General features: G+C 74.0%; 54 protein-coding genes (2 of these 54 only partly in view). 31 read left to right on the top strand and 23 right to left on the bottom strand.

Features of this window, described 5'->3' with window-relative positions:
• The 4 genes from OG559_RS20390 to OG559_RS20375 all read right to left on the bottom strand — a co-directional run.
• Positions 1-1,056, bottom strand: partial view of a M48 family metallopeptidase gene (locus OG559_RS20390; RefSeq protein ID WP_405105995.1) — the 5' portion only. Its footprint begins 204 nt before the window's first position; only the first 1,056 of its 1,260 coding nucleotides appear in the window; it begins with the start codon at positions 1,054-1,056; its stop codon lies beyond the left edge, outside the window.
• The gene (locus tag OG559_RS20385) at positions 1,053-1,250 is read right to left on the bottom strand and encodes a hypothetical protein (RefSeq protein ID WP_405105994.1); all 198 of its coding nucleotides are present in this window, start codon (positions 1,248-1,250) and stop codon (positions 1,053-1,055) included. Before OG559_RS20385 ends, OG559_RS20390 begins: the two co-directional genes overlap by 4 nt.
• A 124-nt stretch (positions 1,251-1,374) precedes the next feature.
• Positions 1,375-1,593, bottom strand: a complete 219-nt coding sequence (locus OG559_RS20380) for a hypothetical protein (RefSeq protein WP_405116820.1) — start codon at positions 1,591-1,593, stop codon at positions 1,375-1,377.
• A 176-nt stretch (positions 1,594-1,769) separates the two neighbouring features.
• Complete coding sequence (locus OG559_RS20375) at positions 1,770-3,236, bottom strand: NYN domain-containing protein (RefSeq protein WP_405105992.1); 1,467 nt, start codon at positions 3,234-3,236, stop codon at positions 1,770-1,772.
• A gap of 126 nt (positions 3,237-3,362) precedes the next feature.
• On the opposite strand from OG559_RS20375, the gene OG559_RS20370 reads away from it, so the two are divergent.
• The 5 genes from OG559_RS20370 (at position 3,363) to OG559_RS20350 (ending at position 8,907) form a co-directional block, all read left to right on the top strand.
• Positions 3,363-5,120 (top strand): DEDD exonuclease domain-containing protein, encoded by a 1,758-nt coding sequence (locus tag OG559_RS20370; protein WP_405105990.1) that lies wholly within the window; start codon positions 3,363-3,365, stop codon positions 5,118-5,120.
• 129 nt (positions 5,121-5,249) lie between these two features.
• Positions 5,250-7,037, top strand: coding sequence for a RelA/SpoT family protein (locus OG559_RS20365; protein ID WP_405105988.1), 1,788 nt, complete (start codon positions 5,250-5,252; stop codon positions 7,035-7,037).
• A gap of 53 nt (positions 7,038-7,090) precedes the next feature.
• Positions 7,091-7,627, top strand: coding sequence for an NUDIX hydrolase (locus OG559_RS20360; RefSeq protein WP_405105986.1), 537 nt, complete (start codon positions 7,091-7,093; stop codon positions 7,625-7,627).
• Positions 7,624-8,496: a sugar phosphate nucleotidyltransferase gene (locus OG559_RS20355; protein WP_405105984.1), complete on the top strand. Its 873-nt coding sequence runs from the start codon at positions 7,624-7,626 to the stop codon at positions 8,494-8,496. The genes OG559_RS20360 and OG559_RS20355 overlap by 4 nt, the downstream gene beginning before the upstream one ends.
• 123 nt (positions 8,497-8,619) lie before the next feature.
• Positions 8,620-8,907 (top strand): Lrp/AsnC family transcriptional regulator, encoded by a 288-nt coding sequence (locus OG559_RS20350; RefSeq protein WP_396670999.1) that lies wholly within the window; start codon positions 8,620-8,622, stop codon positions 8,905-8,907.
• Between the two features lie 66 nt (positions 8,908-8,973).
• Here the strand turns inward: OG559_RS20350 and OG559_RS20345 are convergent, their stop codons facing one another.
• The 5 genes from OG559_RS20345 to OG559_RS20325 all read right to left on the bottom strand — a co-directional run bounded on the left by OG559_RS20345 (position 8,974) and on the right by OG559_RS20325 (position 14,184).
• Entirely contained in the window at positions 8,974-9,699 is a 726-nt protein-coding gene (locus OG559_RS20345; RefSeq protein ID WP_405105982.1) for a DUF4142 domain-containing protein, read from the bottom strand.
• 192 nt (positions 9,700-9,891) lie between these two features.
• Positions 9,892-11,517, bottom strand: a complete 1,626-nt coding sequence (locus OG559_RS20340) for a cytochrome bc complex cytochrome b subunit (RefSeq protein WP_405105980.1) — start codon at positions 11,515-11,517, stop codon at positions 9,892-9,894.
• Positions 11,514-12,608 carry a ubiquinol-cytochrome c reductase iron-sulfur subunit gene (locus OG559_RS20335; protein ID WP_405105978.1) on the bottom strand — a complete coding sequence of 365 codons (1,095 nt, stop codon included), beginning with the start codon at positions 12,606-12,608 and terminating at the stop codon, positions 11,514-11,516. The genes OG559_RS20340 and OG559_RS20335 overlap by 4 nt, the downstream gene beginning before the upstream one ends.
• Positions 12,609-12,675: 67 nt before the next feature.
• Entirely contained in the window at positions 12,676-13,512 is an 837-nt protein-coding gene (locus OG559_RS20330) for a cytochrome c (RefSeq protein ID WP_405105976.1), read from the bottom strand.
• Between the two features lie 72 nt (positions 13,513-13,584).
• Positions 13,585-14,184, bottom strand: coding sequence for a heme-copper oxidase subunit III (locus OG559_RS20325; RefSeq protein ID WP_350882823.1), 600 nt, complete (start codon positions 14,182-14,184; stop codon positions 13,585-13,587).
• 108 nt (positions 14,185-14,292) lie between these two features.
• On the opposite strand from OG559_RS20325, the gene OG559_RS20320 reads away from it, so the two are divergent.
• From OG559_RS20320 to OG559_RS20305, 4 genes are all read left to right on the top strand, one after another.
• Positions 14,293-15,261: a cytochrome c oxidase assembly protein gene (locus tag OG559_RS20320; protein WP_405105974.1), complete on the top strand. Its 969-nt coding sequence runs from the start codon at positions 14,293-14,295 to the stop codon at positions 15,259-15,261.
• Between the two features lie 105 nt (positions 15,262-15,366).
• Positions 15,367-15,762: a hypothetical protein gene (locus tag OG559_RS20315; protein ID WP_396671005.1), complete on the top strand. Its 396-nt coding sequence runs from the start codon at positions 15,367-15,369 to the stop codon at positions 15,760-15,762.
• Positions 15,763-15,862: 100 nt separating this feature from the next.
• Positions 15,863-16,909 (top strand): anthranilate phosphoribosyltransferase, encoded by a 1,047-nt coding sequence (gene trpD, locus OG559_RS20310; protein ID WP_405105972.1) that lies wholly within the window; start codon positions 15,863-15,865, stop codon positions 16,907-16,909.
• A gap of 211 nt (positions 16,910-17,120) precedes the next feature.
• Positions 17,121-17,324, top strand: coding sequence for a hypothetical protein (locus tag OG559_RS20305; protein WP_405105970.1), 204 nt, complete (start codon positions 17,121-17,123; stop codon positions 17,322-17,324).
• A gap of 211 nt (positions 17,325-17,535) precedes the next feature.
• On the opposite strand, the gene OG559_RS20300 is transcribed toward OG559_RS20305, so the two are convergent.
• Both OG559_RS20300 and coxB read right to left on the bottom strand, forming a co-directional pair.
• The gene (locus OG559_RS20300) at positions 17,536-17,964 is read right to left on the bottom strand and encodes a cytochrome c oxidase subunit 4 (RefSeq protein WP_405105968.1); all 429 of its coding nucleotides are present in this window, start codon (positions 17,962-17,964) and stop codon (positions 17,536-17,538) included.
• A 10-nt stretch (positions 17,965-17,974) separates the two neighbouring features.
• Positions 17,975-18,946: a cytochrome c oxidase subunit II gene (coxB, locus tag OG559_RS20295; RefSeq protein ID WP_405116818.1), complete on the bottom strand. Its 972-nt coding sequence runs from the start codon at positions 18,944-18,946 to the stop codon at positions 17,975-17,977.
• 168 nt (positions 18,947-19,114) lie between these two features.
• On the opposite strand from coxB, the gene OG559_RS20290 reads away from it, so the two are divergent.
• The 4 genes from OG559_RS20290 to OG559_RS20275 are packed head-to-tail and all read left to right on the top strand — an operon-like array spanning position 19,115 to position 21,148.
• Positions 19,115-20,266, top strand: a complete 1,152-nt coding sequence (locus OG559_RS20290) for a cysteine desulfurase family protein (protein ID WP_405105966.1) — start codon at positions 19,115-19,117, stop codon at positions 20,264-20,266.
• Positions 20,263-20,508 (top strand): sulfurtransferase TusA family protein, encoded by a 246-nt coding sequence (locus OG559_RS20285; RefSeq protein ID WP_405105964.1) that lies wholly within the window; start codon positions 20,263-20,265, stop codon positions 20,506-20,508. The genes OG559_RS20290 and OG559_RS20285 overlap by 4 nt, the downstream gene beginning before the upstream one ends.
• 37 nt (positions 20,509-20,545) lie before the next feature.
• Positions 20,546-20,746, top strand: a complete 201-nt coding sequence (locus tag OG559_RS20280) for a hypothetical protein (protein ID WP_405105962.1) — start codon at positions 20,546-20,548, stop codon at positions 20,744-20,746.
• A 15-nt stretch (positions 20,747-20,761) separates the two neighbouring features.
• On the top strand, positions 20,762-21,148 hold the full coding sequence (locus OG559_RS20275; RefSeq protein WP_405105960.1) for a DUF397 domain-containing protein: 387 nt from the start codon (positions 20,762-20,764) through the stop codon (positions 21,146-21,148).
• A gap of 82 nt (positions 21,149-21,230) precedes the next feature.
• Here the strand turns inward: OG559_RS20275 and OG559_RS20270 are convergent, their stop codons facing one another.
• The 3 genes from OG559_RS20270 to OG559_RS20260 all read right to left on the bottom strand — a co-directional run bounded on the left by OG559_RS20270 (position 21,231) and on the right by OG559_RS20260 (position 24,206).
• Positions 21,231-22,208 (bottom strand): carbohydrate kinase family protein, encoded by a 978-nt coding sequence (locus OG559_RS20270; protein WP_405105958.1) that lies wholly within the window; start codon positions 22,206-22,208, stop codon positions 21,231-21,233.
• A gap of 273 nt (positions 22,209-22,481) precedes the next feature.
• Positions 22,482-22,853 (bottom strand): iron-sulfur cluster insertion protein ErpA, encoded by a 372-nt coding sequence (gene erpA / locus OG559_RS20265; RefSeq protein ID WP_405105956.1) that lies wholly within the window; start codon positions 22,851-22,853, stop codon positions 22,482-22,484.
• Between the two features lie 216 nt (positions 22,854-23,069).
• A complete protein-coding gene (locus OG559_RS20260; protein WP_405105954.1) occupies positions 23,070-24,206 on the bottom strand; it encodes a glycerate kinase in 1,137 nt (378 codons plus the stop codon).
• A 94-nt stretch (positions 24,207-24,300) separates the two neighbouring features.
• Here OG559_RS20260 and nadA point away from each other — a divergent pair, with 94 nt between their 5' ends.
• From nadA to OG559_RS20245, 3 genes are all read left to right on the top strand, one after another.
• Positions 24,301-25,497, top strand: a complete 1,197-nt coding sequence (gene nadA / locus OG559_RS20255; protein WP_405105952.1) for a quinolinate synthase NadA — start codon at positions 24,301-24,303, stop codon at positions 25,495-25,497.
• 214 nt (positions 25,498-25,711) lie between these two features.
• Positions 25,712-27,067 carry a UDP-N-acetylglucosamine 1-carboxyvinyltransferase gene (murA, locus tag OG559_RS20250; protein ID WP_396671013.1) on the top strand — a complete coding sequence of 452 codons (1,356 nt, stop codon included), beginning with the start codon at positions 25,712-25,714 and terminating at the stop codon, positions 27,065-27,067.
• A 102-nt stretch (positions 27,068-27,169) separates the two neighbouring features.
• Positions 27,170-27,775: a DUF3043 domain-containing protein gene (locus tag OG559_RS20245; RefSeq protein WP_405105950.1), complete on the top strand. Its 606-nt coding sequence runs from the start codon at positions 27,170-27,172 to the stop codon at positions 27,773-27,775.
• A 23-nt stretch (positions 27,776-27,798) separates the two neighbouring features.
• Here OG559_RS20245 and OG559_RS20240 read toward each other — a convergent pair whose 3' ends face one another.
• The 4 genes from OG559_RS20240 to OG559_RS20225 all read right to left on the bottom strand — a co-directional run bounded on the left by OG559_RS20240 (position 27,799) and on the right by OG559_RS20225 (position 32,672).
• The gene (locus tag OG559_RS20240) at positions 27,799-28,791 is read right to left on the bottom strand and encodes an ATP-binding cassette domain-containing protein (RefSeq protein ID WP_405105948.1); all 993 of its coding nucleotides are present in this window, start codon (positions 28,789-28,791) and stop codon (positions 27,799-27,801) included.
• A complete protein-coding gene (locus tag OG559_RS20235; RefSeq protein WP_405105946.1) occupies positions 28,788-29,645 on the bottom strand; it encodes an ABC transporter permease in 858 nt (285 codons plus the stop codon). The genes OG559_RS20240 and OG559_RS20235 overlap by 4 nt, the downstream gene beginning before the upstream one ends.
• Entirely contained in the window at positions 29,638-30,489 is an 852-nt protein-coding gene (locus OG559_RS20230; RefSeq protein WP_405105944.1) for an ABC transporter permease, read from the bottom strand. Before OG559_RS20230 ends, OG559_RS20235 begins: the two co-directional genes overlap by 8 nt.
• A 1,529-nt stretch (positions 30,490-32,018) precedes the next feature.
• A complete protein-coding gene (locus OG559_RS20225) occupies positions 32,019-32,672 on the bottom strand; it encodes a hypothetical protein (protein WP_405105942.1) in 654 nt (217 codons plus the stop codon).
• A 588-nt stretch (positions 32,673-33,260) separates the two neighbouring features.
• On the opposite strand from OG559_RS20225, the gene OG559_RS20220 reads away from it, so the two are divergent.
• The gene (locus tag OG559_RS20220) at positions 33,261-36,077 is read left to right on the top strand and encodes a WG repeat-containing protein (RefSeq protein WP_405105940.1); all 2,817 of its coding nucleotides are present in this window, start codon (positions 33,261-33,263) and stop codon (positions 36,075-36,077) included.
• 61 nt (positions 36,078-36,138) lie between these two features.
• Positions 36,139-37,137, top strand: a complete 999-nt coding sequence (locus tag OG559_RS20215) for an aldo/keto reductase family protein (protein WP_405105938.1) — start codon at positions 36,139-36,141, stop codon at positions 37,135-37,137.
• 84 nt (positions 37,138-37,221) lie between these two features.
• Here the strand turns inward: OG559_RS20215 and OG559_RS20210 are convergent, their stop codons facing one another.
• The gene (locus tag OG559_RS20210; RefSeq protein WP_405105936.1) at positions 37,222-38,022 is read right to left on the bottom strand and encodes a site-2 protease family protein; all 801 of its coding nucleotides are present in this window, start codon (positions 38,020-38,022) and stop codon (positions 37,222-37,224) included.
• Positions 38,022-38,222 (bottom strand): hypothetical protein, encoded by a 201-nt coding sequence (locus tag OG559_RS20205; protein WP_396671022.1) that lies wholly within the window; start codon positions 38,220-38,222, stop codon positions 38,022-38,024. The genes OG559_RS20210 and OG559_RS20205 overlap by 1 nt, the downstream gene beginning before the upstream one ends.
• A 154-nt stretch (positions 38,223-38,376) precedes the next feature.
• Here OG559_RS20205 and OG559_RS20200 point away from each other — a divergent pair, with 154 nt between their 5' ends.
• From OG559_RS20200 to OG559_RS20185, 4 genes are all read left to right on the top strand, one after another.
• Entirely contained in the window at positions 38,377-40,236 is a 1,860-nt protein-coding gene (locus tag OG559_RS20200) for a serine/threonine-protein kinase (protein WP_405105933.1), read from the top strand.
• A gap of 47 nt (positions 40,237-40,283) precedes the next feature.
• Positions 40,284-42,320, top strand: coding sequence for a bifunctional adenosylcobinamide kinase/adenosylcobinamide-phosphate guanylyltransferase (locus tag OG559_RS20195; RefSeq protein ID WP_405105931.1), 2,037 nt, complete (start codon positions 40,284-40,286; stop codon positions 42,318-42,320).
• Positions 42,310-43,119 carry an adenosylcobinamide-GDP ribazoletransferase gene (locus tag OG559_RS20190; protein WP_405105929.1) on the top strand — a complete coding sequence of 270 codons (810 nt, stop codon included), beginning with the start codon at positions 42,310-42,312 and terminating at the stop codon, positions 43,117-43,119. The genes OG559_RS20195 and OG559_RS20190 overlap by 11 nt, the downstream gene beginning before the upstream one ends.
• A 64-nt stretch (positions 43,120-43,183) precedes the next feature.
• Positions 43,184-44,473: a DUF2314 domain-containing protein gene (locus OG559_RS20185; RefSeq protein ID WP_405105927.1), complete on the top strand. Its 1,290-nt coding sequence runs from the start codon at positions 43,184-43,186 to the stop codon at positions 44,471-44,473.
• A 59-nt stretch (positions 44,474-44,532) separates the two neighbouring features.
• Here OG559_RS20185 and gcvT read toward each other — a convergent pair whose 3' ends face one another.
• A complete protein-coding gene (gene gcvT, locus OG559_RS20180; RefSeq protein ID WP_405105925.1) occupies positions 44,533-45,663 on the bottom strand; it encodes a glycine cleavage system aminomethyltransferase GcvT in 1,131 nt (376 codons plus the stop codon).
• A 163-nt stretch (positions 45,664-45,826) separates the two neighbouring features.
• On the opposite strand from gcvT, the gene OG559_RS20175 reads away from it, so the two are divergent.
• Entirely contained in the window at positions 45,827-47,395 is a 1,569-nt protein-coding gene (locus OG559_RS20175; RefSeq protein ID WP_405105923.1) for a leucyl aminopeptidase, read from the top strand.
• Between the two features lie 169 nt (positions 47,396-47,564).
• On the opposite strand, the gene OG559_RS20170 is transcribed toward OG559_RS20175, so the two are convergent.
• Entirely contained in the window at positions 47,565-47,894 is a 330-nt protein-coding gene (locus OG559_RS20170) for a hypothetical protein (RefSeq protein ID WP_405105922.1), read from the bottom strand.
• Between the two features lie 177 nt (positions 47,895-48,071).
• Here OG559_RS20170 and lpdA point away from each other — a divergent pair, with 177 nt between their 5' ends.
• The 8 genes from lpdA to OG559_RS20130 all read left to right on the top strand — a co-directional run bounded on the left by lpdA (position 48,072) and on the right by OG559_RS20130 (position 57,148).
• The gene (lpdA, locus tag OG559_RS20165; RefSeq protein ID WP_405105920.1) at positions 48,072-49,463 is read left to right on the top strand and encodes a dihydrolipoyl dehydrogenase; all 1,392 of its coding nucleotides are present in this window, start codon (positions 48,072-48,074) and stop codon (positions 49,461-49,463) included.
• Between the two features lie 73 nt (positions 49,464-49,536).
• On the top strand, positions 49,537-51,399 hold the full coding sequence (gene sucB, locus OG559_RS20160; RefSeq protein WP_405105918.1) for a 2-oxoglutarate dehydrogenase, E2 component, dihydrolipoamide succinyltransferase: 1,863 nt from the start codon (positions 49,537-49,539) through the stop codon (positions 51,397-51,399).
• A 123-nt stretch (positions 51,400-51,522) separates the two neighbouring features.
• Positions 51,523-52,860, top strand: a complete 1,338-nt coding sequence (locus OG559_RS20155; protein ID WP_405105916.1) for a low temperature requirement protein A — start codon at positions 51,523-51,525, stop codon at positions 52,858-52,860.
• 176 nt (positions 52,861-53,036) lie between these two features.
• Positions 53,037-53,552 (top strand): hemerythrin domain-containing protein, encoded by a 516-nt coding sequence (locus OG559_RS20150; RefSeq protein WP_405105914.1) that lies wholly within the window; start codon positions 53,037-53,039, stop codon positions 53,550-53,552.
• Positions 53,553-53,939: 387 nt separating this feature from the next.
• A complete protein-coding gene (locus OG559_RS20145; protein ID WP_405105912.1) occupies positions 53,940-54,794 on the top strand; it encodes a hypothetical protein in 855 nt (284 codons plus the stop codon).
• Between the two features lie 161 nt (positions 54,795-54,955).
• Positions 54,956-55,915 (top strand): LLM class flavin-dependent oxidoreductase, encoded by a 960-nt coding sequence (locus OG559_RS20140; RefSeq protein WP_405105910.1) that lies wholly within the window; start codon positions 54,956-54,958, stop codon positions 55,913-55,915.
• Between the two features lie 23 nt (positions 55,916-55,938).
• Positions 55,939-56,250, top strand: coding sequence for a type II toxin-antitoxin system prevent-host-death family antitoxin (locus OG559_RS20135; RefSeq protein ID WP_405105908.1), 312 nt, complete (start codon positions 55,939-55,941; stop codon positions 56,248-56,250).
• Between the two features lie 34 nt (positions 56,251-56,284).
• Complete coding sequence (locus tag OG559_RS20130) at positions 56,285-57,148, top strand: CPBP family intramembrane glutamic endopeptidase (RefSeq protein ID WP_405116815.1); 864 nt, start codon at positions 56,285-56,287, stop codon at positions 57,146-57,148.
• Between the two features lie 37 nt (positions 57,149-57,185).
• Here OG559_RS20130 and OG559_RS20125 read toward each other — a convergent pair whose 3' ends face one another.
• Positions 57,186-57,408: the end of an RloB family protein gene (locus OG559_RS20125; RefSeq protein WP_405105906.1), read on the bottom strand. 395 nt of this gene lie beyond the right edge of the window; only the last 223 of its 618 coding nucleotides appear in the window; the start codon falls outside the window, past its right edge; its stop codon occupies positions 57,186-57,188.

The following is a 57,408-nucleotide window of genomic DNA, read 5'->3' as shown; positions in this document are numbered from 1 at the left end:
GCGGGACACCAGTGCCTGGACCGGGGCGGTCACCAGCCCGGCCACCGTGACCAGCGCGATCAGCAGCGGGAACGCGCGCGGCTCGGCGATCGAGTCGACGCCGGCCAGGCGCAGCAGCGGGCCGGCCGAGCCGAGCAGGTAGAGCACGACCACGGCCAGCGCGGCGCCCAGCGCCCCGGTCAGCGTGCCCGTCCACACGTCCCGGTCCTTGGCGTGCCCCAGCTCGTGCGCGACGACGCTGGTCACCTCGGCCGGGGTGGCCTCGCGCAGCAGGGTGTCGTAGACGACGACCCGGCGGGTCGGCCCGAGCCCGGAGACGTACGCGTTGACCGCGCGGGTACGCCGGGACGCGTCGGCGACCAGCACGTCGCGTACCGGCACCCCGTCGCGGGCCGCCATGCCCATCAGCTCGGTGCGCAGCGGGCCCTGCTCCATCGGGGTGAACCGGTTGAACACCGGCTCCACCAGCACCGGCAGCACGAACGACAGCAGCACCACCAGCCCGGCCGCGCCGGCCGCGCCGAACGCCCACCACCAGCGCGGGGCGAGCCGGGTCACGGTGTAGAAGCCGAGCAGCGCGAGCGCGCCGATCACCGCGCTGACCGCGTACGACTTGAGCAGGTCGGCCGTCCAGCCGGCCCAGCCCTGGGTGCTCAGCCCGTACCGGGTGAGGAGCGTCTGCCGCCAGGCGGCGAGGGGCAGGGTGAGCAGGTCGGCGACGAGCACCACGGCCAGCCCGCCGAGCACCGCCTGGGCGATCCAGTTCCCGCCGAACGGGCGCCCTGCCAGCTCCACGAGGCGACTGCCCAGCGGGGTGAGCCCGAGCGCCACGGCCACCAGCAGCCCGAGGGCGAGACCGGCCCAGCCGGCGGGGCGCAGCGCGGCCCGGAACTCCCGGCTGTGGGCGACCTGGTCGACGGGCAGGTCCCGCAACGCGGCGAGCTGGTCGGCGCGCGGGGCCGGCGGCCGGTGCCACGGCACCAGCAGGGCACCGGCGACGAGCAGCGCCACGGCCAGCCCGGCGAGGGTGAGCACCGCCCAGCCGCGTGGCGTCATCCCGCCACCCCCGCCACCACCAGGCCCCGGGCCAGCGGAGCACGGGCCAGCGGAGCACGGGCCAGCGGAGCACGGGCCAGCGGGACACGGGCCAGCGGGACACGGGCCAGCACGCGGCCGGCCGCGACGGGCACCGCCGGTGGGCAGGTCGGCGTCGCGTCGCGCGCACCGCCGTCGCGTCGTACCCGCGTCATGCCGCTCCTCCCGCCGTGAGCGCCCATCCTATGGCCCGGCGGCGGGGCCTTCCGGGCGGCGGCCGGCGGCGGTCGCCCGACCGGGCCGCGACAGCCCTCACCCCGACGGGCGGCGGGCGGGCGGTTACGCCACCCGGCGGCGGGCCGGACGGGAGCGGGGTGCCCGGGTGGGCGCGGCGGGCGGGAGCACCTCGACGTCGAAGCCGGCCCGGGCGAACACCTCGATCGCCCGCTGCTCGGCGGCGCCGAGCTCGCCCCCCGGCCCGTCGTCGAACAACGCGGTCACCAGGCAGCCGGAGCAGCCCGCGCCCCGGATCGCGCACCTGTCGCAGTCGATCAGCATCGTTCCTCCTGAAGCGATGCGTCGGCGGCGGGCGGAACCGACCTGGCCGACCACGTCGTCGCCCAGGTCGCCGTCGTCGCCGCCGGCCACCGTCGGTCATCCCGACGCTACGGCAGGGGTACGACAGAATCGGACAACCAGCTCGCTACGCCCCAGATCCGAGCAAGCGCCCCGGATCAGGAACGGGCCAGCCGGCGCAGCAGCGAGTCGGCGCCCAGCGGGTACGCGCCGTGCCGGCGCACCCCGTCGGCGACCTCCCGGTCGGAGGAGACCACCACCACCGGCCGGCCGGCCGGCTCGGCCCGGACCAGCCGCCGGATCAGCTCGTCGGCGGTCTCGCCCTTGCGGGAGAAGAGCACCCGCACGCCGCGCGGGGTGGGCGGCAGGCCGTGCATCCGCTCCGCGCCGTCGAAGACGACGGTGACCTCGTCACCGGTCTGGGCCGCGATCCCGCCCAGTCCGGTGATCAGCCGCTTGCGCTGCTGTTCCAGGGACATCTCGCCGAAGCCGCGTTTGGTCACGTTGTAGCCGTCGACCACCAGGTGCGCCTTGGGCAGCGCGAGGAGCTGGTCGAGGCGGGCCGGGTCGTCGGTGTCGCGGGCCCGGGTGGCGGCGCCGGCCGGGGTGGGCGCCGACCGGTCGGCGAAGGCGTCGGCGACGAAGTCGGCGGGAAGCTGGTCGACCGGGTCCAGCGCCAGCTCGCGGCGCAACCCGACGGCGGCCTGCCCGATCGTCTCCAGCAGCAACCACAGCCGCGCGTCGTCGACCGAGCGGGCCTCCTTCGCGCTGACCCGGGCCACGCCGGCCGCCGCCTCGGCATCGGCCAGCCGGGCCCGGGCGCGGCGCAGCTCGGCGTCCGCGTCGGCCGCGGCCCGGGTGGCCCGACCCCGCTCGGTGGCCAGCAACTCGCCGGCCTTGCGCTCCCGGGCCTGGGTCTCCCGCAGGGTACGGGCGACCTGGCGGCTCTCCTCGCGGAGCTGGCCGAGTTCCTCGCGGACCCGGGCCAGCTCGTCGCGCAGCTTGTCGGCCTCCACCCGGGCCACCGCCCGGTCGTGCTCGGCCCGGCCGGCCCGCTGCTCGGCCTCGCGTATCAGCTCGTCGACGACGGCCTTGTCCGCCTCGGCCCGCACCGCCGCGCCGCTGGCCTCGATCAGATCGCGCCAGCCCCGGGGCCGGGCCAGGTACGCCAGGGCGGCCACCTCGACCGGGTCGGCGGCGGCCGGGGCGGTGCCCTCGATCACGGCGGCGCCGAGGTCGCCGGCGTCGGCGAGCACCCGGGTGGTGATCCGCTGCCGGAACAGTGGGTCGGCGGCGAGTTGGGCGGCGATCACCGAGGCGCCGAGCCGGGCCCGGCGGTTGGGGGCGAACTTGGCCACCCGGCGCAGCGGCACCGGCACCTCGTCGCCGGGCAGGACCGGCAGCACGGCGGCGGTGAGCGCGACGATCCGCTGGCGTACCGGCTCCGGCAGTGTCGGCTCCGGCTCCCCGGCAGGCGGCTCCGTCAGGTCGGGACGCGACGGGTCGGGCTCGCGCCGCAGGTCGGGCTCGCGGTCGGTGTCCGGGGAGTCCTCACCGGGGTGGCGCATGGCACCGGCCGACACCTCCCCCGGGAGGTTGTCGTCGTAGGGCTCGGTGAGGGGCATGTGGCAAGTCTCCCACCGCGACCGGGCCCACCGCCCGGTGGTGAGCCGATCTCTCATCCTAGACCGGTTATGACGTCTGGGGCCGCTGATGCGGGAGTGTCGCACCCGCGGACTAGCGTGCCGCAGGTGGCACGAGAGGAGTACGTCCAGCAGGCGCTCGCCGGTCTGGACCGGGCCGCCGGCGACGGGGTGGACCCGGCCCTGCCGCTGTACGCGACGACCTTCGTGGTGGTCGACCTGGAGACCACCGGCGGCGCGCCGGACGGTGGCGGGATCACCGAGATCGGCGCGGTCAAGGTGCGCGGCGGCGAGGAGCTGGGGGTGCTGGCCAGCCTGGTCGACCCGGGCGTGCCGATCCCGCCGTTCATCACCGTGCTGACCGGGATCACCCAGGCCATGTTGATCCCCGCGCCGCCGATCGAGCAGGTGCTGCCGAGCTTCCTGGAGTTCATCGCCGACGCGGTGCTGGTCGCCCACAACGCCCCCTACGACGTCGGCTTCCTCAAGGCGGCCTGCGCGCGGCACGGCTACCGCTGGCCCAACCCCCGGGTGCTGGACACCGCGGCGCTGGCCCGCCGGGTGCTCACCCGCGACGAGGTGCCCAACCGCAAGCTGGGCACCCTGGCGGCGTACTTCCGCACCGCCACCCAGCCCACCCACCGGGCCCTCGACGACGCCAAGGCCACCGTCGACGTGCTGCACGGGCTGATCGCCCGGCTGGGCGGGCACCGGGTCGACACGGTCGGCGAGGCGATCGAGTTCGCCCGGGCGGTCACCCCGACCCAGCGGCGCAAGCGGCACCTCGCCGACGGGCTGCCGAAGGTCCCCGGGGTCTACATCTTCCGGGCCGCCGACGACCGGCCGCTCTACATCGGCACCTCCGGCGACATCGCCACCCGGGTGCGCAGCTACTTCACCGCCGCCGAGAAGCGGGCCCGGATCTCCGAGATGCTCGCCGCCGCCGAGCGGGTGGAGGCCGTCGAGTGCGCCCACTCGTTGGAGGCGGAGGTGCGCGAGCTGCGGCTGATCGGCGCGCACGCGCCGCCGTACAACCGACGGTCGAAGTATCCCGAGCGGATGATCTGGCTCAGGCTCACCGACGGGCCGTACCCCCGGTTGTCGGTGGTCCGGTCGCTGGCCCCCGGTGACGAGGCCTACCTGGGGCCGTTCAGCTCCCGGCGGGCGGCCGACCTGGCCGCCGCCGGCTTCCACGACGCCGTGCCGCTGCGCCAGTGCACGCACCGGCTGTCGCTGCGCACGGTCACCCCGGCCTGCGCGCTGGCCGAGCTGGGTCGCTGTCCGGCGCCCTGCGAGCACCGGATCACCCCACAGGAGTACGACGACCGCGCCGTCGCGCCGTTCCGCACCGCCACGGCCAGCGACCCCGGGTCCGTGGTGGACGCCCTGCTGGCCCGGGTCGAGGCGCTGGCGGCCGACCAGCGCTACGAGGAGGCGGCCGTGGTGCGCTCGCGGCTCGCCGCGGTGCTGCGCGCGACGGTACGGATGCAGCGGCTGGCCGCGCTGGCCGGCATCGCCGAGCTGGCCGCCGCCCGCCCGGCCGCCCGGGGCGGCTGGGAGCTGGCCCTGGTCCGGCACGGCCGGCTGGCCGGCGCGGGGGTCTCCCCGCCCGGCGTCCACCCACGGCCGACGCTGAACGCGATCCGGGCGACGGCCGAGACGGTCCCGCCCGGGCACGGCCCGGTGCCCCGGGCCTCCGCCGAGGAGTCGGAGCGAATCCTGTCCTGGCTGGAGCGACCCGATACCCGGTTGGTGGAGATGTCCTCCGGCTGGTCGTCCCCGGCTGCCGGGGCGGGCCGCTTCCGTGACCTGCTCAGCAAGGCCGAGGGCGCCTCGTCCCACCAACTCTCGACCGAACGCCCATGACCAAGTGACCGATCGGACGACCCCGCCTCGCTTAGGCTGTTAAGGAAGTGCAGTACTGCCCGTTTCGTGGGCCTGCTCCCGGTTGCCGGTGCCCGGCTGCCGTGGGGCCGGGGTTAGGAGGTGTCCTTCGTGGACGTCGACGCCGGACACGGCGCCGCCCTGGGGGGCGCGCTCCCGACCCAGCCGGGTGAACTGCCCCTGGCCCGTCGGCTGCGGTCGTTGCTGAGCTGGCCGAGCGCCGAGACAGACCCGGTCACCCATCTCGTCCGCACCCACCGGGCGATCCACACCGGCACCGACCCGTCGGTGCTGCGCCGGGCGTACACGATCGCGGAGAACATGCACCGCGGCCAGTTCCGCAAGAGCGGCGAGCCCTACATCACCCACCCGCTGGCGGTCGCCCAGATCTGCGCGGAGCTGGGCATGGACCCCACCACCCTGGTCGCCGCGCTGCTGCACGACACGGTGGAGGACACCCGCTACACCCTCCAGGCCCTGGCCGAGGACTTCGGCGGCGAGGTGGCCCACCTGGTCGACGGGGTGACCAAGTTCGACAAGGCGTTCTACGGCAAGGCCGCCGAGGCGGAGACCACCCGGAAAATGATCATCGCGGCCGGCAAGGACGTCCGGGTGCTGATCATCAAGCTGGCCGACCGGCTGCACAACATGCGCACCCTCGGGGTCCGCTCGGCCGCGTCGCGGGAGCGCATCGCCCGCAAGACGCTGGAGGTGCTGGTCCCACTCTGCGACCGGCTCGGCATCCAGACCCTCAAACGCGAGCTGGACGACGTGGTGCTGCTGCACCTGGAGCCCGACGAGCACGCCCGGATCGCCCGGTTCGTGCACGACCGGCCCGGCTGGGACGCGTACCTCGGCGACGTGGTCGCCAAGGCGAAGGTGGCGCTGCGCCGCAGCCGGGTCGACGCGCAGGTGGCCCCCCGCCCCCGGCACCTCTACTCGATCTGGAAGGACACCGTCGCCGGCGGCCACGGCGCCCCGTACGACCTGCCCCGGATCGTGATCGTGGTGGACGGCCCGGCGACCGACTGCTACGCGGCTCTCGGCGCGGTGCACGGCCTCTGGCGGCCCGCGCCCGGCCGGTTCAAGGACTTCATCGCCTCCCCCAAGAACAACCTCTACCGCTCGCTGCACACCAGCGTGTGCGGCCCGAAGAACCGCACGGTCGAGGTGCTGATCCGCACCGAGGAGATGCACCGCGCCGCCGAGTACGGCATCGCCGCCGACTTCCGGTCCCCCCGCACCGCCGGGGCCGCCGCCCGCGCCCAACAGCTCGACTGGCTGCGCCGGGTGCTCGACTGGGAGCAGGAGGCCGCGGACCCGGCGCAGTTCCTCCAGTCGCTGCGCTGCGACCTCGCCGAGGCGCAGGTCCAGGTGGTCACCGAGGGCCGGCAGGTGGTCCTCCCCGCCGGGGCGACCCCGGTGGACGTGGCGTACGAGCTGGGCTCCGACCGGGGCGACCGCTGCCTGGCGGCCCGGATCAACGGCCGGCTCGCCCCGCTCTCCTCCGAACTGGACGAGGGCGACGTGGTGGAGATCTTCACCGAGACCGACGCCGAGACCGGCTTCGAGGCGGACGTCGCCCCGCGCGGTCCCCGCAAGGAGTGGCTCGGCTTCGTGAAGTCCCCGCACGCCCAGATGCAGATCAACCGGTGGTTCGCCGAGCACACCGAGCCGGGCATCTCGATCGCCGACAAGGTCCGCCTCGGCCGGGCCACCATCGGGCTGGCGCTGCGCAAGCACAACCGGGGGCTGGCCAACGACCTGCCGCTGCTGCGGCTGTCGGAGGAACTGGGCTACCCGGACCTGGAGACCATGCTGGTGGCGGTCTTCGACCGGGCCCTCGAGCCCGACGCGGTGGTGCTCCAGCTCATCGACCTGGTCGACCATCGGCACTGACCGTTCTCCCCCCGGTGGCCGGCCCGGCCCCCGCCGGCCACTAACCTGGACCCATGATCCCCCGCTCCCGCGCCACCGGACGGGCCTTCGCCTATCAGGTCTTCTACCGGCTGCCCGTGTCGGTGCGACGCCGGCTCGTCCGGCTCGCCACACCGAAGTACATCGTCGGGGCGGTCACCCTGGTCCGTGACGCCGAGGCCGCCGGCCCCGGCCGCCTGCTGCTGCTGCGCCAGCCGCCGGGACACAGTTGGACGCTCCCGGCCGGGCTGCTGCAACGCGGCGAGGACCCGGTCGTCGGCGCGGCGCGCGAGCTGTTCGAGGAGTCCGGGGTCCGGCTCGCCCCGGACCGGCTCCGCCCGGCGGTGCCGAACGCGCTGGTGCACGCCAAGGGCTGGGTGGACGTGGTCTTCGAGACCGAGGTCCCGGCGTCGACCACGGAACTGAAGGTCGACGGCGCTGAGGTCTACGAGGCCGCCTGGCACCCGCTGGACGACCTGCCCCGGCTGAGCCGGGCGACGGCGAACCTGCTCGGCTACTACGGCATCGGGCCGCGGGCCGGCGAGATGCCGCCGCCCCGCCCGACGGCGTGACCGCCCCGGCGTCCGGCGGGGGCGGGCCGGAGATCTGCGCGGTGGTGCTCGCCGCCGGCGAGGGGACCCGGCTGCGCCCGCTGACCGAGCGGCTGCCCAAGGCGCTCTGCCCGGTCGGCAACACGCCGCTGCTGGACCGGGCGCTGGCCCGGCTGGCCGGGCTCGGCCTCAGCGGCCCGGCCCGGGTCGCCGTGAACGCCTGCTACCTCGGCGACCAGGTGGTCGCGCACGTCGGCGGCCGGGCCCACCTGTCGGTCGAGCCCGGCGACCCGCTCGGCACGGCCGGCGGCGTGGCGAACCTGCGGGACTGGATCGCCGGCCGGGGCGTGCTGGTCGGCAACGCCGACGCGTACCTGGCGGATCCGGCCGCCGCGCCGGGCCCGGACGTCGCCGCGCTGCTGGCCGGCTGGGACGGCGAGACCGTGCGCCTGCTCGGCCTGCCCGCCGACGATCCGGCCGCCCCCGGCACCTTCGACGGCCACCGGTTCGTCGGCTTCTCGCTGCTGCCCTGGCGGCTGGTGCGGGGCCTGCCCGTCGAGCCGGGCGACCTGGTCCGGGCGGTGTGGCGGCCGGCCGAGGCGGCCGGGGCGCTGACCGTGGTGCCGTACCGGGGCACCTTCTACGACACCGGCACCCCGGCGGACTACCTGGCGGCGAACCTGCACGCCGCGGGCGGCGGCAACCTGGTCGACCCGAGCGCCACGGTCACCGGTCGGTGCCGGGAGTCGGTGGTGGGCGCGGGGGCGACGGTGCGGGGCGAGGTGACCCGGTCGGTCCTCTGGCCGGGCGCCGAGGTGGCCGCCGGGGAGCGCCTGACCGGGGTGGTCCGCGCGCCGGGGGGCCTGACCGTCCCGGCCGCGCGCCGCTGAGGGCGACCCTCCGGCGGCGTCCCGTTGCGGCCCGCCGGTCCCGGTCCGGGCGGACCGGGCGGCCTCTAGCATGGTGATCGACGCCGACCGGCGGGAGTGGACGCACGACGAAGGAGCGGACCCGTGATCACCGCGATCGTACTGATCGACTGCGCCACCGACTCGATCCCCGAGGTGGCCGAGAACCTGGCCAACCTGCCCGGGGTCAGCGAGGTCTACTCCGTGGCCGGGCACGTCGACCTGATCGCCGTCGTGCGGGTCCGGGAGTTCGACGAGATCGCCCAGGTGATCGCCGGCAGCATCTCCAAGGTTCCCGGCGTGTTGGACACGGAGTCGCACATCGCCTTCCGGGCGTACTCCCGGCACGACCTGGAGGAGGCGTTCGCCATCGGCCTGGCCAGCGCGGACTGACCCGCCCCGCGCACGGCGGTGGCCAGCCCACCGGTCGGTGGGCTGGCTACCGGCGGTGCTACGACGTCAGCTCACGCTCGGAACCGGCGTCTCGGTGTTCTCCGGGGCCGGCGTCTCGGTGTTCTCCGGGGTCGGCGTCTCGGTGTTCTCCGGGGTCGGCGACTCGGTGATGGTGCCGCCCGGGGCCGGCGTCGTGGCGCTGCCACCCGGGCTCGGCGTGCCGCTGCCACCCGGGCTGGGCGTGCCGCTGGCGCTGGTCTGCGGGACCGGGACGCCCAGGGTCTGGGCCAGGGCCACCAGCGCGTCGTAGTGCGCCTGGAGCACCGGCAGGGCGTTCTGGGCCAGCTGGACCACCGACTGCTCGGAGCCCTGCGAGATCTCGGTCTGGGTGGCCTGGATGGCCTGGACGTGGCCGGCCAGCTCGGCGGTCACCCATGCCTTGTCGAACTCGGCGCCGTTGAGGTTCTTCAGCCTGTCGATGACCTCCTGCTGGTCGGCGGTCGGCGCGTCCGGCAACTGGACGTTGAGCTGCTGCGCGGTGCTCTGCACCGTCTGGTCCAGCTGGGTGTGGTCCGTGACGAACTGCGCACCAAGGTCCTTGACCTGCTGGTTCTGGCCCTTTTCCTGCGCCAGCTTCCCGGTTTCCATCTCCGCCAGGTTCACCTGGTGCAGCGCCTGCAGGTACTGGGTGTCCTGCGTCGACGGCTGCGCCGCGGCCTGCGCCGCCGCCGCGGGCGCCAGCCCGACCACCACCAGGGTGGCGAGCAGTCCGAGGCGTTTGAGACCCAACATGTTTCCCCCCCTTTTTCGTTGGACCGCACGGATACCCGGCTGACCCGGATTAACCCTGCCGGTTCCGTAGCCACCGCGCGTGCGGCACCGGGGGCGTCTCCGCTGGCCGGCAGCCACCCGGAGGGCGAAAAACGGACGTGGCGCCCGCCGGAGGGATCCGGCGGGCGCCACGCTTGCGTTGTCTCGGGCGGGTCAGCGGCGGCTCTCGCCGCTGCCGATCTCCTCCCGCTCCGGCCGGGGCTCGACCGGCGGGTGCCCCGGCGAGACCGGCGCCTCGGCCAGCTTCTCGATCGGGTAGAAGAAGCCCCGGATGGCCGGGCCGAGGGCGCCGAGCCGGTTCATCTTCTTGGGCACCACCCAGCCGACGTAGTCCAGTTCGCCGTGGCCGTCGTGGCCCGCCGCAGTGAGCGGCTGGTGGACCTCTTCGAACCGGCCGTCCGGCAGCCGCCGGATGATGCCGGTCTCCACGCCGTGGGCCAGCACCTCCCGGTCGTGCTGCTGCAGGCCCAGGCAGAGCCGGTACGTCACGTAGTACGCCAGCGGCGGGAGGAGCAGCAGGCCGATCCGGCCCGCCCAGGTCATCGCGTTCAGGCTGATCTGGAACTTGTCCGCGATCACGTCGTTGGCACCCGAGAGGGTGAGCACGACGTAGAACGACACCGCCATCGCGCCGATCGCGGTCCGCTCCGGGGCGTCCCGGGGGCGCTGGAGCAGGTTGTGGATGCGGGTGTCCTTGAGCCGGCGGGCCTCCACGAACGGATAGAGCGTGGAGAGACCGACCAGGATGCCCGGCAGCACGACCGTGGGCCAGAACAGCGGCGGGATGACGTACCCGTCGCCGATCGGGATGTTGATCTCCCACGCCGGCATGAGGCGGGTGGAGCCGTCGAGGAACATGACGTACCAGTCGGGCTGGCTGGCGGCCGAGACCACCCACGCCTCGTACGGGCCGAAGTACCAGATCGGGTTGATCTGGAACAGACCACCCATCAGGGCGATCACGCCGAAGACGACCATGAAGAAGCCGCCCTGCTTCAACGCGTACCGCGGGAACATCCGCTCGCCGACCACGTTGTCGTTGGTCCGGCCGGGGCCGGGCCACTGGGTGTGCTTCTGCTTGAAGACCAGGCCGAGGTGGGCGCTGATCAGCGCCACCAGCAGACCCGGGACGAGCAGCACGTGGGCGATGAAGAACCGGCTCATGATGATGTCGCCCGGGAACTCCCCGCCGAAGACCGACGAGGTGACCCAGGAGCCGATCACCGGGATCGACAGCATGATCGCGGAGGCGATCCGCAGGCCGGTGCCGGACAGGCCGTCGTCCGGCAGCGAGTAGCCGGTGAAGCCGGCCAGGAAGCCGACCCAGAACAGCAGCGAGCCGATGATCCAGTTGGTCTCCCGCGGCTTGCGGAACGCGCCGGTGAAGAAGACCCGCAGCATGTGCACGACGATCGCGGCCATGAACAGCAGCGCCGACCAGTGGTGCATCTGCCGTATGATCAGGCCACCGCGGACGTCGAACGAGATGTCCAGGCTGGAGGCGTACGCGGCCGACATCGGCGTGCCCCGCAGGGGGGCGTAGCTGCCGTTGTAGACCACCTCGGTCATCGCCGGCTCGTAGAAGAAGGTGAGGAAGACACCGGTCAGCAGCAGCACGACGAACGAGAACAGCGCGATCTCGCCGAGCAGGAACGACCAGTGGTCCGGGAAGACCTTGTTCAGCAGCTTGCGCAGCGGAGTGGAGACCTGGAGCCGCTCGTCCGCCCCCACCGCCGCCTTGCCCGGCACGGACGCCATGTCCAATTTACGACGCTTCACGGCCGCTCCCAGAAGTCAGGCCCGACGGTCTCGGTGTAGTCCGACCGCGCCACGAAGAAGCCCTCTTCGTCCACCTCGATCGGCAGCTGCGGCAGCCGCCGGCTGGCCGGGCCGAAGATCGGCCGCGCGTTGTCGGTGATCAGGAACTGGGACTGGTGGCACGGGCAGAGCAGACGGTTGGTCTGCTGCTCGTACAGGCTCGCCGGGCAGCCCGCGTGCGTACAGATCTTGGAGTACGCCGTGTAGTTGCCCCACATGTAGTCGCCGTGGCTGGGCTTCGTCCGCGCGTTGGCCGCCCGGGACTGCTGGGCGTCGTCCTCGCGCAGGTGGATCAGCAGCGTCGGCGAGTCGGCGTGCTTGTTGCTCACCCCGTGCTCGATGCCGGGGAAGACCGTGATCTGGCCGCCGACGCTGACGTCGGCCGGGCGGATCGGCCGGCCGTCCTCGCGGACCAGCCGGATCTTCTTGCCCCCGACCGGCGCGAAGCCGGTGGTGAACATCTGGTTGTTCTTGTGCGGGTTGGAGATCAGGCCACCGACCAGCGGCGCTGCGGCGACTGCGGCGACCGGAGCCAGGCCGGCCAGCAGCGAGATACCCAGCAGCGGACGGCGCTTCACGCCCAGCTCGTCGGCGAGGAAGAGCATCGTCTCGCCGGTGATCTTGCGGCTCTCCGGCGCGTCGGGGTCCACCACGTGCCGGTCCTGGATCGACACCTCCTTGGGCAGCAGCTTCTTGCCCCAGGTCAGGATGCCGAAACCGACGCCCAGCAGAGCCAGGCCGAGGGTGACGCCGAGCAGCGGGGTGTAGTACTTGTCCCCGCCCGAGCCCGGCTCGTACTTCCAGGGCCACCAGATGTAGATGATCAGGAAGGCGGTCGCGGCCAGGCCGGTCAGCAGGAACATCGAGGCGACCGTGCGGGTCAGCCGTCGCTCCGCCCGGCTGCCGGGGACGACCTGCTCCTCGTAGTGGACGATCTCGATGTCGTCCCGACGCGCGCCCTCCCGGACGATGTCGAACCGGCTCAGCCGCGGATCGTGGACGTCGAGCGGCTCCGGGCCCTGGTGGGCCTGGTGCTCGGTCTTGGTGCTCATGCCGTCACCTCGCTACGGGCGGTGCCGAGCTGCGGCACCACAGCGCTGAATCGAATGATCCGCTCGGTCACGACTTGCCCGCGATCCACAGGCTGGCGAAGACGAGCGCGACGATGCCGACCAGGAAGATCGCCAGGCCCTCGGTGGACGGCCCGTACCGACCGAGGTTGAAGCCACCCTGATCCTGGTCGGACTTCAGGGTGTCCTGGATGTAGGCGATGACGTCCGCCTTCTGCTCCGGGGTGATCTGGTTGTCCCCGAAGACCGGCATGTTCTGCGGGCCGCTCAGCATGGCGGCGTAGATCTGCCGGTCGGTCGCCGGGCGCAGGCTCGGCGCGTACTTGCCGGAGGACAGGGCCCCGCCGCCACCGCCGAAGGCGTGGCACTGCGAGCAGTTGATCCGGAACAACTCACCGCCGGTCGCCAGGTTGGCGCCCTCGCGCAGGTCACCCTCGGGCACCTGCGGGCCGCCGCCGAGCTCCTGGACGTACTGGCCGAGTTGGCGGACCTCCTCGTCGGTGAACACCGGCGGCTTGCGCATGGCCTGCGCCTCCTGGCGGGCCATGGGCATGCGGCCGGAGCTGACCTGGAACTCGACCGAGGCCGCACCGACCCCGACCAGGCTCGGGCCACGACCCTCGACGCCCTGCGCGTTGCGACCGTGGCAGGACACGCAGCTCACGTCGAACAGCGCCTTGCCCTCGGCGGCGGCGCCGGTGATCGACGGGTTTTCCTGCGCCTGCACGCCGGGGGCGAAGACGGTGTAGGCGCCGCCGGCCAGCGTCAGCGCGGCGATCAGCCGGACCGCGGCGCCCAGCCGGCGGCGGCCCCTGCTGCGCCCCGCGGACCGCTCGCCGCGCAGCCGCGCGAGCAGACCGCGTCGGCGGTCGTTGTCAGAAGTCATGACCTGTGTCCTTAACCGGTGGGACCTTGTCTCAGGGGACGGGGCAGCGGCGCGGTTCGTGACGCGCCAAGATCACTGAAGCCAGTAGATCATGGCGTAGAGGCCGATCCACACGACATCGACGAAGTGCCAGTAGTACGACACGACGATCGCCGACGTGGCCTGGGCCGGGGTGAACCGGCCCATGGTCGTGCGGACCATGAAGATGATGAAGGCGATCAGACCGCCGGTCACGTGCAGGCCGTGGAAGCCGGTGGTCAGATAGAACATCGACCCGTACCCGTCCGCGTTGATCTTCACGCCCTCGTGGACCAGGGTCCGGTACTCGTTCACCTGACCGAGCACGAAGATCAGACCCATCACGAAGGTGATGGTGAACCAACGCCGGAGGGCGTGGACGTCACCCTTCTCGGCGGCGAACACACCGAGCTGGCAGGTCACCGAGGACAACACCAGGATCACCGTGAAGGTGGTCGCGTACGGGATGTTGAGGTGCTCGGTGTGCTTCGCCCACTGCTCCGGCGCTGCCGCACGGATGGAGAAGTACATCGCGAACAGCGCCGCGAAGAACATGAGTTCGCTGGAGAGCCACACGATCGTCCCGACGCTGACCATGTTGGGCCGTGTCAGAGAGTGGATCCGGCTCTTGTCAATGGCTGGGGCCGCAGTCACGCGGTCATTATTGCCCCTGACCACGGCCGGCGATCAGCGGGGGGGCAAATCGGTGGCACAGGTGGCCCGATCGTGGGGGTCCGGTTCGCCTGGCCTAGCCTGAAAAGCGTGCTGCACGTCGATTCGATCTTCGCCGCCACCTCGGCGGTCGCCGCGCTGCCTGCTGTCGCGGCCGGCGGCGACCCGATTCCGCCGCCGTTCACCGTGGCCCGGGTGTTCACCGAGACCCGGCTGGACAGCTGGCTGGCCCTCGGGCTGGTCCTCGCCGCCGGGCTGTACCTCTACGGAGTGCACCGGCTCCGGCTGCGCGGGGACCGCTGGCCGGTCGCCCGCACAGTGTTCTTCCTCGGCCCGGGCCTCGGCGGGATCGCCGCGGTCACGGTCAGCGGCCTGCACGCGTACGACACCGCGCTGCTGTCGGTGCACATGGTGCAACACATGGTGCTGTCGATGGTCTCGCCCATCTTCCTGGCCCTCGGCGCCCCGATCACCCTGGCCCTGCGCACCCTGCCGGTCCGGCCGCGCAAGCGGCTGCTGGCGATCGTGCACAGCCGGATCGCCCGGATCTACAGCTTCCCGCTGGTGGCGTTCGCCATCTTCGTGGTGAACCCCTTCGCGCTCTACTTCACCGACCTGTACCGCTACACCCTCGAACACGCCTGGGCGCACGAGGTGGTGCACGCGCACTTCATCATGACCGGCTGCGTGTTCTTCTGGCCGCTGCTCGGGCTGGACCCGCTGCCCGGCCGGTGGCCGTACCCGGGCCGGGCGCTGCTCATGGTGCTGTCGGTGCCGTTCCACACCGTGCTCGGGCTCACGATCATGCAGAGCACCACGCTCTTCGGCGGCGACTGGTACCCGTCGCTCGGCCTGACCTGGTCGAACCCCTGGGACGACCAGGTGGTCGCCGGTGGGGTCCTGTGGGCCGGCGGCGAGTTCGTCAGTGTGACGATGCTCGCGGTGCTGGTGGCGCAGTGGATACGCCAGTCCGAGCGGGAGGCCCGCCGGCTCGACCGCGAACTGGACCGCCAGGAGGCCCGCCAGCGCGCCGCGGAGGCGGCGGAAACAACACCCTGACCTGCCCTTTCCGGTACGCCGACCGCGCCGCGTGGGCGCGAGGTCGACGGGCCGGCGGCGGCGGGTACGATCAGCGCGCAGCTACGAGGTGGGAGCCAGCCAGCGATGAGCGATCGTCTTTGCACCGTCCTGCTCTACAGCGACGACCCGCAGGTCCGTGACCGGATGCGGCTGGCCGTCGGCACCCGGCCCGCCCCCGGGCTGAAGATCGAGTTCGTCGACGCGTCCGACTACGCCGGGTGCATCCGGCTGGTCGACGAGTACGAGATCGACCTGATGCTGCTCGACGGCGAGGCGAGCCCCGGCGGCGGCCTCGGCATCGCCCGGCAGATCAAGGACGACCGGGACGACGCCCCCCCGACCTGCCTGGTGATCGCCCGCGCCGCCGACCGCTGGCTGGCCGCGTACGCCCAGGTCGACGCCACCCTGGTGCACCCGCTCGACCCGGTGACCACCGGCACCACCGTCGCCGAGCTGCTGCGCAGCCACGCCCCGGCCTGAGCCACCGCGGCCCGGCGCCACCGGCGACGCCCGGCCCGACCCGCGGCCCACCCCGGTCGCACCCCGTTTCCGCACCCCACGCCCGATCGGGAGGCCCGCCATGGGCGAACGGACCTGGCCGCACCTGATCTCCGCGCTGCTACACGGCGAGGAACTCTCCACCGCGGACACCGCCTGGGCGATGGGCGAGATCATGGCCGGCTCGGCGGGTTCGGCGCAGATCGCCGGCTTCGCCGTCGCGCTGCGGGCCAAGGGTGAGACCCCGGCCGAGCTGGCCGGGCTGGTCGAGGCGATGCTCGGCGAGGCGGTGCCCGTCGAGCTGCCGGAGGAGCTGCGGACGTCCGCGCTCGACGTGGTCGGCACCGGCGGTGACCTCGCCCACACCGTGAACATCTCCACCATGGCCGCCCTCGTGGTGGCCGGCACCGGGGTCCGGGTGGTCAAGCACGGCAATCGGGCCGCCTCGTCCCTGTGCGGCACGGCCGACCTGCTGGAGTTCCTGGGCCTGCCGCTGGACCTGTCCCCCGAGGGGGTGGCCCGGTGCGTGGCCGAGGCAGGCATCGGCTTCTGCTTCGCCGGCCGGTTCCACCCGGGCATGCGGCACACCGGCCCGACCCGGCGCGAGCTGGGCGTGCCCACCTTCTTCAACTTCCTCGGCCCGCTGACCAACCCGGCCCGGCCCCGGGCCGGCGCGGTCGGCTGCTTCGACCTGCGGATGGCGCCGGTGATGGCTGCCGTCTTCGCCGGTCGGGGCGACTCGGTGCTGGTGCTGCGGGGCGAGGACGGCCTCGACGAGTTCACCACCGCCGCGCCCACCCGGGTCTGGGCGGCCCAGGCCGGCACCGTCAGGGAGGCCGTGGTGGACGCCACCGACCTCGGGGTGCCCCGGTCCACCCTCGCCGAGCTGCGGGGCGGGGACGCGGCGTACAACGCCGACGTGGCCCGGCGGCTGCTGGCCGGCGAGACCGGCCCGGTGCGGGACGCGGTGCTCGTCAACGCCGCCGCCGCGCTGGCCACCCAGGGCCCGCTCGACGGCGACCTGGTCGAGGCGCTGCGCGCCGGGATGGCCCGGGCCGCCGAGTCGATCGACTCCGGCGCCGCCGCCGCCTCGCTGGACCGCTGGATCGAGATCGCCCGCTCCGCCTGAGCACCGGCGGCCCGACCGGCCGAGGCACCGGCGGACGTGTCGGACCCCCGTGGGAAACTACATCCGAGTGATTTTCCGCGCCCGTTCCGGCCCCGACCGCCGGCCGGGCCGCCGGCCACCCCGCCGGCCGACGTCCCCCGTGGGTCCCCCGGTCAGCCGCCCGACGGCACCGCGCGACCACGACGGCGTCCAGCGACGAGAGGAGACGCCCGTGTCGGACCGCGAGCTCTACTGCGACACCTGCGAGGGCGTGCAGCCGTTCGAGGCGCCACCGTGCGCCGACGGCCACGGGGCCGACTGCCCGGAGCTGGCCTGCACCCGCTGCGGCGCGGCCGTGGTGATCGGCACGTTCACCCTCCCGGCCGACCAGCCCGCCGGCCGCCGCCACCGCGCGCCGCGGCACCGCGCGGCCTGACCGGCACGACCCCCGGCACCGCGCGGCCTGACCGGTACGGGACCCCGGCACCGTGCGGCCCGACCGGTACGGGACCCCGGCACCGTGCACCCCGGCATCGCGTCGGCGTGCCACCCAGAGCTGCGCGCACCCCGCCCGCGGCCCCTTCGGACGCACGGAAGCCCGCGACCCCCTCGGGGGTGCGGGCTTCCGAAAGTGCCGGGGTCGCCGGTCAGTGCTCGGCGGTGCGCCGGGTGCCGGTGTAGTACTCGAAGAGCAGGCCGCAGGCGGCGAAGATGACGGACACCAGGCCCAGGCCGATCAGCCAGAACTGCCAGAACGCCAGGCCGAGACCGGCGATCGCAGCGGACAGCGCCAGCCCCAACGGCCAGTAGCTGCCCGGGCTGAAGAAGCCGATCTCGCCCGCGCCGTCGGCGATCTCGCCGTCCGGTCGGTCCTCCGGCCGCAGGTCGATGCGGCGGGAGACGAACCAGAAGAAGCCACCACACATCGCGCACAGCAGGAACGACAGCAGCAGCGCGACGGTGCCGATCCACTCCACCTGTCCGCCGGAGTCGCCGTACGTCCAGGCGCCGTAGAGGACCGTCACGCCGAGGAGGAACCCGGCGATGATCAGGAAGATACGCCACTCGGTCTTCATGCCCGCTCCCTCAGCTTCCCGCGCCGGCGGCAACGTCGTCCGGGTTGAAGTTGGCCGTCCCGCGCCGCGTGTCGAACGGCCGCGTGGTGGAGGCGTACGGGTCCTCACCGATCGCGGTGAGCGCCTCCTGCGTCGACTTGCCGTCCCGCTTCGCGGCCAGGAACTGGTCGTACTTCTCCGGAGAGACCACCCGCAGCTCGAAGTTCATGAACGCGTGATAGGTGCCGCACAGCTCGGCGCAGCGACCGACGTACGCGCCCTCGGCGTCGAGGCTGGAGACCTCGAAGACGTTACGGATGTTGCCCGGCATGACGTCCCGCTTGAACAGCATCTCCGGCACCCAGAAGGAGTGGACGACGTCCTTGCTGGTCTCCTCGAACCGGATGGACCGGTCGGTCGGCAGGACCAGGATCGGGATGACCCCGCTGGTGCCGAGCACCGACGCCACGGTGTTCGCGTCCTTGCCCTGGCCGTCGCGGTAGTTGAACTGCCAGTTCCACTTGAAGGCGACGATCTCGACCGTGATGTCCGGGTTCTTCGTCGTCTTCGTCACGTCGGTCTGCACGACCGCCGTGTAGTAGAAGAGCACCGACACGATCAGGATCGGGGCGATCGTGTAGAGGAACTCCATCGGCATGTTGTAGCGGGTCTGCACCGGCAGCTCGTTGCCCCGCTTCCGGTAGCGCACCACGCACCAGAAGATCAGGCCCCAGACGAACACGCCGACCGCGAGCGCCGCGATGCAGGACGCGATCCACAGGTCGTACATCCGGTGCGACTCGGGCGTGATGCCGCCCTGCGGCCAGCCGAAACCGCCGAACGTCTTGCCGACGTCGCAGCCCGTGAGCAGGACCAGCAGCGCCGCGCCGCCGAGGCCGAGCCCGGCGAGCCGACCAGCACCACGCCGCCGGCCTCCACCGGCTCCCGGAGAAGCGCTGTGCCGTACGGCGGACGGCCGTACCTCCGAACTCCTTGCGACCACCTGGTCCTGCCTCCCTAGCGCGCCGCGGTGGTTGTTGTCCCCGACCAGCGGCAAAGGCGTCACCGACGGTCGCAGATTACTCGACCATGGCGGGCCTGACCGTGTTGGGGTCACTGTCCGCCCCCATCGGGGGGATCTTGGGCATACCGGCGCGATAGCGTCGGAGCCGTGAGCGCACCCCTCGTCTACCTGGACGCGGCCACCGCCGCGCCGCTGCATCCGGTCGCCCGACAGGCCCTGCTGGCCGCCCTCGACGACGGCTGGGCCGACCCGGCCAGGCTCTACACGCAGGCTCGCCGCGCCCGGCAGTTGCTCGACGCCGCCCGCGAGGCCGCCGCGGCCACCCTCGGTGTCCGCGCCGACGAGCTGTCCTTCACCCCCAGCGGTACGACCGCGGCGCACTCGGCCGTGCTCGGCGGCCTGGCCGGGCGGCGCCGGGCGGGCGGGACGCTGGTGCACTCGGCGATCGAGCACTCGGCCGTGCTGCACGCCGCCGAGCGGCACATTGCCGCGGGCGGCACGGCGACCTCCGTGCCGGTGGACCGGCTCGGCCGGATCGACCCGGCCACCTGGTCGGCTGCGGTCGCCGCCCCGGGGGTGGCCCTCGCCGCTCTGATCGGGGCCAGTCACGAGGTGGGCACCGTGCAGCCGGTGGCCGAGGCCGCCGCCGCGTGCGCCGCCGCCGAGGTGCCGCTGTACGTCGACGCGGCCCAGCTCGTCGGGCGGGCCCCGGTGCCGGGCGGCTGGTCGGTGCTGACCGCCAGCGCGCACAAGTGGGGCGGCCCGCCCGGCGTCGGGCTGCTGGTGGTGCGCAAGGGCACCCGGTGGGAGTCGCCGTGGCCGGCCGACGAGCGGGAGTCGGGGCGTACCCCCGGGGTGGTGAACCTGCCCGCGGTGGTGGCGGCGGCGGCGAGCCTGCGCGCGGCGGCGGCCGACGCGGCGGCCGAGGCGGCCCGGCTGGCTCCGCTGGTGGACCGGATCCGGGCCCGGGTGGCGGCCGAGGTGCCGGACGTGGAGGTGGTCGGCGACCCGGTCGACCGGCTCCCCCACCTGGTCACCTTCTCCTGCCTGTACGTCGACGGCGAGGCGCTGCTGCACGCGCTGGACCGCCGGGGGTTCGCGGTCTCCTCGGGCTCGTCCTGCACGTCGTCGACGCTGCGCCCGTCGCACGTGCTGGAGGCGATGGGGGTGCTCTCGCACGGCAACGTACGGGTGTCACTGCACCGGGAGACGACCCAGGCGGAGGTGGAGCGGTTCCTCGCCGAGCTGCCGGGGATCGTCGCGGAGCTGCGCGCCGAGGCGGGGGTGGTGGGGCTTTGACCGCGCACGCCGAGCCGACCGGGCCGACGGAGGTGCTGGACTGTCGGGGGCAGCGCTGCCCCCTGCCGGTGATCGGGCTGGCCCGACGGCTGCCGGAGCTGCCGGTCGGCGCGGTGCTGCGGGTCCTCGCCGACGACCCGGCGGCGGCCGTCGACATCCCGGCCTGGTGCCGGATGCGCGGCCAGGAGTTCGTCGCCGCGCACTCCGAGGGCCCCGGTTACGACGTCCGCCGCACCCACTGAGCCGCCCACGACCCGCCCGCGATCGACCGGGCTCACCATGCTCGCCACCCGCTCCGACGAGAAGACCTGGTGGGGACCCTGGGCCGCCGTCTGGTTCAAGACGCATGTCGGCCTGGAAGGGCTGGCCGACAGCGCGTTCGTGTTCGAGTCCATGGTCATCCCCGACAACCTGCGCCAGGTCGCCCTCTCCCCCGCCGAGTCGCGCGCGTTGCTCCGGGAACTGGCCGGCGCGGCCTAACCCTCGGGGGCCACCATGCCCACCCCCGACCTCGCCGCCGCCCACTGGTTCACCACCAGCCGCAGCACCAGCAACGGCGACTGCGTGGAGTGCGCCGTCCTGCCCGACGTCATGGCGGCACGCGACAGCAAGCACCGGTCCGGCCCGACGCTCGCCTTCCGTCCGGCCAGTGGGTCCGCGTTCATCGCCGCGACCACTCCGGCCCCGTCGCCCCGCCGCAGCCGCCTCAACGTCGGAATTGCAGATCTTGGAAGCAAACGGCCCTTCCAGGGGCCGAAATCTTCCAAGATCTACCCGATCTCCGCCGCGAGCCGGACGGTGCGGACGGTGGGCGGCTGGGCGGTGGACGCGGTGATGGTGGACGCGGTGATGGTGGACATGGTCGGCCTCGAAGACGAGTGACGACGAACGTCCCGGCACGGCCGAGGGCAGCCGCTGCCGATCATCGCGTGCCGGTCAGTTCAGCGTGCCGGCCGGGTCGGAACTACGGGAGCAGGTGGGGGCGGACGTCGTCGGCGGCGACGTCGCCGTACGACTCGGCGAGCCGCTTGACGAACAGGTCCGGGCGCACCTCGTACTCCTGGGTGCCGACGGTCTCCAGCACCAGGGTGGCCAGCAGGGAGCCGACCTGGGCGGACCGCTCCAGACCCAGGCCCCAGGAGAGCCCGGCGAAGAATCCGGCCCGGAAGCCGTCCCCGACGCCGGTGGGGTCGACCGCCCTGGTCTCCCGGGCGATCGGCACGTGGATGGTGTCGAAGTCCCGGCCGGCGATCTCCGCGCCGTTGCTGCCCAGCGTGGTCACCCGAACCGTCACCCGGTCCAGCAGCTGCGCGTCGGTGAGGCCGGCCTTGCTCTGCAGCAGCGCCTTCTCGTACTCGTTGGTCATCAGGTACTCGGCGCCGTCGATCAGGCCCACCACGTCGTCGCCGCCCATCCGGGCAAGCTGCTGGGACGGGTCGGCGACGAAGGCGTACCCGCGCTCGCGGCACTCGGCGGAGTGCCGCAGCATCGCCGCCGGGTCGTTGGCGCCGACCAGCACGAGGTCGAGCCCGTCGAGCCGCTTCGCGACCGGGGCCAGTTCGATGTTGCGTGCCTCGCTCATCGCGCCCGCGTAGAAGGAGGCGATCTGGCACATGTCGGTGTCGGTGGTGCAGACGAACCGGGCGGTGTGTGCCACCTCGCTGACGTGCACCGAGTCGCAGTCGACGCCGTGCCGCTCCAACCAGGAACGGTAGTCGGCGAAGTCGGCGCCGACCGCGCCGAGCAGGACCGGGCTCAGGCCGAGCTGCGCCATGCCGAAGGCGATGTTGGCGGCCACCCCGCCCCGGCGCAGCACCAGGTCGTCCACGAGGAAGGACAGCGAGACCTTGTCGAGCTGGTCGGCGATGAGCTGGTCGGCGAACCGGCCGGGGAAGCTCATCAGGTGGTCGGTCGCGATCGAGCCGGTCACGGCGATCTTCATGTCAACCCTCGCGGTCGGGAACACGGCGCGGGTCAGCCTACCGGGCCGTTCGGTGTCGTGGCCCTGGGTCGAGAGAGATCGTTCACGTTCCGGTTGACCCCTCGTCGCTGGCCGGTCGGCCGGCGTCCGCCGGGGAGCGGATCCGCACTGGTCGGCCCACCGTGACTGCGTCCGCGGGCGGCTACGGACGGTGAAGCTGTGCCGCAAAAAAGACAGCGGGGCCACCCCCGGGTCGGGGGTGGCCCCGCTGCCGCATCGGCCGAGGGTGTCGACTCAGCTGAACGAGTCGCCGCAGGCGCAGGAGCTACCCGCGTTCGGGTTGTCGATGGTGAAGCCCTGGGCGTCGATCCGGTCGGCGAAGTCGATGGTGGCGCCGGACAGGTAGGGGGCGCTCATCCGGTCGACGACGACCTCGACACCGTCGTAGTCGGTGACGACGTCACCGTCGAGCGAGCGCTCGTCGAAGAACAACTGGTACCGCAGGCCGGAGCAACCGCCCGGCTGCACCGCCACCCGGAGCCGCAGGTCGTCACGGCCCTCCTGCTCGATCAGGGCCTTGACCTTCTGCGCCGCGACGTCGGTGAGGACGATGGAAGAAGGGGCCTCGGTCGACTCGGTCGACTCGGTCTGCGCTGGCGTGGTCACGTGGAAATCTCCCTGCGCGGTCTGGGTCTGGACGCACTGGCCAACGTCTCGCGTCGTCCAGTGATTCCCGATGTGGTCGCAGACCCGATGGTACGCCGCCCCGGCCGGGACCACCCGGTCGACGTGACCCGGGCTCGGCACAACCGGTGGGCCGTCCTAGGAGGATAGGTGGGAGGCGGGGGCGGGCGAGGTCGTCAGCCCCCGCCCGGCCGGCGCTCAGCGGCTCCACTGGCGGGCCAGGCGGGCGCCGAGCTCACGCAGCCCCTCCGCCGGGCGGCTGAGCGCCGCGTCCAGCCCGCCGCGCTCCTCCCCGCCGAAGTGCTCCACCAGGCTGTACGCGTCGGTGACCCCGGCCGAGGCGGCCTCGCGCCGCCCGGTGCTCACCTGTCCCGCCAGCACCACGCAGGGCACCCCCCGGTCCCGGGCGGCCCCGGCCACCCCGGCGACGACCTTGCCGCGCAGCGACTGGTGGTCGAAGGAGCCCTCGCCGGTGACCACCAGGTCGACCGCGTCGAGCGCGGCGGACAGCCCGATGGCCTCGGTGACCAGGCCGATGCCGGACTCGCACCGACCACCGAGAGCCAGGATCGCCGCGCCGAGGCCGCCGGCCGCGCCGCCGCCGGGCAGCGCGCCGAGGCCCGCCGGGCAGCCGGGCAGGTCCCGCTCCAGCACACCGGCGAAGCGCTCCAGCGCGGCGTCGAGCAGCAGCACGTCGGAGCGGGTCGCGCCCTTCTGTGGGCCGTAGACGCTGCTGGCGCCGTGCAGCCCGAGCAGCGGGTTGTCCACGTCGGTGGCGGCGACCAGGGTGACGCCGCGCAGCCGGGGCGCGCCGTCCAGCCCGGCGATCCCGGCCAGCGCCGCCCCGCCGTACGGCAGGGCCCGGCCGGCCTCGTCGAGCGTGGTGACGCCGAGCGCGGTGAGCAGGCCAGCCCCGCCGTCGTTGGTGCCCGAACCGCCGAGCCCGATCACCACCGTCTGGGCGCCGTGCTCCACAGCGGCGGTGACCAGCGCGCCGAGCCCGTACGAGGTGGTGGCCTTCGGGTCGCGCTCGGCGGCGGCGAGCAGGTGCAGGCCGCAAGCCTGGGCGCTCTCCAGGTACGCCGTGCCGTCGTCGGTGAGCAGGATCTCACCGTCGGCCGGCCGGCCGAGCGGGTCGACGGTCGGCACCGGCACCCGGCGCCCGCCGAGCGCCTCGGCGAGGACGGCGACGAAGCCGGGCCCGCCGTCGGCGAGCGGGCGGATGAGCAGGTCGTCCCCGTCGGCCACCTCCCGCCAGCCCTCGGCCACCGCCGCGGCGACCTCCTGAGCCGGCAGCGTGCCGGCGAACTTGTCGGGACAGAGCAGCACGCGCATGCCGAGCAGTGTGGCAGGGCACTTCGGTGCGAGGCAGTGCGGCAGCCCACACCGCCACGAGCCGCCTTCTCCCCGGCTGTGGAACCATGGGGGCGTGACTTCGACGTGGGCGGAACCCTCCAACACTGCGACAGCCCTGCTGCTGCTCGGCCGTGGGGGTGACCCCGCCACCGAGCGTGGCGTGGAGTGTCCGGGCGACCTGCCGGCGCCCAGCGATCCCGACCTGGTGGCCCGGGCGGCGGCGGCGAAGGCGGCGCTGGGCGACAGCGTCTTCGTGCTGGGCCATCACTACCAGCGCGACGAGGTGATCCAGTTCGCCGACGTGACCGGCGACTCGTTCAAGCTGGCCCGCGAGGCGGCGGCCCGGCCGGACGCGGAGTACATCGTCTTCTGCGGCGTGCACTTCATGGCCGAGAGCGCCGACATCCTCACCACCGGCAGCCAGAAGGTGATCCTGCCCGACCTGGCCGCCGGCTGCTCGATGGCGGACATGGCGGTGCTGTCCCAGGTCGAGACCGCCTGGGACGTGCTGACCGAGCTGGGCGTGGCGCAGGACACCGTCCCGGTGACATACATGAACTCCTCGGCCGACATCAAGGGCTTCGTCGGCCGCAACGGCGGCGTGGTCTGCACCTCGTCCAACGCCAAGCGGGCCCTGGACTGGGCGTACGGGCGCGGGTCGAAGGTGCTGTTCCTGCCCGACCAGCACCTGGGTCGCAACACCGCCGTGCTGGAGATGGGCTTCTCACTCGACGACTGCGTGCTCTACGACCCGCACAAGCCGAACGGCGGGCTCACCGCCGAGCAGCTCCGCGACGCGAAGATGATCCTGTGGCGCGGGCACTGCTCGGTGCACGGCCGGTTCACCCTGGACAGCGTCGACGACGTCCGCGAGCGGGTGCCGGGGGTCAACGTGCTGGTGCATCCGGAGTGCCGGCACGAGGTGGTCAACGCCGCCGACCTCGTGGGCTCGACGGAGTACATCATCAAGGCCGTCGAGGCCGCCCCGGCCGGCTCGGCGTGGGCGATCGGCACCGAGCTGAACCTGGTGCGCCGGCTGGCGCTGGCCCACCCGGACAAGCAGATCACGTTCCTGGACAAGGCGGTCTGCTACTGCTCGACGATGAACCGGATCGACCTGCCGCACCTGGTGTGGGCGTTGGAGGAGCTGGTGGCCGGCCGGGTGGTGAACCAGATCACGGTGGACCCGGACACCGCGCACCACGCCCGGGTGGCGCTGGACCAGATGCTGGCCCTCCCCGCCGCCGACACCGCAGCGCCGACAAACTGATAACTCTGCGTAACATTCTGGGTGCGTTTGCGCACGTGACACCCCGTTTCGTGCCCTCCAGGGCGATGTGACCCCATCCAAGCTGGTCACCGAGGGCTATGCTGCCGGGGCGACGACACGCGCGGGCCCGTTTACCGCCGGCCGCACCGCGGGTAACCACCGACAACTCCCGCAACATCACAAACACGGCAGCACCGACGCGCTGGAGGTTGCGTTGACCGATGACGTCCTGGTCGTACACGGAGGTACTCCGCTCGAAGGGCGGGTCCGCGTGCGCGGCGCGAAGAACCTGGTTTCCAAGGCGATGGTCGCCGCCCTGCTGGGCGACAGCCCCAGCCGCCTGTTCGACGTGCCGCGTATCCGCGACGTCGAGGTGGTCCGCGGACTGCTCGGCCTGCACGGGGTCAAGGTCACCGACGGCGCCGAGATCGGTGAGCTGGTCTTCGACCCGGCCAACGTCGAGAGCGCCAGCACCGACCAGATCAACGTGCACGCCGGCTCCAGCCGCATCCCGATCCTGTTCTGCGGGCCGCTGCTGCACCGGCTCGGCCACGCCTTCATCCCCGACCTGGGCGGCTGCCACATCGGGCCGCGCCCGATCGACTTCCACCTCCAGGCGCTGCGCGAGTTCGGCGCCACGGTCGAGAAGACCCCGGAGGGGCTGCACCTGTCCGCCCCGAACGGGCTGCACGGCACCAAGTTCGCCCTGCCGTACCCGAGCGTCGGCGCAACCGAGCAGGTGCTGCTCACCGCCGTGATGGCCGAGGGCGTCACCGAGCTGCGCAACGCCGCGGTCGAGCCGGAGATCATCGACCTGATCTGCATCCTGCAGAAGATGGGCGCGATCATCAAGGTGCACACCGACCGGGTGATCGAGATCCAGGGCGTGCCGAAGCTGCACGGCTACACCCACCGGCCGATCCCGGACCGGATCGAGGCGGCGAGCTGGGCGGCGGCGGCGCTGGCCACCCGCGGCCACGTCGAGGTGCTCGGCGCGCAGCAGGCCGACATGATGACCTTCCTGAACGTCTTCCGGTCGGTCGGCGGCGAGTACGAGGTGACCGACTCCCGGCCGCCGAAGCTGGGCGACCCGGGCCAGGAGGGCGGCATCCGGTTCTGGCACCCGGGCGGCGAGCTGAACGCCGTGGCGCTGGAGACCGACGTACACCCCGGCTTCATGACCGACTGGCAGCAGCCCCTCGTCGTGGCGCTGACCCAGGCCCGGGGCCTGTCGATCGTCCACGAGACGGTGTACGAGCAGCGGCTCGGCTACACCGAGGCGCTGAACACGATGGGTGCCAACATCCAGGTCTACCGCGACTGCCTCGGCGGCACCCCGTGCCGGTTCGGCCGGCGCAACTTCAAGCACTCCGCGGTGATCGCCGGCCCGAGCAAGCTGCACGCGGCCGACCTGGTCATCCCGGACCTGCGCGCCGGGTTCAGCCACCTGATCGCCGCGCTCGCCGCCGAGGGCACCTCCCGGGTGTACGGCGTCGACCTGATCAACCGGGGCTACGAGGACTTCGAGGCCAAGCTGGCCGACCTGGGCGCCCACGTCGAGCGGCCGTAACGCCGCTCACGGCGGGGGCCGCCAGTAACCTCGCTCACTGCCTGACCGCGCCCGGTGCACCGCGATGTGCACCGGGCGCGGGCGTTTGGCTACCCTTTCCTCGTGCCGTCGCTGTTTCGCCGCAAGTCCTCCGACCTCGTTGACGAGTCCGTCACCTCGGTGACGCCCGACGAGGCGTCCACGCCCGCCCGCCGCAGCTACACCCCGAGCAAGAAGGAGCTGGGGCGGGAGACGCCGAAGCGGCCCGTCGCCGGCCGCAGGCCGGCCGGCCCGACCAAGCCGCTGAGCAAGGAGGAGGCCCGGGAACGGCGACGGCGGTTGCGCGCCGAGTCGTCGGCCGAGTTCCGCCGCGAGGGCGGCCCCCGCGACCGGGGCCCGGTGAAGCTGCTGGCCCGCAACGTGGTCGACTCCCGCCGGACGATCGGCACCTGGTTCTTCGGCGGGGCGCTGATCGTGCTGCTCGGCTCGAACCAGGCGATGCCGCCGATCGTCCGGCTGATCTCGAACATCCTCTGGGGCGTGCTCGCCCTCGGCGTGGTGATCGACTCGATCCTGATCAGCCGCAAGATCAAGAAGCTGGTCCAGGCGCGCTTCCCGAACAGCGGCGAGCGGATGGGCTCGCTCTACCTGTACGCGATCATGCGGTCGATCACCTTCCGCCGGATGCGCGCACCGGAGCCCCGGGTCAAGGTCGGCGACCCGGTCTGACCCGCGCCTGCCCGGGGCGGCCGTCACGATGCCGCCCCGGAGGCGTCGACGAGGGGCCCCTCCCCCCGGCCGTAGAGTCGGGCGACGACCTCCTCGATGTCCGGCTCGACGATCGAGATGTCGCGCAGGGTGGCCAGCCCGGCCAGGGCGGCCACCACCTCGGCGGCACCCGCCGACTCCAGCGCGAAGACCAGCCGGTGCCCGTCCGCCTCGACCCGGCGCAGCGGGGCGCCGGGCAGCTCCGGCGGCTCCGGCAGGGCGGCGTCCAGATCGGCGACGACGAGGCGGCGCGAGCCGTACCGGTCGTGCAGGGCGGCGATCGTGCCGTCGTGCACCACCCGGCCGTGGTCGATCACCACGAGCCGCCGGCACAGCCGCTCGATGTCGGCCAGGTCGTGGGTGGTGAGCACCAGGGTGGTGTCGCCGGCCCGGCCCAGCTCGCCCAGGAAGCCCCGGACGGCCTGTTTGCTCACCACGTCCAGCCCGATGGTCGGCTCGTCGAGGAAGAGCACCTCCGGGCCGTGCAGCAGGGCGGCGGTCAGCTCGCCGCGCATCCGCTGGCCGAGGGAGAGCTGCCGGACCGGGGTGTCCAGGAAGCCGTCCAGGTCGAGCAGGTCGCGGCAGCGGCGCAGCCGGGCGGCGTGCGCGTCGGCCGGCACCCGGTAGACGTGCCGCAGCAGGTCGAACGAGTCACCCAGCGGCAGGTCCCACCAGAGCTGGGAGCGCTGGCCGAAGACCACGCCGATGCGCAACGCCAGCCGGGTGCGCTCGGGCACCGGGCGCAGGCCGCAGACGCGCACCTCGCCGGAGGTGGGGGTGAGCACGCCGGTGAGCATCTTCAGGGTGGTGGACTTGCCGGCGCCGTTCGGGCCGATGTAGCCCAGCATCTCGCCCCGCTCGACGAGCAGGTCGACCCCGTCGACCGCGCCGACGGTGCGCTTCTCGCGGCGCAGCCGCCCCGCCTTCACCCGGACCGTGAACTCCTTGCGCAGGTTGCGTGCCTCGATGACGCTCATGACCCCGTACTCCGGTAGTGGCGGACCCCGACGCGCCAGGCGGCGGCGGCGAGCGCGGCGGCGACCAGCGCGACCGCCGGGGCGGCCCAGCCGGCCCAGGCCGGCAGGCCGAGCGGGTCGGCGCGGCCGAGCAGCGCCAGCGCCGGCTGGTAGCTGACGAAGGCGAACCCCATCCCGTACGCGAAGGCCGCCCGGAACCAGCCGTCGTAGACGGTGGCCGGGTACGAGGTGAAGTCCTTGCCGCCGTAGGTGATCGAGTTGGCCAGCTCCCCCGACTCGGTCCAGTAGAACGAGACGGTCGCGGTGGCCACGAAGACCGACCCGAAGAAGACCACCCCGGCGAGCGGGGCGATGATCATCAGCGCCACCCGGCCCGGGGTCCAGTCGATTCCCGCCGAGCCGACCGCCACCGCCAGCACGCCCACGCCGAAGACCACCCGGGACACCTTGCGCAGCGGCAGGTCCATCAGCAGGAGCTGGGGCAGCGCGCCGAGCGGACGCAGCAGCACGGCGTCGAACAGGCCGGTGCGCACGTACCGGGGCAGCCGCTCGACGTTGCCGACGAACAGGTCGGCGATGGTGAACGCGGCGGTGGAGAGCCCGACCATGACCAGCGCCTCGCGGAGGGTGAACCCGCCCAGTTCCCGGGTGACCCCGAAGATCACCAGCACGGTGACCACGTCGAAGACCGTAGCTCCGACGTTGCCGACCAGGTCCACCACGAACGACGTCCGGTACGCGGCCTGGGACCGCGCCTGCGCCCCGAGCAGCGCCCGGTACGCGGCCAGCCGGCCGGACGGGCGCCGAGGGCTCCCCGGTGGCCGCTGCCGGGGCAGGACGACCGGCTCAGCCACCCTGCACCACCAGCCGGCCCTCGGCGCGGCGCTGCACCAGCCGACACAGCGCCAGGACTGCGACCGCCCAACCGACCTGCACCGCGACCAACCCGACCTGGGTGGCCGTCGGGTCCCGCTCGACCAGCACGTCGAGCGGGATCTGCAACAGGCTCGGGAACGGGGTGCCGAACTGCAACGCCAGGTAGACCGCGTCGGGCAGGAAGGGCAGCGGGAAGTAGAGCCCGGCGAGCACGCCCGAGGCGAGCGCCCACAGGATCTGCGGGCCACGGACGTCCTCGAGCCAGTAGGCGGTGGCGTTGACCAGGAAGCGGCAGCCGAAGGAGATCACCACCGCGAGCAGCACGGAGAGCGCGAACAGCGGCACGGTCGGCCAGCGGGCGGGCAGATGGACGTCGAAGAAGAGCGGACCCACCGCCAGCGGCGGCAGCAGCCGGGACACGCAGGCCCAGCCCGCCCGGCCCAGGTCGGTGGCGAGGTAGCTGGTCACCGGGTGGACCGGCCGCAGCAGGTCGCTGGCCACCTCACCGGTGCGGATCCGGTCGGCCAGATCGGTCCAGCTCCAGAACAGGACCACCGCCAGCAGGCCCTGCCCGGCCCAGACGAAGGTGGCGAGCTGCTCCCGGTCGTAGCCGGCGGCGCTGCCGGCCGCGCCGGCCACGGCGAGGAGGACGTAGCAGCGCAGGAACCCGAAGACGGTGTTGGTGACGGCACCGGCCACCGCCGCCTGGCGGTACGTGGCGTATCGTCGGAATCCCGATCCCGCTATGGCACCGAATGTCCGAAACCATAGGATAATGTTTGACTCGGTGGGCGGTGCCGCAGTGGCGGTGACAGAGCCCACGCCGTTACCCTCCTTCCGCAGCCACGCCATGCCGGACCGGGCGACTTTACCGGCGGGCGGGGCGCCCAGCGCGACAATTTCCAACGAGGTGACATCGCCGTGAGCGAGCGACGCGAGCCGGGCGCCGGGGCTCGCCACGCGAGCGGCGACGAGGCCTTGCGATGAGCGGCGACTTCTACGACCGCTGGCGCGACCCGGTCGAACCGTCCTGGGTCTTCGCGCCGACCTCGGAGTGGCAGCCGCAGTTCCCGGGGCAGCGCTACCCCGGCGACATCGGGCTGCGGCGCCTGCCGCCCCAGCACCGTGGCAGGGCCACCGTCGTCGGCCGGGCCGAGGCGAAGCCGGTCAGCCCCGACTCCGGACCGGTGAGCCCGGCGCCGGGTGGGCGCGACGGGGCGTACCCCTGGGAGGCCCCCGCCCCGGACGGCCACGCCCGGCGCAGTTGGGACGACCGCCGCGCGGGCCCGGCCGAACCGCGCCGGCCCGACGCGCGCCCGGCCTGGGCCGGCCCGCCCCGGGACCGCGCCACCCCCGTCGACGACCGCCGGGGCCGCGACGAGCGGGAACCCGACCGGCACGGCCGCGACGAGCGCGAACAGGCGTGGCGCCCGCGTAGCGCCGGGGCCGCAGAACACGACGAGCGCGGGTACGGCCTGCGGGGCGAGGACCGCCGGCCCGAGGCGACGGACCACGACCGCTCCGGCCGCCGGGGCCGCGACGACAGCGGGTGGCGTCGCGACCAGCACCCGGCGGACCGGGGACCGGTCGAGGCGTACCCGCTGCGGCCCGATCCGGACCTGCCCGCGCGCCACGAGCCGCGCCGGCCCGAGTGGACGGTGGATCGCGGCCCGGCGGCCGGCTGGCACGGTGACCGGTACGACCAGCGGCACCCCGCCGACCCCGGCCGGCGGATTCCCCCGTCCGAGCCGTCGGCGCCGGTGTCCCCCGCGCACCGGCAGGAGCCGGGGTGGCTGCCTGAGCCGGAGGAGCGCCGTCACCACTCCTACGACCGGGCGACCGGCGACCGAGGCGGTTCCGAGCGGCCCGGACCTGACCGGCCCGGACCCGATCGGCCCAGAGCTGACCAGCCCGGACCCGACCGGCCCAGAACTGACCGGCCCAGCCTGGACCGCGACGGCCGGCCGATCCCTGACCACGACGGCCGCCCGAGCCCGGAGCGTGAAAGCCGGAGCAGCCCTGACCGCGCCGGCCAGCCGAGCCAGGAGCGCCACGGCCGGCCAACGCCGGACCGCGGCGGCTGGACGCCGTCGCCCGGAACCAGCCCCGCACGTCCCGTCGACGGGACGGTGCCCGAGCACGGGCAGCGGGATGCCGGCCGGCCCGGCGTCGGCCAGCCGGACGCCGGCCGACCCGCTGCCGGGGCGCCGCACCGCCCCGTCGATCGGGACGGGCAACCGCACCGGGACGCCAGCCGGGAGGCCGCCTCGTGGGCGGAGCCGTACCGCCACCCGACCGGTCGGCCGGCGCCGGCCCGCGACGGCGGTCTGCCCTGGCCGGAACCCGGTCCCCTACGGCCGGACCTGGGCCGGATGCCGGGCCCGGATCGGGGACCCGCGCGCCCCGGCGACGGTCCCCGCCCCGGCGCAAGCCCGACCGACCCGGCCCGCCCCGAAGCGCGGCCGGTCGACGGCACGCGGCCGGTCGACCGCGCGGAACGGGTCGACGGCACGCGACAGGACCCCTGGTTCGCGGACGCCGCCCGGGCCGACCTGCGCGGCCCGGACGGACCGGTCGAAGGTCGGCCCGACGCACGGTCCGCTACCGACCGGTACGGACGCCCTGCGCCGGTCGACCGGGACACCCCAGCGGCCCGCGAGAACCGGCCCGTTCCGCCCGCCCGCGACGAACGGCTCACCCCTGCGCCCCGCGACGAACGGCTCGCTCCGCCACCTCACGACGAACCGGGCACGCAGCCGCTCCGCGACGACCGGCGGTTCACCGGGCACCCGCCCGAGGCCCCGGTCCGGCCCGTGCCCGACGCCGACCAGCCGGCCGCACGCCGTCCCGGGCCGGATCCGGTCCACCCGGACCGGCCGGACCGGCCGGCCGAGCGCCCAGGCACCGAGCAGCCGCCCAGCGACGCGCCCCGGTTCGGCCCACCGCCACACCGACCGGCTGCACCGCACCGGCCACTGGTCGAGCCGGCCGCCGGCGCATCGCACGACGAGCGCCGCACCCCGCCCACGAACGACGCGCCCGTCTCGGCCGTCCCGGTCTCGGGCCCCCCGGTCTCGGGCCCGCCGGGTCGGCCGGTCTCGGGCCCGCCGGGGCCGGACCGGGCGGTGGTAGGTCCACCCGTGGCCGGACGGCCTGTTCCGGGGCGGCCCGTCTCGGGTCCTCCGAGCTCTGGGCCGCCGCCGGCCGCGCCGCCGGCTCCCGGCGCGTTCGGTCCCGAATGGCCGGCACGCGGCATGCCGGTTGCGGGTGCCCCCGTGTCCGGCCCGCCGGTCTCCGGGCCACCCGCGCCGCCCGTCCCCGCACAGCCGGCAGCTCCGGTCGCCCCGCCGCCCGCCATCCGGGCGGCCACGGGCCTGACGTCCGCCGCGCCGATGTCCGGGCCGGTGTCCGGGCCACCCAGCCGGCCCACGCCACCGGTCCGGCCCGTCTCAGGGCCGCCCGGGGGCACGGCGTCCGCTGCTCCGGTCGAGCCGGTCTCCGGGCCGCCAGCGCCCCGGCTTCGACTGGAGTTCCTGCCGGCCCCCGAACCGGCCGGGCACGTATCCGCACCCGCACAGCGGGACGAACCGCTGGTGGGGTCAGCCCCGCACACCGGCACACCGACAGCGGCGGGCACGGTGGACGCGGTGGCCGACGAGTCCGTACCGGTGGATGTTGCCGGGCCAGTTCCGCCCATCCCGGCAGATCGCCTTCCGATCGCCGCCGGGGCGCCCGCCGACCCCAGCCCGGCGCCCGAGGCCGCAGAGCCGGACGCGGGTGTCGGGACGCCGGACGCCGGTGTCGGGACGCCGGACGCGGGCGAGTTGTCGTCGCCCCTGCGAACCGAGGACGACAGCACCACCGAGCGCGCGGAAGCACGGCCGGTTCCGCGCCAGCCGGAGCCAGCCGAGGCGTCGACCGACCCGTTGCCTGCGGTCCCGGAGCCGATGTCTGCGGTCCAGGCCGTCCCTGAGCCGCCGGTCGAGCCAGATCCGGGCCCGGTCGATCCACGACCCGCCGAGCCGGACGTCAGCCCGACGGACATCAATGGGGTGGACGACGACCGGCTGGATGCCATCGTCGGCTACCCGGAGCCGCCGGCCGGTCCGCTGCCCGACGCCGACAACACCGGCCTCGCCGTGGACCTCGGCGATGCCGCCGTCGGCATGGACGCCGACAACCCCGAGGCGGACACCGACGACACGGACACCGACAGCAGGAACGTCGACAGCAGGGACGTCGACGGTCTCGTCGACGCCGACGAGCCGCATGTCGGAGCCGTCGAGCCGCTGGTCCTGGTGGACGAACCGCGTGTCGTCGCCGACGAGGCGAGGGCCGTCCCCGACGAACCGCCGTCGGCCGTGACCGCCCCCGCGCCGCAGGACACCGTGACCACGGCCGCGCCGGCCGACTCCCCCACGGCGCAACCCGCACCGCCGACAAACAGCCCCGACGCTCCGGTGTCGAACGAGCCGTCACGCGCCCCTGCGCCCGCCCCGGACCACGCGGACGCCTGGTTCCGACCGAGCAGGCCCGCACCACCGGCCCCCGAGCAGGCACCGGCCCCGGACGCGGCCCGCCCGCCGTCCGTGACGGCAACCTCGGGAACCTCGCCCGTCGCGGTGCCGGCGGAGGAGGGACCGGCATCCGCGCCGAGGGGTGGGGCTGTGGCGGCACCGGTGTCGGCGCCCTCGACGCCGGAGCAGCCGACACGTCCCGTCTCCGCGCCACCGGCACGGCCCGCCTCCATACCGCCGACGCGGCCCATCTCGGGACCGCCGGCACGGCCCGCCTCGGAGCCGCCCGCGCGGCCCATCTCCGGGGTGCCGACGTACCCCGTATCAGGAGTGCCGGCCTACCCCGTGTCGGGAGTGCCGGCCTACCCCGTGTCGGGAGTGCCGGCCTACCCCGTGTCGGGAGTGCCGGCCTACCCCGTGTCGGGAGTGCCGGCCTACCCCGTGTCGGGAGTGCCGGCCTACCCCGTGTCCGGGCCGCCCGGGCGGCCGGTGTCGCCCGCCGGGTCGGGGTCCGTCCCCGCAGTGGACGTGCGGGTTGGGCAGGACCGGTGGGGCGTTGCCCCGACCGACGGGGCGGCCGGTGTCGCCGACCCGGAGCGGGCGCTCGCGGCGTTGCGGTGGCGCCTGCACCCGGAGACCCTGCGGGAGGAGACCGACGACCCGGGGCGGTTGCGTGCGGTACGGGACGGGCTGACCGCCAAGCTGGCCGTCGCCCTGGACAACCGGTCCCGGGCCCGGCTGCTCAGCCTGCGGGCCGTCGCGTCCCGGATCCTCGGCGACCTCGACGACGCGCTCGACGACGCCCGGCTCGCCCTGACCTACGCCGAGACCACCGGCGAGTTCCGGCGGACCGCGCTGACGCGGGCCCGGCTGGCCCACGTGCTGCGCTGGCGGGGCGAGTTCGCCGAGGCCGACCGGCTGTTCGCCGAGGCCAACTCGACCGAGCTGCCCGACCGGCTGCGCGCGGCCCTGCACGAGCACGCCGGGCGGAGCAGCTACGACCAGGGCCGGTTGATCGAGGCGTGTCACCACTTCGAGCGGGCGTTGGACCTGCACCGGGCGGCCGACGCCGAGCTGACCGGCCGGACCCGGGTGGCCCTCGACGCGGTCGCCGAGCGGGCCGGCCGGGACGGCTTCGGCCCGTACCCGCGCAGCCGGGACGAGATCCTGCACACCGGCCGGCCGCCGGTGCCCACGTACGACGAGGACCTGGACCGGTGGGGGTACGCCGACGCCGACGGCAACCTGGTCGTCGGCACCGACCACGCCGAGGTGCAGCCGTTCCGGGAGGGGATGGCCTGGGTACGCCGCCCGGAGGCCGCCCGCTGGGCGCTGATCGACGAGGCCGGGCACACCCTCATCCAGGCCAACAACGGCTACCGCGCGGTCGGCTCGTTCTCCGACGGCCTGGCCTGGGTCTCGATGGACGGCACCGGCGACTGGATGGCAATCGACCCGGCCAACATCGTGGTGATCCCGCCGGGCTTCGACGACGTACGCCCGTTCCGGCGCGGCGTGGCGGCGGTCCGGGCCGACGGCGGCTGGGGAGCCGTCGACCGGGCCGGCACAGTGGTCGTGCCGACCCGGTACCACGGCCTCACCACGGCGCTCGCCGACGGACGCTACGTCGACGGCTTCACCGACGAGGGCCTGGCCGTGGTGGAGCTGAACGGCCGACGTGGGGTGGTGGACCGGACCGGCCGGATGGTCGTGGCGCCGACGCACCCCGCGCTGGTCGTGCACCCGGTCGCGTTCCTGGTCGGCGACGGCGCCGGCCGCTGGGGCGCGCTCGACCGGCGGGGCGAGCCGTTGCTCGACCCGGTGCACCCGAGCCGGGACCGGGTGGTGGAGCAGATCGACCGGCTCCTGGCCGACACCACGCCGTTGCTGTGACGCGCGTCGGCGGCGGGTCTGTCGACGGGTTAGCGTGATCGATCAGGGCTAGGGTCGGGGAATGGAATTCCGACACCTGGGCCGCTCGGGCCTGCTGGTCAGCGAGATCTCGTACGGCAACTGGATCACCCACGGCTCGCAGGTCGAGGAGGACGCGGCGACCGCCTGCGTCCGGGCCGCGCTGGAGACGGGCATCACCACCTTCGACACCGCCGACGTGTACGCCGGCACGAAGGCCGAAGAGGTGCTCGGACGGGCCCTCAAGGGCGAGCGCCGCGAGGGTCTGGAGATCTTCACCAAGGTCTACTGGCCGACCGGCCCGGGTCGCAACGACCGCGGCCTGTCCCGCAAGCACATCATGGAGTCGATCAACGGCTCGCTGCGCCGGTTGCAGACCGACTACGTGGACCTCTACCAGGCCCACCGGTACGACCACAGCACGCCGCTGGAGGAGACGATGGAGGCCTTCGCCGACGTCGTGCACTCCGGCAAGGCGCACTACATCGGCGTCTCCGAGTGGAGGGCGTCGGAGATCCGCGAGGCTTACCGGCTCGCCCGCGAGCTGCGCGTCCCGCTGGTCTCCAACCAGCCGCAGTACTCGATCCTGTGGCGGGTCATCGAGACCGAGGTCGTCCCGACCAGCGAGGAGCTGGGCCTCGGGCAGATCGTCTGGTCGCCGATGGCCCAGGGCGCGCTCTCCGGAAAGTACCTGCCGGGCCAGCCGCCGCCGGCCGGCTCCCGAGCCACCGACGAGAAGTCCGGGGCGAGCTTCATCGCCAAGTTCCTCACCGACGACGTGTTGACCCGGGTGCAGCAGCTCAAGCCGCTGGCCGAGCAGGCCGGGCTGACCATGCCGCAGCTCGCCATCGCCTGGGTGCTGCAGAACCCGAACGTCTCCTCGGCGATCATCGGCGCATCCCGGCCGGAGCAGGTGCGCGACAACGTCAAGGCGGCCGGCGTGAAGCTGGACGAGGGCCTGCTGAAGGCGATCGACGACATCTTCGACCCGATCGTCGAGCGCGACCCGGCGAAGACCCAGTCCCCGCCCCAGCGGCCGTGACCCTCGGGTCCGGCCGGCGCGAGTGCGCCGGCCGGACCCGGATCAGCCACGCTCAGCCCTTGATCAGCCGAGCCCAACCTCTGATCAGCCGCGCCAGAAGCGGATGAGCTCCAGGCCGGCGGCGTAGAGCCACGGGGGCAGGCCGAGCAGGTTCGCCACGGCGAAGACCGCGTCGAAGAACCAGCCGCCGATGCGCGGGTTCCACAGCAGCGCGAAGAGCAGGATGAACCCGTACGGGGCGAACAGGTCGTACATCCGCCGCCACTGGGGGTTCAGCCACGGCTGGATCATGTTGCCGCCGTCCAGGCCGGGCACGGGCAGCAGGTTCAGCACGCTGGCGGTGAGCTGGAGGAACGCCAGCAGCGCCAGCCCGGCCCAGAACTCCACCGACCCACCCCCGCCGAACCCGATCCGCAGCACAGCCACCAGCAGCAGGGTGAACAGCACGTTGGTAGCCGGCCCGGCGAGGCTGACCAGGGTGTGCCGCAGCCGCCCCGGGATGGCGTGCCGGTCCACCCACACCGCGCCGCCGGGCAGGCCGATCCCGCCGAGCAGCACCACCACCACCGGCAGCACGATCGACAGCAGGGGGTGGGTGTACTTGAACGGGTTGAGCGTCAGGTAACCCCGGTGCGCGACGCTGCGGTCCCCGGCCCGGTAGGCGATCACCGCATGGGCGTACTCGTGCAGGCAGAGCGACACCAGCCAGCCCGAGACGACGAGCAGGAACACGTCGAACCGGACGTTGCCGATCCGGTTCCAGGCCAGCACGGCGCTGGTCACGAACAGCGCGACCAACGCCAGGAACACCGGGCTGGGCCGGAACGCCGCCCGGGGCACGCCGAGCACGAGCGGCTCGCCGCCGCCCGGACGGTCCGACACCATCACTCGGCCGGGGGCTGCAGGCTCATCCGGTAGTCGACCCGGTCGTCCTCGACGAGCACGACCGAGGTGACGCCGGACGCCGCGAGCTCCCGCCATGCCTGGCCGATCCACGACTCGGCGTCCGCCTGGCTCCCGAACGTCTCCGTCGGCCCCTCGGTCGACTCGCCGTTCGCGCCCTCGTACCGCCAGCTCCACGCCATGCCGCGTCTCCCCTCGCCGCTGAAGTCCCCTGTGACGAACCCCGCAAGCGTAGTCGGCCGCGGCGTCGGACGGCCCGACGCTCCGCCCGGGGGCCGCGACCGGCCCCGGCGGGCGATAGGTGACCGTGGTCGGCGTCGCCGGTACGGTGACGCGGTGGTGACTCAGGGGGTGGTGCTCAACGGCCGGTACCGGCTCGACGAGCGCGTCGCGACCGGGGGCATGGGGGCCGTCTGGCGGGGCATCGACACGCTGCTCGACCGCGAGGTGGCGGTCAAGGTGTTGCTGCCGTCGCTGGGCGACGATCCGGAGTTCACCACCCGGTTCCAGGCCGAGGCCCGGATGATGGCCGCGCTGCGGCACCCCGGCATCGTCGCCGTGCACGACGTCGGGCAGGCCGTCCTCGACGACGGCAGCCGGGTGAGCTACCTGGTGATGGAGTACGTCGACGGCGAGTCACTGGTGGTCTGGCTGCGCCGCGCCGGGCGACTGGACCCGGCGTCGACCATGTCGGTGGTGGCACAGGCGGCGGGGGCGCTGCACGCCGCGCACACCGGCGGGATCGTGCACCGCGACGTCAAGCCGGGAAACCTGCTGGTCAAGCGGGACGGCACGGTGGTGCTGGTCGACTTCGGCATCGCCCTGTCCGGGAGCACGGCCGGCAGCACCGCCGCGCACGTGGTGCTCGGTACCGCGTCGTACATGTCCCCGGAGCAGGCCACCGGGCAGCCGGTGTCGGCGTCCTCCGACGTCTACGCCCTCGGTGCGGTCGCCTACTACTGCCTGGCCGGCAGGCCGCCGTTCGACGGCGAGAACCCGTTGCAGGTGGCGCTGCGGCACGCCCAGGACGAGCCGGATCCGCTGCCGCCGGACACCCCGGCAGCGGTGGTCGAGCTGGTCGCACGGGCGGTGGCGAAACGCCCGGCCGACCGGTACGCCAGCGCGGCGGAACTGGCGGACGCGGCGGAACAGGCCCGCGAGGCGACCCTGACCCGCTTCCCGGTCCCGGCCCGCCCGCCCTGGGCGGTCCCCGCCCCGGCCCATCCCGTCCCCGCCCCCGGCCCGGCCCATCTCGCCCCCGCCCCGGCCCAGCCCGCTCCCGGCCCGGCCCAGCCGGATCTCGGCCCGGCCCAGCCCGCTCCCGGCCCGGCCCAGCCGGATCTCGGCCCGGCCCAGCCCGCTCCCGCCCAGCCCGCTCCCGGCCCGGCCCAGCCGGATCCCGGCCCGGCCCAGCCCGCTCCCGCCCAGCCCGCTCCCGCCCCGGCCGGGACGGCGGGAGAAGCCGGCCCGGCACCCACCCGGGAGGATCCGGCCGGCCGGCCGCGCCGGAACCGGCGACTCGCCCTGGCCGGGGTCGCCGGCGCGGTGGTCGCGGTGCTGGCCGCCGTGGTCGCCGCGACGACGCTGTGGCCGGACGGCGACCCGGTGCCGCCGGAGCAGCGGACGGCCCTGACCGTCGGCTCGGCGCCCGCCACGCCCGCGCCGGACGCCACCGGGCCGGCACGCCCGGCCCGGCCCGACGCGACCGGTGCCGCCGACCCGACCACGCCGTCCGGGTCCGGCCGCCCCAGCGCCTCCGCCCGGCCGACACGCTCACCCGCCGACGGGGCCACAGGCCGCCCCTCCGGCGCCGCGAGCCCCACCACCGCTCCGACCACGGCCGCCCCGCCGAAGCCGAACCCGTACACCGCGGCGCAGGCCTGCGGCAGCGGATACCAGGTGATCGACACGGCCACCCTCACCGGCTCCGATCGGGCGCGGCGGGGCCGGGTGTTCCTGCTCTACCAGGCCTCGACCGGCCGGAACTGCGTGGTGACGCTCAAGGACACCGCCGTCGGCGTCAAGTCGGCCGTGTCGGCGTACCTGGAGGTGAAGGGGAAGGCCCGCAGCACCGACAGCGGTTCCTTCGCCTACTACGCCGGGCCCGTCCGGGCGGACGCGGACCGGACCTGCGTGCGGTGGGGCGGCGCGATCGGTGGGGTCGGCTACGGCAGCCCCTTCGAGCACTGCGGGTGAGCCGGGCCGGCGGGCGGCGCGGCGTCCGGCGGCTTTAAGGTACGGACATGTCCGTTGACGGGTGGAACACGGTCCTGGTGCTCGGCGGTATCCGCTCCGGCAAGTCCGAGTTCGCGGAGTCGCTGGTGGCCGACGCGCCCACGGTGCGTTACGTGGCGACGTCGGCGTCCGGCGATCCGGAGGACGCCGAGTGGGCGGCCCGGCTGGAGGCGCACCGGAGCCGCCGCCCGGGGAGCTGGAGCACCGAGGAGACCGCCGACGACCCGCGTCGGCTGGCCGACGTCGTCTCCTCGGCCGGGCCGAACGACACGCTGCTCGTCGACGACCTCGGCGGCTGGGTGACGGTGTTGCTCGACCCGGCCCACCAGCCGGCGGACGACACGGCGACCATCGCCGAGCTGGCTGCGGCGCTCCGCGACTGCCCGGCGCGGGTGGTCCTGGTCAGCCCCGAGGTGGGGCTGTCGCTGGTGCCCACCACCCCGCTGGGCCGGGCGTTCACCGATGCCCTCGGGGCGGCCAACCGGGCCGTCGCCGACGCGTGTGACGCGGTGGTCCTGGTGGTCGCCGGCCAGGCGTGCTGGTTGAAGCCCTCCGCCGTCCCGCGCGCCACCGCCACCGCCACCGTCCCGGCGCAGGCCGGGCAGGGGCAGGGGCAGGGCGCGCAGGTTGGGCAGGCCGCGCCGGTGACGTGGACCGGGGACGCGTCCGCGCGTCCGGAACCGGCCGCCGCCCGGCCCGACGACGGCGAGCGGGAGGTCAAGCTGCCGGACGTGCTCACCCCGACCGCCCCGCCGGAGCCGGTCGGCGCGCCCTGGTCGGCGCCCACCATGGCGCTGCCGGTGGTCGCCACGGGCCTGGTCATCCAGGCCGGCATGGAACTGCCCATGCCCGACGAGTACGCCGGGCCGCAGGCGACGGAGCGGCTCGCCACCCTGGACGTGCCCGGCGCCGGGCTGGGCGTGCTGGAACGGGTGGTCGGCTTCGCCGCCGCCACCCAGGGCACCGCCACCCCGGCGCCCTGGGGCACCGTGCGGGTGCTGCTGCTGCACGGCGACCACGCCGGGGGGGCCGCCGCCGGCTCCATGCCCGGCGAGTCGGCCCGGCGGGCCGCGCAGGCCCGCGCCGGCCAGGGCGTGCTGGCCCGGCTGGCCGCCGAGAGCGGCGCCAGCCTCCAGGTGGTGGACGCGCCGGCCGCCGAGCCGATGGAGGGCGTTGCGGCGCTGGACCACGAAACGGTGGAGAAGGCCCTGCGGTACGGCTGGCGGCTGGCCGAGGAGGCCGCCGACGCGGGCGTACAGCTGCTGGTGCTGGCGTCGTGCGGGGCCGGGGCCGAAGCCGCCGCGGCGGCGGTGCTCGCGGCGACCGCGGGCGCGGAGCCGCCGGCCGTGCTCGGCCGGGTGGTGACGGCGAACGGCGAGATCGACGACGCGGCCTGGATGCGGCGCTGCGCGGCGGTCCGGGACGCGATGCACCGGACCCGGCGCTCACCCCGGAACGCCAAGGACGTGCTGGCCGAGCTGGGCGGCGGGGACATCACGGTGGCCACCGGCGTGCTGCTCGGCGCGACCGCCCGCCGGATCCCGGTGCTGCTGGACGGCCCGGTCGGCCTGGCCGCCGGCATGGTCAGCCGGGACCTGGCCGGGCAGGCCCGGCACTGGTGCCTGCTCGCCGACTGCGGCGGTCACCCGGCGGTCCGGCTCGCCGCCGACGTGCTGGGGTTGACCCCGCTGCTGGACCTGCGCCTCGACCTGGGCGAGGGTGCCAACGCGCTGGCCGCGCTGCCGCTGCTGCGCTCGGTGCTGTCGCTGGCCGCCGCGCTGCCCACCCGCCCGGAGCCCGCCCGCCCCGGTCCCGGCGGCGAGGAGCCCGGCCGCGAGGGCGACGGCGGGGAGGACCCGGGCGACGGGGTGCCCGACTTCCGCGAGCCGGAGCCGGCCGGCCCCGGCCCGGCCACCCCCGAACCGACCGGCCCCGAACCGACCGAACCCGGACCCACCGGCCCCGAACCGGCCGCCACCGGGCCCGCCACCACCGGGCCCGACCAGCCGGCCCAGCCGGACCCGGCCGGTTGGCGTGCCGGCTGAACCCGACGACCGGACCGGGCACGCCGGGCCGGCCGGACGAAGGCACGCCGACGGCGTCCGGCTCGCGCTCACCACGTTCACCGTCCTGCCGGTACGCCCCGGCCGGGTGGACCGGGCCACGGCGGGCGCCGCGATGGCGCTGGCCCCGGCGGTCGGCGCGCTGCTCGGGGCGATGCTGGCCGGGACTCTGCTGCTCCTCGCCGCCGCCGCCGCACCGCTGGTCGCGGCGGGGGTGACGGTCGCGGTGGGCGCCCTGCTCACCCGAGGGCTGCACCTGGACGGGCTGGCCGACACCGTGGACGCGCTCGGGTCGTACCGGCGTGGGGCGGCGGCGCTGGAGATCATGAAGAAGCCGGACGTCGGCCCGTTCGGGGTGGCCGCGCTGGTGGTCGTACTGCTGGTGCAGGCGGCGGCGCTCGCGGAGCTGGCGGGCCGGTCGTGGCCGGCGGCGCTCGCGGCGGTGGTGACGGCGACGGCGGCCGGCCGGCTCGGGGTCACCCTGGCCTGCCGGCGCGGGGTGCCGGCGGCCCGGCCGGACGGGCTGGGCGCGCTGGTCGCCGGCACCGTCGGCCCGGTCGCTGCGGCGCTCGGCACGGCCGCCGTCGCGGTCGTCGCGGTCGCCGCCGTGCCGGGCCGCCCGTGGCAGGGGCCGCTCGTCGTGCTCGCCGCCGTCGCCGTCGCGGCCCCGCTGCTGCGCCACGTGGTACGCCGCCTCGGCGGGATCACCGGTGACGTGCTCGGCGCCGCCGTGGAGCTGGTCACCACGCTGGTCTACCTGGGTCTGGTGCTGACCCGCTGATCCGGGCCCGCCGGGCCGGGTAGCGTTCGGGCGACAGGCCGGCGCGGGGAGACGGGGGACCCACATGCTCATCACCGACGACTTCCTGCCCGTCCCGGTCCCCGAGTCACTCAGCGCCACCTACCTGGTGCCGATGGCGGGGCTGCCGAGGGTCAGCGCGAAGACCGCCGTGCGGGCGCTGGCCGGCCGGCTCGCCGAGCCGGTGCACGGGCTGGCCACCCAGATGCTGGACAGCCCGCTGATGAGCGTGGACACCCGGCCGATCTCCGAGTTCCCCGCGCTGCCGCCGGACCTGCTCACCGCGTTCGGGGCGACCGGGGCGCAGCTCGACCGGCTCGCCGCGGCCACCCACCTGGTGGTGGTGCAGGCGGAGTACCGGCCGGGCTGGCCGCCCGCGCACGAGTGGGCAGCCCGGGCGGTGGCCGCCGCGGTCGCCGAAACCGTCGGCGGCGACGTGGTGGACGTCTTCGGCCTCCAGTTCCTCGACCCGGCGGCGGCGCTTCGTTCGCTGCCGGACGAGCAGGGCCGGATCCGGCTGGTCGACTGGGTGCTGGTGCCGTACTCCTCGGACGCCGACGGGCTGTGGTTCACCACCAAGGGGCTGCGCCGGTTCGGGCTGCTGGAGTTGCAGACCCAGGGGGTGCCCGACCACCTCACCAGGGCCTGGGGCGCGGTGATGACCGGGGCGGCCCGGCGGCTGCTGCGGGACTGGACCGACGGGCTGGCCGGCGAGGAGGTGCCGGCGTTCGTGCAGCTTCCGGTGCTCGCCACGATCACCGGGCACGACATCGCGGTGGCGTACGGCAATCCGGAGCAGCACGGGGCGACCGCGCCGGTGCTGCTGCAGCTGGAGCTGGACCCGGCCACGGACCCGGAGGCCGACTCGTTCCTGAGCCTGCGCCCGCCGTCGGGGCACCCGGGGCCGGCGGGAAGGTACTTCGCGGCGGCCTGTGCCACCCTGTTCAACGGCATCCAGCCGGACAAGCGCTACGCCCGCCGGGGCGACGCGATGAGCACGGCGATCGCCACCGCCCGGGCCGGCCTGGACGACATCCGGGCCCGTTTCCTGGCCGGTGGGCTGCCCGGCGAGTCGCAGCTCGTGGTCAAGTACGGCCTACCCGCCGACGAGGGCCCCGAGCACGTCTGGGCAGGGGTGACCTCGTGGGAGTCCCCGGAGCGGATCGTCGGGGCCAGCGTCACCGACGCCGACACCGACCCCACGGTCCGTATCGGCTCCCCCGTGACGATCGAGGCGGCGGACGTGGTCGACTGGGCGGTACTCGACGGAACCGGCGTGACCGAGGGCGGCTGGACCCAGGCAGTCCTGGACGCCGACGACAACCGCCCCGCCTGACCCCATCCCCCTTGAACGTCGGGGGCGGGGTCAGGCGGGGCGGGTCAGCGTGGGGTGGGTCAGCGGACTGAGGGGGTTACGAAAGGGGGGCGGGTGAGGCGCATGGGGGCGCGGCGGCCGCGAATGTCGACCTCGACCGTGTCGCCGTCGGCGAGGGCGGCGGACGTGTCGAGCAGCGCCAGGGCGATGCCCTGCTTGCGGGTCGGCGAGAAGGTGCCGCTGGTCACCGTGCCGACCTGCGTGTCGCCGGCGTACACCGGCATGCCGGGGCGCGGGATGGCCCGGTCGACCGCCTCCAGGCCGCGCAGCGTACGCGCCGGACCGGCGGCCTTCTCGGCGCGCAGCACGTCGCGGCCCCAGAACGCCGGCTTGTCCCAGCCGACCGCCCAGCCCGAGCGCGCCTGCACCGGGGTGATCTCCGGCGACAGGTCCTGCCCGTGCAGCGGGTACCCCATCTCGGTGCGCAGGGTGTCCCGCGCCGCCAGCCCGCAGGCCCGCAGCTCGTACGCCTCGCCCGCGGCGAAGATCGCGTCCCAGACCGCGACGGCATGCTCGGCCGGCACCACCAGCTCGTAGCCCAGCTCGCCCGTGTAGCCGGTGCGGCACACCACCAGGTCCGCGCCGGCCAGGGTGGCGGCGCGGAAACTCATGTAGCCGTGGTCGGTGGGCAGGCCCAGCGCGCCGAGCAGCTCCGCCGAGCGCGGCCCCTGCACGGCGAGCACCGCGTACGCCTCGTGCTCGTCGGTGACGACCAGCCCCTGCGGCGCGGCGGCCCGCAGGCGGCGCACCACCTCGGCCGTGTTCGCGGCGTTCGGGATCAGGAAGACGTGGTCCTCGGCGTGCAGGTAGGCGATGATGTCGTCGACCACGCCGCCCGTCGCGTCGTCGCAGCAGAGCGTGTACTGCGCCTGGCCGGGGCCGATCCGGCCGAGGTCGTTGCTGAGGCAGGCGTTGACGAAGTCCGCCGCCCCGGGCCCGACCACCCGGGCCTTGCCCAGGTGCGACACGTCGAACACCCCGACCCCGGTACGGACCGCCGTGTGTTCCTTGAGCACTCCGCCGCCGGCGTACTCCAGCGGCATCTCCCAGCCACCGAACAGGGCGAACTTGGCACCGAGGGCGGTGTGCCGCCCGTGCAGCGGGGAACGGCGCGGCCGGGTCGCGGCGGCGTCGGAGGTCACGTCGGTCATGGGTGGCAACTTACCGGTGCCTTAACGGCTGGTTAGCATCGGCGGGAGCCCGCCGGAGCAGTTCGGTGGGACAGCCCCAATCGTCCGGCGGTACGTTACCGCCGGAGACCTTCATCGCCGGTACGCGACGACGCGGCCGGCCCGGCCCGCCCGGAGTAGCTCAGTGACATCGCCCAGCACCACCATCAGCCTGGTCGACACCGACCCCGCCGAGCTCGCCGTCGACGCGATCGTGATCGGCCTGCACAGCCAGACCGGAGAGCAGGACGTCGCCGGTCCGGCCGGCGCGCTGCTGCTCGCCAGCGGTGCCGAGAGCATCGCCGCCGCCTTCGACGGCAAGCTGACCGAGACGCTGGCGCTGCTCGGCGCGACCGGCGCCCCGGGCGAGGTGATCAAGCTGGCCACCCTGGGCACCATCACCGCCCCGGTCGTCGCCGCGGTCGGGCTCGGCGCGGAGCCGACCGGCGCCGCCCCGGCGCCGGAGACGCTGCGCCGGGCCGCCGGCTCGGTGGTCCGGGCCCTGGCCGGAGCGCGCCGGGTGGCGCTGACCCTGCCGCTGCCCGACGACGCCGACGCCCCCGCCGCGCTGCGCGCGGTCGCCGAGGGCGCGCTGCTCGGCTCGTACCGCTTCGCCGGGTACAAGACCCGGCCGCAGCCGGCCCGGCGTGAGCCGGTGGCCGAGGTGCTGATCGCCGTCCCGGAGGCCGGCGACGCGACCGCCCGGGCGGAGGTCGAGCGGGCGCAGGCGGTGGCCGGCGCGGTCCGGCTGACCCGGGACTGGGTGAACACCGCCCCGAACATGCTGCGTCCGCCGGCGTTCGCCGACGTGGTGGCCGAGGCCGCGCGGGCTGCCGGGCTCGGCGTCGAGGTGCTCGACGAGAAGGCCCTGGCGGCCGGCGGCTACGGCGGCATCATCGCCGTCGGCCAGGGCTCCGAGGCCCCGCCGCGCCTGGTCAAGCTGACCTACACGCCGGAGGGCGGCGGCACCGGCAAGCGGGTGGCGCTGGTCGGCAAGGGCATCACCTTCGACACCGGCGGCATCTCGATCAAGCCGGCCCAGGGCATGTGGGAGATGAAGTCCGACATGGGTGGCGCGGCTGCGGTCGGCGCGGCCATGCTGGCGATCGCCGCGCTCAAGCCGGCGGTCGCGGTGACCGGGTACCTGCCGATGGCCGAGAACATGCCGTCGGGCACGAGCTACCGGCCGGGCGACGTGATCACCATGTACAACGGCAAGAAGGTGGAGGTGCTCAACACCGACGCCGAGGGCCGGATGGTCCTGGGCGACGCCCTCGCCCGGGCGTGCGAGGACGGCGCCGACTACCTGTTCGAGACCTCCACCCTGACCGGCGGTCAGGTGATCTCGCTGGGCAAGCGGATCGCCGGGGTGATGGGCAGCCCGGAGCTGTGCGAGCGGGTCCGGGTGGCCGGCGACGCGGTCGGCGAGCCGGCCTGGCCGATGCCGCTGCCGGACGACGTGCGTAAGGGGATGGACTCCGACGTCGCCGACATCTCGCAGGTCAACGCCGGGATGGACCGGGCGGGTCACATGCTCCAGGGCGGGGTGTTCCTGCGCGAGTTCGTCACCGACGAGGTGGCCTGGGCGCACATCGACATCGCCGGCCCGAGCTACCACTCGGGCGAGCCGGTCGGCTACTGGACCAAGGGCGGCACCGGCGTCCCGGTCCGCACCCTGATCCACCTGGTCGAGGACGTCGCCACCAACGGCTGACCTCCCGCGCACAGGTAAAGACGCGCACAGGTAAAGACGCGCACAGGTAAAGACGCGCACAGGTAAAGACGCGCACTTTCACGGAAAGAGTGGCCATTCCGCGCGGAATGGCCACTCTTTCCGTGAAAGAGGGGCTCGGGGGGCTCGGGGGGGCAGGGGAGGTCGGGGGTCAGGGGAGGTGGGGGCGGCGCTTGCGGCGTTCGTTGTAGTCGCGCATGCGCTGTGGGTAGCCCATCAGGCGGACGTCGTAGACGGGGATGGCCAGCTTGTGGGCGAAGCGGCGGGCACCATCGGGGCCGTCGACGCGGCGGCGGGTCCACTCCCCGTCGTCGGCGATGAGGATCACCGTGGTCTCGGTGACGGTGGTCCGTGGCTCGATGAACGCCTCGACGCCCCGCCGGGTTCGGACGAAGTTCTCCAGGTGTTCGAGATCGGCGCGGTCGGAGGCGCGATCGCGGCCCGCCGGGCGCGCCTGCTTGCGTCGTCGGAACAGCGCCACCGACCGTCTCCCCCGTGTCCGTCATCGAAACCGGTGCCAAGCGTACGTGTCGGTGACGTGTCGTTGGGCACCTCACTACGCGGCCGATGGGCGGTGGTGACAAGATGACCGAGGTGGGGACTGTCCGTGCCACCCCGCCGTGACCCCCGATGCAGTGACGCGAACTGGGAGTTGGACGTGAGCGAGCCGAACGACGCAACCTTCGACATCGTCATCCTCGGAGGTGGCAGCGGCGGCTACGCGGCGGCGCTGCGCGCCGCCCAACTGGACCTGTCGGTCGCACTGGTCGAGAAAGGCAAGCTCGGCGGGACCTGCCTGCACAACGGCTGCATCCCGACGAAGGCCCTGCTGCACGCCGCCGAGATCGCCGACCAGACCCGCGAGTCCGAGCAGTTCGGCGTGAAGGCCGAGCTGGTGGGCGTCGACATGGCGGGCGTCAACTCGTACAAGGACGGGGTGATCTCCCGGCTGTACAAGGGCCTGCAGGGCCTGGTGGGCAGCTCCAAGAACATCACCTTCGTCGCGGGCGCCGGCAAGCTGGTCGCCCCGAACGTCGTCGAGGTCGACGGCAAGCGCTACACGGGCCGCAACGTCGTGCTGGCCTCCGGCTCGTACGCGAAGAGCCTGCCCGGCCTGGAGGTCGACGGCGAAAAGATCATCACCAGCGACCACGCGCTGAACCTCGACCGGGTCCCCTCCTCGGCGATCGTGCTGGGCGGTGGCGTGATCGGCGTCGAGTTCGCCAGCGTGTGGAAGTCCTTCGGCGTGGACGTGACGATCATCGAGGCGCTGCCCCGGCTGGTCGCCGCCGAGGACGAGGAGTCGTCGAAGGCGCTGGAGCGGGCCTTCCGCAAGCGGAAGATCAACTTCAAGGTCGGCAAGCCGTTCGAGAAGGTCGAGAAGACCGACAAGGGCGTAAAGGTCACCATCGCCGGCGGCGAGACCATCGAGGCCGAGCTGTTGCTGGTCGCCGTCGGCCGCGGCCCGAACACCGCCGACCTCGGGTACGAGGAGCAGGGCGTCAAGACCGACCGCGGCTACGTGCTGACCGACGAGCGACTGCGCACCGGCGTGCCGAACGTGTACGCCGTCGGCGACATCGTGCCCGGCCTCCAGCTCGCCCACCGTGGCTTCCAGCAGGGCATCTTCGTCGCCGAGGAGATCGCCGGCCAGAACCCGGCCGTGATCGACGAGGCCGGCATCCCGCGGGTCACCTACTGCGACCCGGAGCTGGCGTCGGTCGGCCTCACCGAGGCGAAGGCCAAGGAGCAGTACGGCGCCGACAAGGTCAAGACGTACAACTACAACCTGGGCGGCAACGGCAAGAGCCAGATCCTCAAGACCGCCGGCTTCGTGAAGCTGGTACGGGTCGAGGACGGCCCCGTCGTCGGCGTACACATGGTCGGCGCCCGGGTCGGCGAGCTGGTCGGCGAGGCGCAGCTCATCTACAACTGGGAGGCCTACCCGGCCGAGGTGGCGCAGCTCGTGCACGCCCACCCGACCCAGGGCGAGGCCCTGGGCGAGGCGCACCTCGCCCTCGCCGGCAAGCCGCTGCACGCGCACGCCTGATCGAGAACTGATTCCGCGGCGTCCGGCGGCAGACGGGCGAAATCGCACCAGGGGAATGAAGGAGTTTTAGAACATGCCGGTATCGGTCACCATGCCTCGGCTCGGCGAGAGCGTCACCGAGGGCACCGTCACCCGCTGGCTCAAGCAGGAGGGCGACACCGTCGAGGTCGACGAGCCGCTGCTGGAGGTCTCGACCGACAAGGTCGACACCGAGATCCCGTCCCCGGCGGCGGGTGTGCTGAGCCGGATCGTGGTGGGCGAGGACGAGACCGCCGAGGTGGGCAGCGAGCTGGCCGTCATCGCCGGCGAGGGCGAGTCGGCGGGCGGCGAGTCGGGAGGCGGCGAGGCCGCCGCGCCGCAGCAGGAGGAGCCGGCCGAGGAGGCCGCCGAGGCCGCCGCCGAGCCGCAGGCCGAGGCGGAGCAGCCGGCCGTCGAGGAGCCGGCGGCCCAGGCCGCCCCGGCCCCGTCGGGCGAGGGCACCCCGGTCAAGATGCCGGCCCTGGGTGAGAGCGTCACCGAGGGTACGGTGACCCGCTGGCTCAAGCAGGTCGGCGACGCCGTCGAGGTGGACGAGCCGCTGCTGGAGGTCTCGACCGACAAGGTCGACACGGAGATCCCGTCGCCGGTCGCCGGCACCCTGCTGGAGATCAAGGTCGCCGAGGACGAGACCGCTGCCGTCGGCGCCGACCTGGCGATCATCGGCGCGGCCGGTGCCGCCCCGGCCGAGGCGAAGCCCGAGCCGAAGGCAGAGCCGAAGGCAGAGGCCAAGCCGAAGGCCGAGGCCAAGCCCGAGCCGAAGCCGGAGCCGAAGGCCGAGGCCAAGCCGGAGCCGAAGGTGCAGGAGCCGACCCCGGGTCAGTCGTACAACGAGCCTGCGGCGGAGGCCGAGACCTCGGCCAAGCCGGTGCAGGCCGAGCAGCAGGCCCAGCCCGCGGCACCGACCGCCGCCCCGCAGCGCCCGTCGGCACCCGCCGAGGGCGGCGGCGAGGAGGCTGCCGGGTACGTGACCCCGCTGGTACGCAAGCTGGCCGGCGAGCACGGGGTTGACCTGTCCTCGATCAGCGGCACCGGTGTGGGTGGCCGGATCCGCAAGCAGGACGTGCTGGAGGCGGCGGAGCGGGCCAAGGCGGCGAAGGCCGCCCCGGCCCCGGCGGCGCAGCCGGCCGCCCCGGCGGCCCCGACCAAGCCGGCCGCGAAGCCGCAGCCGAGCGCGAAGCGTGGCACCACCGAGAAGCTGCCCCGGATCCGGGCGACCATCGCCAAGCGGATGCAGCAGTCGCTGCACGAGATGGCGCAGCTCACCACGGTGGTCGAGGTGGACGTCACCAAGGTCGCCAAGCTGCGGGCCCGGGCCAAGGACTCGTTCCAGCAGCGGCACGGGGTGAAGCTGTCGTTCCTGCCGTTCTTCGCCCTCGCGGCGGTCGAGGCGCTCCAGGCGTACCCGATCGTGAACGCCAGCATGGACCTCGACGCCGGGACGATCACCTACCCGGAGGCCGAACACCTCGGCATCGCGGTGGACACCGAGCGCGGCCTGATGGTGCCGGTGATCCACGGCGTCGGTGACCTGAACCTGGGCGGGATCGCCAAGCGGATCGCCGACCTGGCGGAGCGCACCCGGACCAACAAGATCAGCCCGGACGAGATCGCCGGGGCGACGTTCACGCTGACCAACACCGGCAGCCGGGGCGCGCTGTTCGACACCCCGATCGTGCCGTCGCCGCAGTCGGCGATGCTCGGCACGGGCGCCGTGGTGAAGCGCCCGGTCGTGGTGAGCGACCCGGAACTGGGCGAGGTCGTCGCGGTCCGCTCGATGGTGTACCTGGCCCTGTCGTACGACCACCGGCTGATCGACGGCGCGGACGCGGCCCGCTTCCTGGTCGCGGTCAAGGCGCGGCTGGAGGCCGGTAACTTCGAGGCCGAACTCGGCCTGTAACTTCCGCTGTCCCACGCGACGGGCGCCCCGGTCACACCGACCGGGGCGCCCGTCGCCGGTACTCCTCGACGTGCCCTGAGCCGAATCGGCCCCGGGCCCATCGCGCGCTGCGAGAGTGGACGGGTGGGCGGCAACCGGCGGCGGAGGCTCGGCCCGGCCGTGGCGATCGCCCCGGGCGCCCGGGTCGACAGGTTCGAGGTCTTCTTCGACCTGGTCTTCGTCTTCTCGTTCTTCATCATCACCCGGGCGACCGCCGCCGAGATCACCGGCTCGTCCCTGCTGCACGCCATGCTGGTGCTCGCCGTGCTCTGGTGGGCCTGGGTGGTGCACAGCGTGGTGGCCACCCGGATCCGGCTCGGCCAGGGCTTCGTCCCGGTGCTGATGGTCGTCGGGATGGCCGCGCTCTTCTGCTTCGCGCTGGCGCTGCCCCAGGCCTTCGACGATCCGCGCGAGGGCTCAGCAGGGCCGGTGGTCGTCGCGGTCAGCTACGTGGTCATCCGCGGCGTGCATATGCTCCTCCTCTACCTGTACGCCGCGCGGGAAAGCCCGGAGGAGCGCCGGCAGCTTCTCCGGTTCGCCCCGGAGGTCGTGCTCAGCACGCTCCTGCTGCTCGCGGCAGCGCTGGTCCCCTCCCTGATCAACGATCTGGGCTGGGCGACCCTGACCCGCAACGGGCTCTGGGTGGGCGTGGTGCTGCTCCAGTACGGCACGGGGCTCTTCGGCACCGAGGGGTGGGCGGTGCCGTCCGCGGAGCACTGGACGGAACGCTACGACCTCATCCTGATCATCGCGCTGGGCGAGTCGGTCATCTCGGTCGGCGTCGGCAGCAACCTGCTCGGCCAGCCGCCCACCTGGCCGGCGATCGCCGCGGCCGTCCTCGGCATCTTCTTCACCGCGGCGCTGTGGTGGGCCCACTACGACGTCATCGGGCCGGCCGCCCGGATCGCGCTGCACGCCGCGAAGGGGCACCCCCGGGCGACGATGGCCCGCGACGCCTTCGCCTACCTCTACCTACCGATGATCGCCGGGATCATCCTGTTCGCCCTGGGCGCCGAGGAGATCGTGCGCGGGATCACCAGCCCCGACGTGCCCGTCGGCGAGGCGGCCCACGGCCCGGCCGTGCCCCTGCTCTTCGGCGGGGTGGCCTGCTACCTGTGCGGGAACATGCTGTTCCAGTTCCGCACGCTGCGCACGCTGTCCTGGACCCGGGTCGCCGCCGTCGTGCTGCTCGTCGCCTGCGTTCCGGTCGGCGTGCGCCTGCCCGGGCTGGCCGCCATGGCGCTGTTGACCGCGATCTGCGTGGGCCTGGTCGCGGCCGAGGTGATCATCATGGCGGAGGGCCGGCTCGCCCTCCACGAGGAGGTCATCCGCGAGCGCGACAGCCACGAGGCGAGCGAGGCCGCCTGGCGGGCCCGGTGGCGCGAGAACGCCTCCGGGGAGCAGCCGCCCGGCCAGCGGTGATCGGGCCGCGGCCGACCGCGCCGGGCGCGGGTTGGCAGGGGCCGACACCCGGCGGTCACTGTGGGTGCGGGCCCACAGGGCCGGCACCCACAGTGGGTAGGATCATCGTCAGCGTCGCGGTGCACCCGGCAAGGAGGCCGCCGAGGGCATGGAGGCGCGGGACGTACGGGACTGACGTGCACCCTTCCCCCCGGCCGGGCGACCGCCTCATGGCGCTCGGCACCCAGTTGATCGAGATCCACCACTGGCTCCGCGAGGAGCTGGCCCGGCTGCGGGCCAGCCTCGAACCCGGCGCGGCGTCGCCGATCGGCGACGACCGGCTGCGCAGCCTGCGGGCCCACTGCCTCAGCTTCTGTTCCGCCCTCACGGCGCACCACACCGGCGAGGACGCCGGCGCGTTCCGGGTGCTCGCCGAGGAGGAGCCGCAGCTGCGCCCGGTCCTGGAGAAGCTCGCCCAGGACCACCGGATGATCGACGGCATCGTGCGCCGGATCGAGGAACTGGCCGCCGGCCCGCCTGGTGCCGACCCGGCCACCGCCGCCCGGGTGCTCGCCGAGCTGGACGGCCTCACCGCCATCGTCGAGTCGCACTTCGGCTTCGAGGAGCGGACGATCATCGCCGCCCTGGACGCGCTGCGCGCCGACGCCGGCACCGCCGAGGAGCTGTTCGGCCTCGGCCCGCCGGCCTTGTGACATCGCCCGGCCCGGTCGCGCCCGCGGTGGGTGGCCCGCAATGAGCGCTGTCCGGGCTGGTCGGGGGCGGGCGGCGGTGCCGGACACCGCGTCGAGGACGGTGCGCGGGGCACCGAATCGGCCCCCGCGTTAACCTCGCCGCCCGCCCAGCGCGTTTACCGGGCGGGAGGTACACATTCACATGCAACGACCCCGGGAGCTGACGCCGCCGGAGAGCTTCGCCGAGTTCGTCACGGCGCGCTCCGCTGCGCTGCTACGTTCCGCGGCGACCAATCCCCGGCGGGACCGGCGGCGACCCAGGCGACCATCCGCGAGGCCCGCTGTCCGGTTGATCTGCGGGAGTTCCCGGACGTCGGATCGGCACGGTACGGCGACAGCGAACCGCTGGTGCCCGAGGGGGCCCTGGAGATCACCGCCTGCGAGGTGCCCTACTCCGCCGGTCGGCAGGATCACGGGGGCACCGCTCCCCGGGTGCTCAGCACCGGCGTCGCCGACATCGTCCGGGCCCTGAACTCCCTGCCGCCGGAGCAGCCCAGTTCAGGCACCCGGTCGCCCGCCGCCGGTGAGCGCGACCTGCGGTGCACCGCGGTGTTCTACGACCACGAACTCGCCTACGTCCTGCGCTACCTCGATCGGCAGCCGGTCACCGTCTACACCAGCGCCAACTGCCGGGTGGCGGTCAACGGCGCGCAGGGCCGTGGACTGGACCCCGCCCTGTTCGCCACCTTCCTCGACCGGTACCGGGCGCAGACCGTCGCCAGAACGCCGCCCGCCAGCATCCCCACCCCGGCCTGCGCGCCGAGCATCCCGACCGGCCGGCTTCGCCTGACCTCGGGGCGGAGCGGCCTGGACGACCAGATCTCGGTCGACAATCCCAGCCAGGACCCGCAACTGCCGAGCAGGCTGGTGGCGGTGGCGGCGTGCCGGTACGAGGTGGGGGACGCGAGCGCCCGGCTGGTCGGGCAGGACGGCGACCGGGACGACGCCGACGCCCTCCGCCCGATCCTCAACTCCGCCTTCGACAAGGGAGAAGTCACCAGCTGCGGCAGCTATCCCGGGTATCCGCCGCCGGCCGTCCTCGACTCGCTCATCGTGGCGGACGCGACCGGCGCCACCGCCGAGTTCTGGCTGCGCCGGGCCCCGTGCCAGGCTCTCGTCCAGGGAAAGAGCAGCGGTGTCACGCCCACCGACGCCCTGGTGGCCGCGCTGGACAGGCGGCTGGGGCCACCCCCGACACGTTGACGCTGGACAGGCGGCTGGGGCCACCCCCGACACGACGACGGCTCCGTGGCGGTCCCGCCCGGTCCCGGCTGGACGGCCCGGCCGCCGTCGGCGATTCGCCGGTCAGCAGAATCCGCGTCGCGGAGCCGGTCCGTGGGGCCGCGACGACGCATCCTGGGGCGATGGCGATCTTCTCCGTCCAGTCCACCCCCACCGACGCCGTGAGCTGGCTCGACCTGGCCCGCCGGGCCGAGGCGGCCGGCTTCGACGCGCTGCTGGCCGGCGACCATCCCGGCTCCGGCGGCGACCCGTTCGTGGCGCTGGCCGCCGCCGCGTCGGTGACCTCGACGATCGGGCTCGGCTCGTACGTGTCGAATCTCGGCGTCCGCGAGCCGATGCTGCTCGCCGCCGACGTGGCCACCCTCGACGTGGTCTCCGGCGGGCGGGCCCGGCTCGGCGTCGGTGCCGGCCACACCCCGGCCGAGTGGCGGGCCGTCGGCCGGGAACGCCCCGACGTGGCCGGCCGGGTGCGCCGCTGCGTCGCGGTCACCGAGGCGGTCCGAGCCCTGCTCGACGGGGAGGAGGTCACCGTGGACTCCCCCGAGCTGACCGTGCGCGCCGCCCGGCTGACCTCACCCCGGCCGGTGCAGCGACGCGTCCCGCTGACCGTCGGTACGTCCAACTCGACGTTGTTGCGCTGGGCGGGGGCGCACGCCGACGTGGTCGGGCTGGCCGGCTTCGGCCGTACCCTCGAAGACGGCCACCAGCACGAGGCCCGGTGGCGGGCCGACCAGATCCAGGCGCAGCTCGCCCGCGTCGCCGAGGGTGCGGCAGGCCGGGACGTGCCGCCGGCCCTGGAGGCGCTGGTGCAGACCGTACTGGTGACCGACGACGCGGAGGCCGCCGCCGCCGAGCAGGCCACCCGGACCGGCCTCACCGTCGCCGAGCTGCTGGCCACCCCGTTCGTGCTGATCGGCACCGAGGACGAGATCGTCGCGGCGGTCGCGGAGCACGAGCGCCGCTGGGGCGTCACCCGCTTCGTGGTACGCGCCAACGCCCTCGACCCGCTCACTCCGGTGCTGCGCCGCCTCGCCCCACCGGTCGAGGCCACACCGCAGGGCGATCTGCGTAGCACCTCGTAGCACCATTTCGACAGATTGCTCCCGTGGCTGAACACGCTTCTTGCCAGCTCACGCAACGCGAGCTACGGAACGACTCCGGCGCGATCATGCGCGGGGTGGAGCGCGGAGACTCCTTCACGATCACCCGTAACGGCACCCCGATCGGCAGGCTCATCCCGATCCGCCGCCGCACCTTCGCCTCCGGTCGCGGCACCCGCCGCCGCATCGCGGATCTCATGATTGCTTCAGTCGCCCACGTTCACGGGCTGCCGCTCTACACGACCAACCCGACCGGTTTCTCGGGCCTGGCGGAACCGGTGACGATCGAGGCGGTGCAGCGTCCCGATCCACGCTAGGTGATGGATGGCCATTGGTATCGTGCGAGCGGTGATGATCAACGATCGCGGGTCGGTGCCGAGACCCGGGGTGGGCACGGTCGTCCTCGTAACCGGCGCGGCCCTGATCGTAGGCTCGGCGCTCTGGCTGATCGCCAGCGGTGACACCGGCATCCGGTACACCGCCGACCACGACGGCACCGTCCCGATGTGGCACCGCTGGATCCCCGCGCTGGCCGGCATCGCGCTCATTCGGCTGGTGCCGCCGGCTCGCCCCGCCCCGTGGGCCGGGCCGGTCGCGCCGTACCGCGAGGCGGTGCCGCTGCTGCTCGCCGCCGTCGCCTTCGCGGTCACGCTGCCGCTGCTCGGCGGCGAGCCGGCGTACACGCTGCTGAAGCTGGCGCTGCTGCTCGGCGTACCGGCGGGGGTGTTCTGGCTCGCGCGGCGGCGGACGCCGAGGTGGCGTCCCGAGCCGGCGCCGGCCGACGCCGTGCACCGCTGGGGGCCGGCGCTGCCGGTGGCGGCCTGGCTCGTGCTCAGCTACGCCGGCCCGCTGGCCCTGCCGCCCAGCGACTACGGCCGGAGCGTCGACGCGGCCGTGCTGGTCGGCACGCTCATCGTGGGCTTCGCACTCAACGCACTGCTGGAGGAGCTCTTCTACCGGCGCTGGTTGCAGACCCGGTGGGAGTCGATCCTGGGCCGCTGGCCGGCCATCGTGCTGGCGTCGCTGGTCTGGGCGGCCTGGCACGTCGGCATCCAGGGCACCGGCCGGCTCGGGACCGACCTGGCGGTCCTGGCGGTCAACCATGGCGTGACCGGGCTCTTCCTCGGCTACCTGTGGTCCCGGTACCGGCGGATGTGGCCGCTGCTCGTGGTGCACGGCGCGATCAACTCGGCAGCCATCCTGCTCGGCCTCTGACTGGGGCTTCCCAGCCTCCCATTCGATGGGGTCGAAGCTAGTACTCGGTCACTCCGAGGTCCTCGACGAACTTCCAGACGTCCGTGTACGGGTCACGTCGGCTGAACGGCACGTGACTGGCATACTGCCGTTCGAGCTGCACGGCACGCTTCCTCGCGTCGGCGAAACCGCCCTGGATCTGGCTGAGGGTGACGGCCTTACGCTCCTGCGCCGTCAACGAAGCAACGTCCGGTAGCCGGCGGGCGACCTCTTCGCAGTTC

It is taken from the genome of Micromonospora sp. NBC_01405, assembly GCF_045040155.1.
Classification (GTDB): Bacteria; Actinomycetota; Actinomycetes; order Mycobacteriales; family Micromonosporaceae; genus Micromonospora.
The sequence above is the reverse complement of the archived record's forward strand: the minus strand, read 5'-3'. Positions and strand labels throughout refer to the sequence as shown.

Bases quoted from the DNA above. Each gene is read 5' to 3' on its own strand.
- OG559_RS20300 (WP_405105968.1), bottom strand. From the start codon at position 17,964: ATGAAGACCGAGTGGCGTATCTTCCTGATCATCGCCGGGTTCCTCCTC.
- OG559_RS20275 (WP_405105960.1), top strand. From the start codon at position 20,762: ATGCCCACCCCCGACCTCGCCGCCGCCCACTGGTTCACCACCAGCCGC.
- sucB (WP_405105918.1), top strand. From the start codon at position 49,537: ATGCCGGTATCGGTCACCATGCCTCGGCTCGGCGAGAGCGTCACCGAG.
- OG559_RS20385 (WP_405105994.1), bottom strand. From the start codon at position 1,250: ATGACGCGGGTACGACGCGACGGCGGTGCGCGCGACGCGACGCCGACC.
- OG559_RS20315 (WP_396671005.1), top strand. From the start codon at position 15,367: ATGAGCGATCGTCTTTGCACCGTCCTGCTCTACAGCGACGACCCGCAG.
- OG559_RS20130 (WP_405116815.1), top strand. From the start codon at position 56,285: ATGATCAACGATCGCGGGTCGGTGCCGAGACCCGGGGTGGGCACGGTC.
- OG559_RS20215 (WP_405105938.1), top strand. From the start codon at position 36,139: ATGGAATTCCGACACCTGGGCCGCTCGGGCCTGCTGGTCAGCGAGATC.
- OG559_RS20335 (WP_405105978.1), bottom strand. From the start codon at position 12,608: ATGAGCACCAAGACCGAGCACCAGGCCCACCAGGGCCCGGAGCCGCTC.
- OG559_RS20345 (WP_405105982.1), bottom strand. From the start codon at position 9,699: ATGTTGGGTCTCAAACGCCTCGGACTGCTCGCCACCCTGGTGGTGGTC.
- OG559_RS20260 (WP_405105954.1), bottom strand. From the start codon at position 24,206: ATGCGCGTGCTGCTCTGTCCCGACAAGTTCGCCGGCACGCTGCCGGCT.
- OG559_RS20280 (WP_405105962.1), top strand. From the start codon at position 20,546: ATGCTCGCCACCCGCTCCGACGAGAAGACCTGGTGGGGACCCTGGGCC.
- OG559_RS20185 (WP_405105927.1), top strand. From the start codon at position 43,184: ATGCTCATCACCGACGACTTCCTGCCCGTCCCGGTCCCCGAGTCACTC.
- OG559_RS20270 (WP_405105958.1), bottom strand. From the start codon at position 22,208: ATGAAGATCGCCGTGACCGGCTCGATCGCGACCGACCACCTGATGAGC.
- OG559_RS20380 (WP_405116820.1), bottom strand. From the start codon at position 1,593: ATGCTGATCGACTGCGACAGGTGCGCGATCCGGGGCGCGGGCTGCTCC.
- OG559_RS20210 (WP_405105936.1), bottom strand. From the start codon at position 38,022: ATGGTGTCGGACCGTCCGGGCGGCGGCGAGCCGCTCGTGCTCGGCGTG.
- OG559_RS20140 (WP_405105910.1), top strand. From the start codon at position 54,956: ATGGCGATCTTCTCCGTCCAGTCCACCCCCACCGACGCCGTGAGCTGG.
- OG559_RS20360 (WP_405105986.1), top strand. From the start codon at position 7,091: ATGATCCCCCGCTCCCGCGCCACCGGACGGGCCTTCGCCTATCAGGTC.
- OG559_RS20330 (WP_405105976.1), bottom strand. From the start codon at position 13,512: ATGACTTCTGACAACGACCGCCGACGCGGTCTGCTCGCGCGGCTGCGC.
- OG559_RS20240 (WP_405105948.1), bottom strand. From the start codon at position 28,791: ATGAGCGTCATCGAGGCACGCAACCTGCGCAAGGAGTTCACGGTCCGG.
- OG559_RS20195 (WP_405105931.1), top strand. From the start codon at position 40,284: ATGTCCGTTGACGGGTGGAACACGGTCCTGGTGCTCGGCGGTATCCGC.
- OG559_RS20205 (WP_396671022.1), bottom strand. From the start codon at position 38,222: ATGGCGTGGAGCTGGCGGTACGAGGGCGCGAACGGCGAGTCGACCGAG.
- OG559_RS20375 (WP_405105992.1), bottom strand. From the start codon at position 3,236: ATGCCCCTCACCGAGCCCTACGACGACAACCTCCCGGGGGAGGTGTCG.
- gcvT (WP_405105925.1), bottom strand. From the start codon at position 45,663: ATGACCGACGTGACCTCCGACGCCGCCGCGACCCGGCCGCGCCGTTCC.
- trpD (WP_405105972.1), top strand. From the start codon at position 15,863: ATGGGCGAACGGACCTGGCCGCACCTGATCTCCGCGCTGCTACACGGC.